At 59.4% G+C, this 46,202-nt stretch carries 45 protein-coding genes, 1 tRNA gene and 8 pseudogenes; 35 read left to right on the top strand and 19 right to left on the bottom strand.

The window, feature by feature from the left end; translation table 11 throughout:
- Window positions 1-275: 275 nt before the first annotated feature.
- The 4 genes from AC1D08_RS32785 to AC1D08_RS32770 all read right to left on the bottom strand — a co-directional run bounded on the left by AC1D08_RS32785 (window position 276) and on the right by AC1D08_RS32770 (window position 3,972).
- Window positions 276-833 (bottom strand): MBL fold metallo-hydrolase, encoded by a 558-nt coding sequence (locus tag AC1D08_RS32785; protein WP_477425134.1) that lies wholly within the window; start codon window positions 831-833, stop codon window positions 276-278.
- A gap of 926 nt (window positions 834-1,759) precedes the next feature.
- On the bottom strand, window positions 1,760-2,014 hold the full coding sequence (locus AC1D08_RS32780; protein ID WP_477425132.1) for a GIY-YIG nuclease family protein: 255 nt from the start codon (window positions 2,012-2,014) through the stop codon (window positions 1,760-1,762).
- A gap of 154 nt (window positions 2,015-2,168) precedes the next feature.
- Complete coding sequence (locus AC1D08_RS32775; protein ID WP_477425130.1) at window positions 2,169-2,816, bottom strand: hypothetical protein; 648 nt, start codon at window positions 2,814-2,816, stop codon at window positions 2,169-2,171.
- A gap of 13 nt (window positions 2,817-2,829) precedes the next feature.
- Window positions 2,830-3,972, bottom strand: coding sequence for a hypothetical protein (locus tag AC1D08_RS32770; RefSeq protein WP_477425128.1), 1,143 nt, complete (start codon window positions 3,970-3,972; stop codon window positions 2,830-2,832).
- A 483-nt stretch (window positions 3,973-4,455) separates the two neighbouring features.
- On the opposite strand from AC1D08_RS32770, the gene AC1D08_RS32765 reads away from it, so the two are divergent.
- Window positions 4,456-5,229, top strand: coding sequence for a hypothetical protein (locus AC1D08_RS32765; RefSeq protein WP_477425140.1), 774 nt, complete (start codon window positions 4,456-4,458; stop codon window positions 5,227-5,229).
- Window positions 5,230-5,330: 101 nt separating this feature from the next.
- Here AC1D08_RS32765 and AC1D08_RS32760 read toward each other — a convergent pair.
- Window positions 5,331-5,516: pseudogene (locus tag AC1D08_RS32760) on the bottom strand (sulfotransferase); the annotation flags it as partial.
- 867 nt (window positions 5,517-6,383) lie between these two features.
- Between AC1D08_RS32760 and AC1D08_RS32755 the strand changes: the two are divergent.
- The 11 genes and pseudogenes from AC1D08_RS32755 to istB all read left to right on the top strand — a co-directional run.
- Entirely contained in the window at window positions 6,384-6,770 is a 387-nt protein-coding gene (locus tag AC1D08_RS32755) for a twin-arginine translocation signal domain-containing protein (RefSeq protein WP_477425127.1), read from the top strand.
- Window positions 6,761-7,324 carry an ABC transporter substrate-binding protein gene (locus AC1D08_RS32750; RefSeq protein WP_477425125.1) on the top strand — a complete coding sequence of 188 codons (564 nt, stop codon included), beginning with the start codon at window positions 6,761-6,763 and terminating at the stop codon, window positions 7,322-7,324. The genes AC1D08_RS32755 and AC1D08_RS32750 overlap by 10 nt, the downstream gene beginning before the upstream one ends.
- A gap of 68 nt (window positions 7,325-7,392) precedes the next feature.
- Window positions 7,393-8,361, top strand: coding sequence for an ABC transporter substrate-binding protein (locus tag AC1D08_RS32745; RefSeq protein WP_477425123.1), 969 nt, complete (start codon window positions 7,393-7,395; stop codon window positions 8,359-8,361).
- Between the two features lie 20 nt (window positions 8,362-8,381).
- Window positions 8,382-8,945: an SCO family protein gene (locus tag AC1D08_RS32740; RefSeq protein ID WP_477425121.1), complete on the top strand. Its 564-nt coding sequence runs from the start codon at window positions 8,382-8,384 to the stop codon at window positions 8,943-8,945.
- The gene (locus tag AC1D08_RS32735; protein ID WP_477425119.1) at window positions 8,911-11,019 is read left to right on the top strand and encodes a sensor histidine kinase; all 2,109 of its coding nucleotides are present in this window, start codon (window positions 8,911-8,913) and stop codon (window positions 11,017-11,019) included. The genes AC1D08_RS32740 and AC1D08_RS32735 overlap by 35 nt, the downstream gene beginning before the upstream one ends.
- Window positions 11,020-11,033: 14 nt before the next feature.
- Window positions 11,034-11,381 (top strand): response regulator, encoded by a 348-nt coding sequence (locus AC1D08_RS32730; protein ID WP_352900376.1) that lies wholly within the window; start codon window positions 11,034-11,036, stop codon window positions 11,379-11,381.
- A gap of 13 nt (window positions 11,382-11,394) precedes the next feature.
- The gene (locus tag AC1D08_RS32725) at window positions 11,395-12,543 is read left to right on the top strand and encodes a response regulator (protein WP_477425117.1); all 1,149 of its coding nucleotides are present in this window, start codon (window positions 11,395-11,397) and stop codon (window positions 12,541-12,543) included.
- A gap of 298 nt (window positions 12,544-12,841) precedes the next feature.
- Complete coding sequence (locus AC1D08_RS32720) at window positions 12,842-13,435, top strand: ABC transporter substrate-binding protein (protein WP_477425115.1); 594 nt, start codon at window positions 12,842-12,844, stop codon at window positions 13,433-13,435.
- A 276-nt stretch (window positions 13,436-13,711) separates the two neighbouring features.
- A pseudogene (locus AC1D08_RS32715) lies at window positions 13,712-14,621 on the top strand (tyrosine-type recombinase/integrase).
- A 3-nt stretch (window positions 14,622-14,624) separates the two neighbouring features.
- Window positions 14,625-15,227 (top strand): annotated as a pseudogene (locus AC1D08_RS32710) (IS91 family transposase); the annotation flags it as partial.
- Between the two features lie 289 nt (window positions 15,228-15,516).
- A pseudogene (gene istB, locus AC1D08_RS32705) lies at window positions 15,517-16,257 on the top strand (IS21-like element helper ATPase IstB); the annotation flags it as partial.
- A 49-nt stretch (window positions 16,258-16,306) separates the two neighbouring features.
- Here the strand turns inward: istB and AC1D08_RS32700 are convergent.
- The gene (locus tag AC1D08_RS32700) at window positions 16,307-16,447 is read right to left on the bottom strand and encodes a hypothetical protein (RefSeq protein ID WP_477425113.1); all 141 of its coding nucleotides are present in this window, start codon (window positions 16,445-16,447) and stop codon (window positions 16,307-16,309) included.
- Window positions 16,448-16,876: 429 nt separating this feature from the next.
- On the opposite strand from AC1D08_RS32700, the gene AC1D08_RS32695 reads away from it, so the two are divergent.
- From AC1D08_RS32695 to AC1D08_RS32670, 6 genes and pseudogenes are all read left to right on the top strand, one after another.
- Window positions 16,877-18,163, top strand: coding sequence for a DUF2254 domain-containing protein (locus AC1D08_RS32695; RefSeq protein WP_477425111.1), 1,287 nt, complete (start codon window positions 16,877-16,879; stop codon window positions 18,161-18,163).
- Between the two features lie 337 nt (window positions 18,164-18,500).
- Complete coding sequence (locus tag AC1D08_RS32690) at window positions 18,501-18,869, top strand: hypothetical protein (protein ID WP_477425109.1); 369 nt, start codon at window positions 18,501-18,503, stop codon at window positions 18,867-18,869.
- A gap of 402 nt (window positions 18,870-19,271) precedes the next feature.
- Complete coding sequence (istA, locus tag AC1D08_RS32685; protein WP_477425138.1) at window positions 19,272-20,840, top strand: IS21 family transposase; 1,569 nt, start codon at window positions 19,272-19,274, stop codon at window positions 20,838-20,840.
- A pseudogene (locus AC1D08_RS32680) lies at window positions 20,773-21,351 on the top strand (ATP-binding protein); the annotation flags it as partial. The gene istA and the pseudogene AC1D08_RS32680, both read left to right, overlap by 68 nt.
- 264 nt (window positions 21,352-21,615) lie before the next feature.
- Window positions 21,616-22,038: a hypothetical protein gene (locus tag AC1D08_RS32675; RefSeq protein ID WP_477425107.1), complete on the top strand. Its 423-nt coding sequence runs from the start codon at window positions 21,616-21,618 to the stop codon at window positions 22,036-22,038.
- Between the two features lie 174 nt (window positions 22,039-22,212).
- Window positions 22,213-22,563 (top strand): potassium channel family protein, encoded by a 351-nt coding sequence (locus tag AC1D08_RS32670; protein ID WP_477425105.1) that lies wholly within the window; start codon window positions 22,213-22,215, stop codon window positions 22,561-22,563.
- Between the two features lie 247 nt (window positions 22,564-22,810).
- On the opposite strand, the gene AC1D08_RS32665 is transcribed toward AC1D08_RS32670, so the two are convergent.
- Both AC1D08_RS32665 and AC1D08_RS32660 read right to left on the bottom strand, forming a co-directional pair.
- On the bottom strand, window positions 22,811-23,254 hold the full coding sequence (locus AC1D08_RS32665) for an ion channel (protein ID WP_477425104.1): 444 nt from the start codon (window positions 23,252-23,254) through the stop codon (window positions 22,811-22,813).
- Complete coding sequence (locus tag AC1D08_RS32660) at window positions 23,251-24,357, bottom strand: AI-2E family transporter (protein ID WP_477425102.1); 1,107 nt, start codon at window positions 24,355-24,357, stop codon at window positions 23,251-23,253. Before AC1D08_RS32660 ends, AC1D08_RS32665 begins: the two co-directional genes overlap by 4 nt.
- 312 nt (window positions 24,358-24,669) lie before the next feature.
- Between AC1D08_RS32660 and AC1D08_RS32655 the strand changes: the two are divergent.
- Window positions 24,670-25,110 (top strand): annotated as a pseudogene (locus tag AC1D08_RS32655) (hypothetical protein); the annotation flags it as partial.
- A 1,288-nt stretch (window positions 25,111-26,398) separates the two neighbouring features.
- Here the strand turns inward: AC1D08_RS32655 and AC1D08_RS32650 are convergent.
- Together AC1D08_RS32650 and AC1D08_RS32645 are read right to left on the bottom strand one after the other, a co-directional pair.
- On the bottom strand, window positions 26,399-26,923 hold the full coding sequence (locus AC1D08_RS32650; RefSeq protein WP_477425100.1) for an RES family NAD+ phosphorylase: 525 nt from the start codon (window positions 26,921-26,923) through the stop codon (window positions 26,399-26,401).
- Complete coding sequence (locus AC1D08_RS32645; protein WP_477425098.1) at window positions 26,920-27,306, bottom strand: hypothetical protein; 387 nt, start codon at window positions 27,304-27,306, stop codon at window positions 26,920-26,922. The genes AC1D08_RS32650 and AC1D08_RS32645 overlap by 4 nt, the downstream gene beginning before the upstream one ends.
- 392 nt (window positions 27,307-27,698) lie before the next feature.
- On the opposite strand from AC1D08_RS32645, the gene AC1D08_RS32640 reads away from it, so the two are divergent.
- The 3 genes from AC1D08_RS32640 (at window position 27,699) to AC1D08_RS32630 (ending at window position 29,252) form a co-directional block, all read left to right on the top strand.
- A complete protein-coding gene (locus tag AC1D08_RS32640) occupies window positions 27,699-28,418 on the top strand; it encodes a VirB8 family type IV secretion system protein (RefSeq protein WP_477425096.1) in 720 nt (239 codons plus the stop codon).
- A gap of 419 nt (window positions 28,419-28,837) precedes the next feature.
- Complete coding sequence (locus tag AC1D08_RS32635) at window positions 28,838-29,038, top strand: ribosome modulation factor (RefSeq protein ID WP_477425094.1); 201 nt, start codon at window positions 28,838-28,840, stop codon at window positions 29,036-29,038.
- Complete coding sequence (locus tag AC1D08_RS32630; RefSeq protein ID WP_477425092.1) at window positions 29,022-29,252, top strand: RNA-binding protein; 231 nt, start codon at window positions 29,022-29,024, stop codon at window positions 29,250-29,252. Before AC1D08_RS32635 ends, AC1D08_RS32630 begins: the two co-directional genes overlap by 17 nt.
- Before the next feature lies 1 nt (window position 29,253).
- Here AC1D08_RS32630 and AC1D08_RS32625 read toward each other — a convergent pair whose 3' ends face one another.
- The gene (locus tag AC1D08_RS32625) at window positions 29,254-30,063 is read right to left on the bottom strand and encodes a hypothetical protein (RefSeq protein WP_477425091.1); all 810 of its coding nucleotides are present in this window, start codon (window positions 30,061-30,063) and stop codon (window positions 29,254-29,256) included.
- Window positions 30,064-30,350: 287 nt separating this feature from the next.
- Between AC1D08_RS32625 and AC1D08_RS32620 the strand changes: the two genes are divergently transcribed.
- Window positions 30,351-30,427: transfer RNA gene (locus AC1D08_RS32620), tRNA-OTHER, on the top strand.
- Window positions 30,428-30,538: 111 nt separating this feature from the next.
- Entirely contained in the window at window positions 30,539-31,420 is an 882-nt protein-coding gene (locus tag AC1D08_RS32615; RefSeq protein WP_477425089.1) for an IS1 family transposase, read from the top strand.
- A gap of 3 nt (window positions 31,421-31,423) precedes the next feature.
- Here the strand turns inward: AC1D08_RS32615 and AC1D08_RS32610 are convergent, their stop codons facing one another.
- From AC1D08_RS32610 to AC1D08_RS32600, 3 genes are read right to left on the bottom strand one after another with little or no spacing between them, the layout of a single operon-like run.
- Entirely contained in the window at window positions 31,424-31,576 is a 153-nt protein-coding gene (locus AC1D08_RS32610; protein WP_477425087.1) for a hypothetical protein, read from the bottom strand.
- On the bottom strand, window positions 31,563-31,883 hold the full coding sequence (locus AC1D08_RS32605) for a hypothetical protein (RefSeq protein ID WP_477425085.1): 321 nt from the start codon (window positions 31,881-31,883) through the stop codon (window positions 31,563-31,565). The genes AC1D08_RS32610 and AC1D08_RS32605 overlap by 14 nt, the downstream gene beginning before the upstream one ends.
- Window positions 31,883-32,206 carry a hypothetical protein gene (locus AC1D08_RS32600; RefSeq protein WP_477425083.1) on the bottom strand — a complete coding sequence of 108 codons (324 nt, stop codon included), beginning with the start codon at window positions 32,204-32,206 and terminating at the stop codon, window positions 31,883-31,885. The genes AC1D08_RS32605 and AC1D08_RS32600 overlap by 1 nt, the downstream gene beginning before the upstream one ends.
- A gap of 107 nt (window positions 32,207-32,313) precedes the next feature.
- Between AC1D08_RS32600 and AC1D08_RS32595 the strand changes: the two genes are divergently transcribed.
- Window positions 32,314-32,457 carry a hypothetical protein gene (locus tag AC1D08_RS32595; RefSeq protein ID WP_477425082.1) on the top strand — a complete coding sequence of 48 codons (144 nt, stop codon included), beginning with the start codon at window positions 32,314-32,316 and terminating at the stop codon, window positions 32,455-32,457.
- Between the two features lie 98 nt (window positions 32,458-32,555).
- A pseudogene (locus AC1D08_RS32590) lies at window positions 32,556-32,822 on the top strand (integrase); the annotation flags it as partial.
- Window positions 32,823-32,852: 30 nt separating this feature from the next.
- On the opposite strand, the gene repC reads toward AC1D08_RS32590, so the two are convergent.
- The 5 genes from repC to AC1D08_RS32565 form a co-directional block, all read right to left on the bottom strand.
- Window positions 32,853-34,058, bottom strand: a complete 1,206-nt coding sequence (repC, locus tag AC1D08_RS32585) for a plasmid replication protein RepC (RefSeq protein ID WP_477425080.1) — start codon at window positions 34,056-34,058, stop codon at window positions 32,853-32,855.
- A 154-nt stretch (window positions 34,059-34,212) separates the two neighbouring features.
- Window positions 34,213-35,178, bottom strand: coding sequence for a plasmid partitioning protein RepB (gene repB, locus AC1D08_RS32580; RefSeq protein WP_477425078.1), 966 nt, complete (start codon window positions 35,176-35,178; stop codon window positions 34,213-34,215).
- A gap of 76 nt (window positions 35,179-35,254) precedes the next feature.
- The gene (gene repA, locus AC1D08_RS32575) at window positions 35,255-36,457 is read right to left on the bottom strand and encodes a plasmid partitioning protein RepA (protein WP_477425076.1); all 1,203 of its coding nucleotides are present in this window, start codon (window positions 36,455-36,457) and stop codon (window positions 35,255-35,257) included.
- 723 nt (window positions 36,458-37,180) lie between these two features.
- The gene (locus AC1D08_RS32570; protein ID WP_477425074.1) at window positions 37,181-37,702 is read right to left on the bottom strand and encodes a DUF4143 domain-containing protein; all 522 of its coding nucleotides are present in this window, start codon (window positions 37,700-37,702) and stop codon (window positions 37,181-37,183) included.
- 73 nt (window positions 37,703-37,775) lie between these two features.
- Window positions 37,776-38,903: a site-specific integrase gene (locus AC1D08_RS32565; protein ID WP_477425072.1), complete on the bottom strand. Its 1,128-nt coding sequence runs from the start codon at window positions 38,901-38,903 to the stop codon at window positions 37,776-37,778.
- Window positions 38,904-39,155: 252 nt separating this feature from the next.
- On the opposite strand from AC1D08_RS32565, the gene AC1D08_RS32560 reads away from it, so the two are divergent.
- The 9 genes and pseudogenes from AC1D08_RS32560 to AC1D08_RS32520 form a co-directional block, all read left to right on the top strand.
- Window positions 39,156-39,452 (top strand): hypothetical protein, encoded by a 297-nt coding sequence (locus AC1D08_RS32560; RefSeq protein ID WP_477425070.1) that lies wholly within the window; start codon window positions 39,156-39,158, stop codon window positions 39,450-39,452.
- On the top strand, window positions 39,442-40,035 hold the full coding sequence (locus AC1D08_RS32555; RefSeq protein WP_477425068.1) for a type II toxin-antitoxin system VapC family toxin: 594 nt from the start codon (window positions 39,442-39,444) through the stop codon (window positions 40,033-40,035). The genes AC1D08_RS32560 and AC1D08_RS32555 overlap by 11 nt, the downstream gene beginning before the upstream one ends.
- A 248-nt stretch (window positions 40,036-40,283) precedes the next feature.
- Window positions 40,284-41,225, top strand: a complete 942-nt coding sequence (locus AC1D08_RS32550; RefSeq protein ID WP_477425066.1) for a DUF1403 family protein — start codon at window positions 40,284-40,286, stop codon at window positions 41,223-41,225.
- 2 nt (window positions 41,226-41,227) lie between these two features.
- Window positions 41,228-41,950, top strand: coding sequence for an SMC-Scp complex subunit ScpB (gene scpB, locus AC1D08_RS32545; RefSeq protein WP_477425065.1), 723 nt, complete (start codon window positions 41,228-41,230; stop codon window positions 41,948-41,950).
- A 417-nt stretch (window positions 41,951-42,367) separates the two neighbouring features.
- Window positions 42,368-42,619: a hypothetical protein gene (locus tag AC1D08_RS32540; RefSeq protein WP_477425063.1), complete on the top strand. Its 252-nt coding sequence runs from the start codon at window positions 42,368-42,370 to the stop codon at window positions 42,617-42,619.
- A gap of 226 nt (window positions 42,620-42,845) precedes the next feature.
- The gene (locus AC1D08_RS32535; protein WP_477425136.1) at window positions 42,846-43,604 is read left to right on the top strand and encodes an NAD(P)-dependent oxidoreductase; all 759 of its coding nucleotides are present in this window, start codon (window positions 42,846-42,848) and stop codon (window positions 43,602-43,604) included.
- An 815-nt stretch (window positions 43,605-44,419) separates the two neighbouring features.
- Window positions 44,420-44,809, top strand: a complete 390-nt coding sequence (locus tag AC1D08_RS32530; RefSeq protein ID WP_477425061.1) for a hypothetical protein — start codon at window positions 44,420-44,422, stop codon at window positions 44,807-44,809.
- Window positions 44,810-45,043: 234 nt separating this feature from the next.
- Entirely contained in the window at window positions 45,044-45,466 is a 423-nt protein-coding gene (locus tag AC1D08_RS32525) for an ArsR/SmtB family transcription factor (protein ID WP_477425059.1), read from the top strand.
- 369 nt (window positions 45,467-45,835) lie between these two features.
- Window positions 45,836-46,202: pseudogene (locus AC1D08_RS32520) on the top strand (type I secretion system permease/ATPase); the annotation flags it as partial.

Here is a 46,202-nt window from a genome sequence, read left to right as displayed (position 1 = left end):
TGCCTCTCCATCCGACCCGATCATGGAGCGGTCGCGCGCCGACTTCGAAGAGAAGCCAGACCCCTGGCGGGCACTCATCATCTCCGGCGCATCGAAGCCGTTTACGCATCAGCCGTCAACACCACGACCAACGCCGCGCATGGTATGCCACGGTGAGGATCCCTTTGCTTGACAAACCCAGCCCCAAAAGAGAAGCCCGCCACCTAGGGCAAAGGTGACGGGCTTCGAACAATGGCCAGTAGGGACTTTAGCTGGCCAGTGCGAAAACGTGGCATCTAAACATTAGTTGCATCTAATATGAGAAATGCCCGCCACCTTTCGGCGGCGGGCCAAGGGTCTGAAGTGCTGGGGATCAAGCCGTGCCCCGCGGTGTGGCCCGGCGTCGGCTCCAGCCACACTTCGCCATCGAGTTCATAATCCATATCGACAAACACAGCCCGACCAGCCTCGACGATTGGCAGCACATTATCCTCATAGGTCCGTTCGTCGGCATCGCCGGAGGCGGCCTGTGCGGCTTCGAACTCGCGCCGCGCCATGATGTAGCGGGCGTTGGGGAATGTCGGTATCCAACGCCCGTCCACCAATCGTGTGTTCCAGCCGCAATGGTCGATATGAAGATGGGTGCACAGCACATAGTCGATCTGCTCGGGAGCAACACCGGCATTCGCCAGCCGCCCCAAAAAGGTGCCGTCATTGCGGCCATGCCAATGCGGGAAGTATGCGCACGTCTTGTCGTTGCCAACGCAACCGTCGACCAGAATGGTATGGCGCCCGGTACGAACCAGAAAACTCTGGATGGGAAAAATAAGCCGGCCGGTTGCCGGCGATATCAATCGGGGCCTAAGCCAATGAAGATGCGGTTCGAGTGCTTCGTCGGTGCAGTCCGGGAACCATTCCGATGGCGTCCGCAGAGGGTCGCACATCTCCAGAATTCTGGTGACCCGTATAGCCCCGACTCTCCAATCATCCATTGGTACGATCCTTCTTCGATCGAGGACTGATCGCTAAAAATAACATTTGCGGCCAGCTGGCGTCAGACATTTCTGCCGATAGAGAAGGAGGCGCTCGCGATGTGGCCGCTTACACTTCGCGCGCCAGCGGCGAGGCTTATTCTGCACGGATCAGAGCTATCGAATCCGGTGGAGAAGGTTGGTTTCCAGTGCCCTCCCCTCTACCACCTTCAAAGTCCAAACAATTCTCCGGTTCGCTCATGGCTTCCTGAAAGCCCAGCGTGTGCCGGATATGCGGCCGAAAGCTGGGGAGTGAGGAAACGACGTTCTCGCCCGAACTGCTCTCCGAATGTCCATCATTCTCCAAAGCTGGGGAGTATCTCCAAAAATCCCCAGGTTTCGACAACAGCAATATCAATGCCTTAGCGACGGTCCTGCTGCGGGCGGTTTTGCGGTTCGCTCGCCTGTCAAAAAAGACCACAACTATTTCATCGCTCCCTAGGTCCGGCTTGGAACATCCCGTCTGGCAGGATAAAGCGCAATTTCGAACCGTAATGATACGGCTTCTCCGGAATGCGGATTCGCCAGCCGCGGCAGCAAGCTGACGAGAACGGCAAAAATGTCGATCTGACCTCGGTGGGCGCATCAAAGGGATAGGCGGTGCTGCGACGACAGAGGATCGAACTCCGCTTATCGGCACCTACAAGCCTTGAAAGGCAAGGGTTTCAGCCGCGCTGAATGGAGTTTGAGTACCAGCCCTGTGGCCTAGCTGCAAGGTTTCTCCTAAAGGCGATTTGGGTAATTTCAGGTCATACTCCGCCAGGGCGGCCGACCACGTTCGCCGCAGGCTTGTGCGCTTCTGGGAAACAGCGCTCAATCGCTTCGGCAATCGTTCGAATATCTGTCCGGAACCATTCTGTTGCACTATAGAAGCGCCCGTCGGGGCCCGTGACCTTTAGGGCGACGTGATATGCGCGGAGAGTAGTATGGAGCAAACGCTCGGCCTCTTTAGCCGAGTAGCCAACGAGTTCGTAGGTCTCCATGATCTCGACCGGCGCGAACAAAACGCGGCCTGCGTGTCCGCACGAGCGACCCGGTCTTCAACCGCCCCCGCTGTCGTTCCTACCTTAAGAAGGCCTTGGATTTCAGTCCGTCCAGATCTCGGTGCGTCCGGCGGAGTAATCAAACCGAACCAGTGAGACGCGGCAACCGCAGCGGTCAGACGACGCCGCTGTAAGCAACCATCTTGCCGTCTGGCGCGAGATCGATAAACGCCCGCTTTCCTCGTCTGCCGACCGCCATGAACACCAATCGGTTGCCATGGCCTTCCAGAAAACGCAGCGCCTGACCTGATGCGTCATAGTGTGTGACGTCGTCACCGCCAGTCTCCCTGAACCCTATATATTCCAGAAATTGCTCGTTGGCCTTTGCCGTCGAAATTGTTTTAACGCGGCTTGGCCGTTGAATCACACCCCATAGGAAACCTATCAGGCTGAAAACCGCCGTCGAGCATGACGCCAGAAAAATCGCGGTCCCAAATCCAGCATCGGGATCATTTTCGTTTCTCGTAAAAAAGCTGAGGCAGATCACTGCCAGCACGAAACCGATGGCTGTCAGCACTATGCTGCCGATGACAGTCTTGAAAATGGTTCCTGCCACACCTCGGTCATGGCCCTTGACAAGTTCTCGCGCCCCAAGAGTAGGCAACGTGACCGCCCCGATCAGAGCGAGAATGGCAAACAATTGCATTTGGTTCTTTTTGGTCGATTTCCAGAGATCTCGACCTATGGATAGGCCATAGCCAGCAACTGCGGCCCCACCAATTCCTGCGGCGATAAGTGCAAGAGATGATTTCCGTTTTGCCATTAAGCCCCTCGCCTCAGCGAAAAATTGTGCGCAAATTGAAAAGGAAGGTCGAGATCGTCCAGATCGCGCCAAGCAACCAGGTGATTGCGTAAATCGCGCACACTCCGATCAAATAGGCCAGCTTCCCAAGGTCGATTGCGCCCCTCCCCAGAATTCTGATTATCGACGAGGTGCGGTCTTTCGCCTTTTCTGCCAGCTTTCCGAATTTCGCGAGTTCCTTAGGAGATTCAGCTTTCTCCAGTGAGCGTAAGGCAGCCTGCATTCCTCCGTTGAAAACGACGGTTGATGTCCCAGCCGTGAATACCGCGAGATCGTTGGCAGTGTCGGGTCTCACAACACCGTTAAAGCGCCGTTTAGCAGCTACGACGTCCATGGGCAGAAGGTCTTCCACAGAGGCTTTCAGCCCGGCAAAATCGAGTTTTTTCGCGTCCTTGTATGAGATGCTGGACAGCACACGTTTAACTGCGGTGAAGCTCGGAGCTTTGAGTGCCGGGTCGGCGGGATTCGACAGCGCCTTTTTCAGCTTGAGAACGTCGATCATATTTCGAGAAATACGAACCAGAGAAACCCTGATACCCGCAGATAATTTTCTGGTCTTGTTTGCTGTTTTGAGAACAGATAGCGGCACATCTATCTCTGCCTGTGCGGTAACACTTGTCACGATACCGACAAGGGAGAGTCCGAGCGTCACCCCATCACAGTCCTGTCCAGAAACAATCTTTGATCCCTCATTATAGACATCTCTGATATCTCCGTAGGAGCCAACATCCGCAGCCATAGAACCGGCAAGGCTTCCTGGGCTGTGAACTCTGCCCGACATGAAACCGTCAACGAGATCTACGCTGTAACGCCACGACATGTCGATCGCATTCTCCCGCGTTTTAGCGATCAACTCAGGATCGAAATCGTGCCCGTTCTCTTGCCCGATTTCGACGATTTTGGCAGCGTCCTCATAATCTCGTTCGGCGACCGCCTCCTCGATCTTCTCGATGTACTCCTGCGTCGTGAGGTGCCTGAGTCGGAATTCAGCGATCGAGAACGGGTCGTAGTACGCAAATCCCAGCTTGACCGCGCCAAACATCGGTGACGAGAAAAAGGCAAGGGCCGTCATCACCAACGCGGCCGCCGCAATTGCCTTGCGAACTCTCAAAATCAAGATGAATGTCGCCCCTGTCCCGACTGGAATATGCACTAATCAGCCCTGATTTCCATCCGCAAAATTGCGCGACCTTGATTTCATAATGACTTATCTTAAGCCGGGAATTTGGCTCCTGTTCAGTATGGCTATTCGCTGCCAGAGAACCACGAATTCTTCTCTACTGGCTGCCGCGTTCGACCTGATTTCCAAAAGGCGCTTCAAATTCGCTATGCCGAATACATAAGAGCGTTGAACCTGTTGCAAATTCTTTGATTATGATCGCCAACGATCTTGAATCGGGCACACAGGTTGGGGCTGGAACGCATGGCACCGAGAAAGCGCAGCTACAGGAGTGGCAAACTATTGGCCACCGCGTTTCATAATGCGAGGGTAGAGTACCGAAACGACCGAAAAGCATCACAGAGGGATCGGGCGCGAAAGGAAAGTGTCAGAGTCCGGCTTAAGGGGGAAGGTATTCATGAGTCATGGACTGATGACGCATTGAAAATAATGGACGAACACGGATTTGGTGTGAACCAGATCGGTTCCAGAGTTATTCCAATTCTAAGCCGTGTGATGGGTGAGCATCACACGGAACTCCAAGTCGCTTCTGCTGACGCGGCCCAAAAAGCAGCCGATAAGGCGGCGAGCGTAGCAAGGAAGGCCGCAGTTCCGGTTGCGGCGCGCACTGCATTGGAATTAGTCCACGACGAAATGAGCAGCGAATTGGCTGAGCTAAAAAATCGGATAGATATTCTATTAACTGAAGGGTCCAATAGCTACGAACAAAGGTCTGATTTGCTAAAGACAGAAGGAGGGTATTTCTTTGTCCATCAACTCGGAACCGCTCGCATCATCCTTAGGTTGGCGTTAGAGGCGGTCTGCATTGGAGCGATTTGTTTCGTAGTAGTAGCCATGTGGAGCGCCGGTGCAGAAACCGGGCTTAACTCTGGTTGGATCGTGATAGTCTCACTTCTTGTCGCTGCAGCTTTCGCCAAGCTGCGCGTTAAACACCTCCAAATGCCTAAGTTGCGAATGAGTCGCGCGGCGGTTCGCTCACGGTTTCGATCGCTCCTAGACGCCGAAACATTTAAGGCCTGCAGATCGGCAACGACAGAAGCATGCAGACGTGTACATCACTACGCAGAATGGGAGCTTCCGAAGGCAATTCGGTCTAAGAGAGATGAGGTAAACGCGGTCGTTGAGCTACTGTCGGGCAGGGAAGTCTCAGATAAGGAGCCAGCTAGAACGCCCACACATGACTCGGGATTATGAACCAGATGACAAGCGCGCCATCCTGCAACTAAACGGTGAGCTTTCCGGTACTTCGGCAGCAGGCGTCTCCTAATCCGGATTGATGACGGCGCGACGTAGCCCGCAAACAGCTGGTTCCAGTCTGGTGCCGCGCCCTTCGCAAGCGCATGCCAAAGCCGCTTCTGGTCTTCATTGGCCATGACTTCGAACATGTGGTGACAGGGGCCGAAGCCAAGGATCGTCAGCGCCTCCCGCATCGAGTCTGTTCCTGTCCGACCAAAGCCCGTTCCGATTACCCTTATCGCCATTGTTTCCCCGTTCAGGCCTACAGCCAGATCAGTCGCTTGCCAGCAACATCCGCAGGCGGTTTCCCTCAGGGTCGGAGAGGCCTAGCGCCCCCTCCGTTTGCAGCGAGGGCACCTGCGAATCGTCGAGACGACGCGCGACGGACGCCCGAGACACGTCTCGGTGGCCAGTATATTTTGGCTGTTCATCGGCCGTTGTCTTCCTGCAGCGCTGCAACATTAGCCGCGAAAGATATACCTGTCTCGCGCATAGTTCGGGACGACCACACCGGGGCGCATTCGCCGTGGTAGCCTGCCGTTGCCGCCCCTGCTGTCACTTGCGATATCCGGCGGGCGATCCATGCTAACATTGTGGCTAATTAAACGGCGCGCGGCCATCGCGGCGAAACCCGTCCGTTAAGCGCCAAGCGGCTTCGTCCAAACTTGGATCCGGAATGACCGCAACGGGCCGTCAGCGCAATGGCGCCTTTTGGCGTCCGAAGAACGATAGCGGACGTTCAGCCGGTGGAACCAAGCTCTGAAGCTGACCCGATGCAGACCTTGCGTCGATCATTCGGAACGGCGGCAAATAAACTCGAAGTGGCTATTCACAGCCGCGCAAATAGTTTCCCTGACAGCGAGGTGCTGGCGGGACGTTTGGCTTAGTGAGTTTTGCGCTCGCAACCTACGCAAATTGGGCGTACCGTTGGCATATCGTCGGCTGCTAATACATGAGCCGGCGACTGAGAGCGCAAGGCTCCCGCATCGGACTAGGCGCGCTAGGTTCCACAACTACTCGTCGCGCTCACCGGACCATCTGCCTCTGCCGAAACCTCTTTTGCTCGGTTCCGGCCAATATTGCCTTTCGCCAATCGGAAGAGGAGCGTTCTGATGCAGACCATCCAAACCCGCCGCCGATTCCTGGCCGGCGCTGCAATGGCAGGCGCTGCAGGTATCGTCGGTCTTCCGGAGTCACTACACGCGGAACCTCCACTGGAAACGACCACGGTTCGTCTGCCGTGGTGGGTTGATACTTCCTACTGCTGGGCAGGCGCGTACATCGCCGGAGAATTGATGCGCGCCGAGGGCTTCACCGACGTTCGCTACGTGAAAGGCGACAAAAGCATCGACCAATCGGAATGGATCGCGCGCGGCGAGACGGACTTCTCGGTGAACTTTCCGCCGAATCAGATCACTTCGATCGACGCCGGCGTGCCGATCAAGGTGCTGACCGGGTTGCACTCGGGATGCCTCGAACTGATCGACACGTGTGGCTGACCCTCATGGCCGCTTATGTCGGGCTCGATCCCGTGAACGATATCCAGTGGGTCTTGACCGAGGGTGTCAAGCCGACGGAACTCTTCGTTCAAGGGAAGATCGACGCATTCCTCGGCACGCCGCCCCAGCCGCAGGAGCTGCGCGCCAAGAAGATCGGTCATACGATCCTCAACAATGCCGTCGACCGCCCATGGTCACAGTATTTCTGCTGCATGATCTCCGCCACGACGGACTACGTGACAAGATACCCGGTGGCGACCAAGCGGATCTTGCGATCGATCCTCAAGGCCGCCGACCTCTGCGCGTCGGATCCGCAGATGGTGGCGCGGCTGATGGTCGATCGCGAATTCATGCCGTCGTATGACAACGCGCTGCAAACCCTGAAGGATATCCGCTACGACCGGTGGCGGGATTTCGATCCTGAAGACTCGATGCGCTTCTATGCGCTGCGCATGCAGGAGACGGGCATGATCAAAGCGGGTCCGCAACAGATTATCGCCGACGGCACCGACTGGCGCTTCCTCGACGAGTTGAAGCGTGAGCTGAAAACCTGATCCCATCTGTCTCGAGGGGAGACGTAGACATGCAAATCATCCAGAGCCGCAGGCGCTTCCTGGCTGGCTTGACGGCTGTCGGCACCGCAAGCCTCGTCGGCGCTCCAACTCGAGTTCTTGCCGAGCCAGCGCCGGAGACCACGCGCATTCGCTTGGCCAAGATCCCTAGCATCTGCGTGGCGCCACAGTATGTTGCAGAGGACCTGCTGCGCGCTGAGGGCTTCACCGAAATTGCCTATGTCGCCGCAGGTCCTGGTGCGGCCACGGCCTCCGCGGTGGCGAATGGCGAGATCGACTTTAGCCTCAACTTCGTGACAAATTCGATCGTCGCCTTGGACTCCGGTGCGCGGATCACTCTGCTCGGTGGCGTCCATCCCGGTTGCTTCGAGCTGTTTGCCAAGCGCGGGATCGACAGCGTCGTCGATCTGAAAGGCCGGAGCGTCGGCGTCCAGGGGCTCGGTTCGGGGCCACATCTGTTCCTCGCCAGCATCGCGGCCTATGTCGGGCTCGATCCGGTGCGCGACATCAACTGGGTCGTGGACCCGGCGGTCAAGCCCAAGGAGCTGTTCGTGCGCGGCGACATCGATGCGTTCCTTGGCTTTCCACCCGACCCGCAGGAATTGCGGCGCAGCAAAATCGGCCATGTGATCGTCAACAGCACCGCAGACCGACCTTGGTCGCAATATTTCTGCTGCATACTGTCCGGCAACAGCGATTTCGTGGCCGCGCATCCTGTTGCCACCAAGCGGGTGCTGCGCGCCATCCTCAAGGCTGCGGATCTATGCACCGCCGCGCCGGCCCTGGTTGCCGAGCGCTTGGTCGCGGGCGGGTTCGCCAGCCACTACGATGATGCGTTCGCAGCGATCAGCGAATTGCCTTACCGGAAATGGCGGGACTATGATTCAACTGACACCGTCCGCTTCTATGCGCTGCGGCTGAAGGAAATCGGTTTGATCGGCTCCACACCCGACACGATTATCGCGGAAGGTACGGATTGGCGTTTCCTTGCCGAGCTCAAGCGCGAGATGAAGACGTGAGTTGCTGGCCGGCATGCGCATTGGCACTGTCTCTGCTCGCTCCTTGGCCGACGCAAGCGCAGGACGCGCCCCACGAGGAGCGCCTGCCGGTTATCGGGCCTGCTCAGGACTTCACGCTGACATCGCAGGACGGGACGCGCGTGTCGCTACGCGATTTTCGCGGCAAGGTGGTCGCGGTCGCGTTCATGTACACCTACTGTACCAGCGTTTGCCCGATGCTGACCGCCAACATGGCGCAGGTGCGGGACGAGATCGGCTCCCACTTCGGGTCGAAGATCGACTTCGTCTCAATCACCCTCGATCCGGAGCGCGACACGCCCGAAGTGCTCAAGGAATATGCCGCGGCTTTCGGTGCCGATCCAAAGGGTTGGTCGTTCCTCACGGGTGATCCGTCGGCTGTCCGCGAGGTCGCGTTGAAATACGGCGTATTCGCGCGGAAGACTGCCGAGGGCGATATCGACCATACCACAGTGGCATCGCTCATAGACCCGAGCGGTATGTTGCGCGTACAGTATCTCGGCGTTCGTTTCGACCTCGAGGAGTTCCGGGGTGACCTTCTCAGCCTCTTGGACGAATCTAAGTAACATAACGAACCAGCTAGTCGGCTGGGTTGCCCGGCTGCCGGCGCGCGTCCAGACCAAGCTCTTGATCGCGTTTCTGTCGATCGTCGGACTCCTGATCGTTCTCGGCGCCGTCGGGCTGCAGGTGCTTAGCGGGGTCAATGACCAGACCAACGAACTGATCAAGCTGCAGCGCAGGATCGCCGCCTACCGCCAGGTCCAGCACGATACGACCACCCAGCTCTACGGCATCTCCACCGCCCTGTTGCTTCAGGACGACCGGATGCTGGATGCGGCGCTGCGCCAGCTCAATCAGTTCGGCTACGATCTCGACCGCATGGAGTTCGTCGCCCAAGCCGAGGTGGAAGTGCTTGGCCTGGTCAGGCAAGAGTACGAACGGCTGACGGCCGGGGTGACGCATGTGGCTGAACTCATTCGCGCCGGCAATACCGAGGAGGCGCGCAAGGTCCAGCTGGACGAGATCGTGCCGTCGGCCGACCGCCTCGAGCGCCTGACCAACCAGCTGGTCAACATCGCCGAAGCCGACATGGTGGCGGCAATAGAGACGACCGAAGGGGCGTACGGAACCTCCAGATTGATCGTCGTCTCCTTTGCGATGGGCAGCATCCTGCTGGCGCTGGCGCTCGGCTACATCATCTCCTCGTCGTTGGTCGAGCCGGTCAAGAAAATCGAAGCGCGTCTCAGCCAGATAGCAGCCGGCGACTTCGCCCAACAGGTTGCCGTCGCAAACCGGGACGAGCTAGGCGCGCTTGCCAGCAACGTCAATCAGACATCCGAGCGGCTCGGGCGACTGTATCAGGAAGTTCAAGCGCGAACAGCCGAGCTTGCACGACTCGTGGGCGAGTTGGAGGCGCTTGGCGAAGTCAGCAAGGCCGTCAATTCGACGCTCGATCTGGACACTGTTCTGAAGACGATCGTGGCCAAGGCGGTTCAACTGTCGGACACGGATGCGGGCACCATCTATGTGTTCAGCGGCACGAGACAACAATTCCGCTTGCGCGCGACCTTCGGGATGAGCGATGAACTCATTGCCGTGATGTCAGATCAGGCGATAGGGCTGAATGACATGGGAATCGGGGGGGCTGCAGAGCACTGCACGCCTGTCCAGATCGCCGATCTCGCTACGGGAACGCGCTCGCACGTTCAGAAGATCATGCTCGACGCGGGCTACCGGAGCATTCTCATCATTCCGCTGCTGAGGCCGAAAAAGATCGTCGGTGCACTGGTCGTCAGGCGCCGCCAGCCGGGAGTATTCGACGAGCAGGTCGTGCACCTGCTGGAAACCTTCGCAGCCCAATCGGTGCTTGCGATTCAGAATGCCAAGCTGTTCCGCGAGATCGAGGAGAAAGGCCGGGAGCTGGAGGCAGCTAGCCGTCACAAGTCCCAGTTCCTCGCGAATATGAGCCACGAGCTCAGGACACCGCTCAATTCGGTTCTTGGCTTCACAGAATTGCTGGTCGACGGCATCTACGGCGAACTCCCGGACAAGGCAAAAGCGACCGTGGTACGCGTGCAGGCAAACGGCCGTCACCTCCTCGGGCTCATCAATGACGTGCTCGATCTTTCAAAGATCGAAGCCGGCCAGCTCAGTCTGTCGCTTGAGGATTATTCCGTTGGACAAGTGGTGCGATCGACCGTCGCGGCTATAGAGCCGCTGGCGCGAGCGAAAGGTCTCACGCTTGCTACGACCATCCCCGAGAACCTCCCTATCGGCCGCGGAGACGAGCGCCGCTTAACCCAGGTTCTGCTTAATCTCGCAGGCAACGCCGTCAAGTTCACGGACACGGGTGCGATCGACATTCTTGCCGGTGCGGCCGACGGACACTTCGAGATCACAGTCCGGGATACAGGTCCCGGCATCGCGTCCACGGACCACGCTTTCATCTTCGAAGAATTCCAGCAGGTCGACAGCAGCAGCACCAAGCAGAAGGGCGGCACTGGACTGGGCTTGGCGATCTCGAAGCGCATCGTCGAAATGCATGGCGGAACCATAGACGTCGAGTCCGTGATCGGGTCAGGGTCGACATTCCGCCTGAAGATACCGATCCGGGTGCAAGGGAACGTGAGGGCCGCATGAGCAAACGAATCCTGATGGTGGAAGACACCGAGGACAACCGCCAGATCATCCGGGATCTCATTGCCACCACCGAATACGAGCTGATCGAGGCGGCGGACGGCGCCGCCGGCATCGCAGCAGCCGGAGCGCACAGGCCGGACCTGATCCTTATGGACATTCAGCTCCCGGTGATCGACGGGTATGAAGCGACCCGCCGCATCAAGGCCGACCCAGCGCTCCGGCACATTCCTATAATCGCGGTCACCTCCTACGCGCTTTCGGGCGACGAGGCGAAAGCCCTTGCTGCAGGGTGCGATGGTTACATTGCCAAGCCATTCAGTCCGCGCCAGTTGCTTTCCGAGATTCGCGGGTTCCTTTCCTAGGGGAGGCAGCGCCTTGCACGATCCGCCACGCATTCTCGCGGTCGACGATACTCCGGAAAACCTCGAGATCCTGCGCATGCGCCTCGAGGCGAACGGCTACGAAGTTGTAACCGCCGCCGATGGTGAAGAGGGACTTGCGAAAGCTCGCGAACTCACGCCTGATCTGATCCTGCTCGACATCATGATGCCGAAGCTAGACGGCATCAGTGTGGTGCGCCTGCTCAAGCAGGACATCTCCCTGCAGGCGATTCCGGTCATCCTCGTCACCGCGAAGGCCGACACGCGCGATGTGGTCGAGGGGCTGGACGCCGGCGGCGACGACTATCTGACAAAGCCCTTCGAGCACCAGGCGCTGTTGGCGCGGGTGCGCTCGATGCTGCGCCAGAAGGCGCTTCACGACACTGTCGCGAGCCAGGCCACGCGCCTTGAGGACCAAGCCGCGCAACTTTCGGACTGGAACCGCTCGCTCGAGCAGACCCTGGCGGAGCAGATGATCGAGATCGAGCGAATGGGCCGGCTCCGGCGGTTTCTGCCCGCACAGGTCGCCGACCTCATCGTTGCGGCGGAAAATGGGGACGCGCTTCTGCAAAGTCATCGTCGCGAGGTAACCGTCGTTTTCTGCGATCTACGCGGATTTACTGCCTTCGCCGAGACCGCCGAGCCCGAGGAGGTGATGACGGTTCTTGGCGAGTATCACGCCTGTCTCGGCGAACAAATCGTCCGCTACGAAGGGACTTTGGAGCGGTTCGTCGGCGACGGTATCGTCGTGGTTTTCAACGATCCGCTGCCGTGCGCCGACCATTCAGAGAGGGCCGTGTCTATGGCCGCGGCAATGCGCGATGCGATTGACGGGCATTCGGAGCAATGGCGCAAGCGGGATTACTTGCTCGGCTTCGGAATCGGCATCGCTCGGGGCCATGCAACCATCGGGCGGATCGGTTTCGATCAGCGCGCCGACTATGCGATAATCGGTACTGTGTCGAACCATGCGGCTCGATTGTGCGAAGAGGCGAAGGCTCGACAGATTCTCGTCAGCCAACGGGTCTTCGGCGCTGTCGAATCACTGGTCGAATCCGCTCCGGTTGGTGAACTAACATTGAAGGGTTTTCGCCGCCCGATGCCGGCCTATGAAATCGTGCGGTGGATCGGTCGGCCAAGCTAGGGACAAGGATGCCGGCAGCTAGACTGATCAGCGATCGGGCGGCCTCGAGTTCCATGGCCGTTGGTTCGAGAAGGCGCCTTTTGGCAGTTTCCCGACGATCCGTTTGTCAGCGCGCTAGAAGGTTCGAGGGTTCAGTACAGGGCTTGGCGCTGGCTGAGAGCATTGCCCTCGCCCGAACGTTGAGAAGGCATATGGTCCCTAACTGCTGGCTGAAAGCGTTCTTGGCCAGCGACTGAAGAGCGACAAGACTCCCGCCTTTCTACTGGGGTCATTTGCTTGATTCCTAGGGACGATCAGTTTGCCAAAGGAGCGTCCCGATGAAGCTAATTCAGAATCGTCGCACATTCCTGGCCGGCCTGTCGGCGATCGGCGGTGCCGGGCTCTCAATGTTCGCCCATCCAGCGCGGCCGGGGAGCCTGCTCTGGAAACGACGACCGTCCGCTTGGGGCAGTGGGTCGGAGGCGCTTACTGCTGGGCGTCCATCTACCTCGCCGGAGAACTTCTGCGCGCCTACGGTTTCACCGATATCCAATATGTCGAAGGCGACACCCACATCGACAATTCCAAGTGGCTCTCCGCCGGCCTGATCGATTTCGACATGAACATGCCCTCGATGCACATTAGGTCCATCGACGCCGGCGTGCCGGTCAAAGTGCTGATCGGCGTGCATTCCGGCTGCTTCGAGCTGATCGGCAAGGACAGCGTCCGGAGTATCAGGGATCTGCGGGGCAAGCGCGTCGGGGGAGGGTCGGTGGAGTCGCATCCTCACATCCTGACGGCCCTCATGGCCAACTATGTCGGGCTTGATCCCGTGCACGATATCGAGTGGGTGGAGGGTGAACAGGCCCCGATGCAAATGTTCATCGACGGCAAGGTCGATGCCAAATCGTAGACATCAGTGCCCGTATATCTGAACGGTTCAGTAACAAAGGGTGGACCGTTACCGCAGCCGCCCGTGCAATCCACGTCAGAGGCGTTCCTTGCCGAAGGTCACTCATGGGCAATGCTATATCGTTTAAACTGGCAGCTACTGGGCCGAGGAACGAACCCGCTGCGCGGGAGGGCGCCTGCGGTTGAGGTAGAGATCAAGAACCGGTCGTCGCGCTCGCGTTGAGCGTCGTTCGGCTCGAGCAGAGCATGGCGGGCTTCTTCAACAAGGAGCCTGACCATGCACCGTGCTATTCTTGATGCCCGGATCAGCCCGCTGCGCCAGCGGCTGATCGACGACATGAACATGCGGCGTTTCTCACGGGAGACACAGCGCAACTATCTCCGCGACATCGGACGCCTGGCGACATTCCTCGGGCGTTCACCAGACACCGCTTCCGCCGACGACCTGCGCCGGTTCCAGATCGAGCAGCAGGAGGACGGCGTTCCCGTGCCAACGATGAACAGCATCGTGTCGGCGCTGCGCTTCTTCTTCACCCAAACGCTCGACCGCCCGGACCTGGCGCGCCGGCTCGTCCGGCTGTCGCATCCGCGCAACCTGCCCGTGGTGCTCAGTCGCGACGAGGTAGCCCGGCTGCTCAACGCCACCACCTGCCTCAAGCACCAGGCCGCACTTGTCGGTTGCCTATGGCGCGGGCCTGCGTGTCGCCGAGGTGTCGATGCTGAAGGTTGCCGACGTCGACAGCGAGCGCATGCTGCTGCGCGTCGAGCGTGGCAAGGGCGGGCGCTATCGCAACGCCATGCTCTCGGAGTACCTGCTCACGCTTCTGCGTGAGTGGTGGAAGGTCGGACGTCAGCAGGGCGTGATGCACCGCGACGGCTGGCTGTTCCCCGGACAGCACGCGATGAAGCCGATCAGCACGAGGCAGCTCTATCGCATCGTCGTCGAGGCGGCCCAGGCCGCCGACATCGCCAAGCGGGTGGGGCCGCACACGCTGCGGCACAGCTTCGCCACCCACCTGCTGGAGGACGGCACCGACATCCGCATCATCCAGGTCCTGCTCGGGCATGCCAAGCTCAACAACACCGCACTCTACGCGAAGGTGGCGACCCGGACGGTGCGTGCCGTGACGAGCCCGCTCGACAAGCTCGGGCTGTTCAAGCCGGGAGAGGTCTCGCCCGACATCTGAGCCGTGCCCGCCTCGATCGAGGTCGCCGACATCTTCCGTGCTGCCGGACCCGCTTACCGGGCCGCCCATGCAGGTCACCTGAGCCTCGTCCAGCTCAAGGTCATGTCGGCGATCGAGTATTGCCGCACCGCAGCCCTTGGCGGTCACGTCGAGGCTTGCGAGGACTGCGGCCAATGGCGGATCGCCTACAACTCCTGCCGCAACCGGCACTGTCCGAAGTGCCAGGGCGCGGCCGCGCGGACATGGCTTGCCGAGCGCGAGGCCGACCTGCTGCCGGTCGGCTACTTCCATGTCGTGTTCACGCTGCCCGCCGAGGTCGCCGACATCGCGTTCCAGAACAAGGCGCTCGTCTACGACCTGCTGTTCAAGGCGGCAGCGGAGACGATGCTGACTATCGCCGCCGACCCAAGACACCTCGGCGGCCGCATCGGCATCACCGCGGTGCTCCACACCTGGGGATCGGCGATGACGCACCATCCCCATGTCCACATGATCGTGCCGGGCGGCGGCATCGCGCCGGACGGAAGTCACTGGGTCTCGTCGCGTCCAGCGTTCCTGCTTCCGGTGCGCGTGCTCGGCAAGCTGTTCCGCCGGCTCTTCCTCACGGGGATTGTACTCGGCACGCTGTTCCCACAGTTTGTAGTCGGCCGGAGACAACGCTGCAGCTTCGCTGTCGAGCGCCGCGCGCTGACGTGCCATCAGTACAAGTCGGTCGGGCATATGGGCGAAGAGAGAATCTTTCGACAGGGTAAGCAATGCTTGGTGCGTCGCGCGGCCGGGACGTCCTACCAATGCCGACATCAGTCGGTCGCGTGCTGATTCCGCTTCGTCCCTGACATCAGGACTAAAGACCCCTTCGTGCTGCGCATCGTCCTCGCGACGGACAAATTGATGCGCCGTAGGCGAACTCACCGAACAGGGAGCGCCGGCGTTTGAAGCCGCCATTCCGATCTTGTCGCAACTGCTGAAGGCCGAGACGGCGGAACGAGAGGTCAGATCGACAGCCTACCAGCTCAAGACCGCACGCTTTCCAGCCTATCGCGATCTCAACGGCTTTGACTTCGCCAGCAGTGAGATAAACGAGGCACTCGTGCGGCAACTTCATCGTTGCGAGTTCGTCGATGAAGCCAACAATATCGTGCTCGTCGGCGGCCCCGGAACCGGCAAAACCCATATCGCAACCGCTCTCGGCGTGCAGGCCATCGAGCATCATCACAAACGGGTTCGCTTCTTCTCGACGGTCGAGTTGGTCAATGCGCTGGAACAGGAGAAGGCACAGGGAAGATCCGGCCAGATCGCCAATCGCCTCGTGCATTCCGATCTCGTAATCCTGGACGAGCTTGGCTATCTGCCATTCAGCGCATCAGGTGGAGCATTGCTCTTCCATCTGCTGAGCAAACTCTACGAACGCACAAGCGTCATCATCACCACAAACCTCAGCTTCAGTGAGTGGGCCAGTGTCTTCGGCGATGCCAAGATGACGACCGCGCTTCTCGACCGACTGACCCACCATTGCCACATCCTGGAAACCGGGAACGACAGCTTCCGGTTCAAAAACAGCTCCGCACACGAGCCTAAAAAAGCGAAGGAGAAAGCCAGAACCTTGACCGTCAACACCGAACCGAAACATACATGAGAGGCGGGTCACTTCTCGGTGGAAATGCCGGGTCAGTTCTCGGTGGAAATCAACAGGCAATAGTCTTGCGGGCCGGCATAGCACCGACTTCCTTGCATGTGAGCTTCGACATGTCCACTTCCTTGGCCATTGCTTGGCCGGCCAAGACGATACTTGCAGTTGCAAGTGCAATCGGAAAATAGCGCTTCATGGTAAGTCCTCCCAAAAAGCCCCCGCCTTCGACTGGCGAAAAAAAGCCCGCCTTCGGCTGCCTAAAGCAAGAAACAGTCGCGACGTCTTGAAAACAAGACATTCACGCCAAATTTACCGCGACGGCTTCGTGGCCGGCGAACGATTTGAGGTCGCATCGCCCGTATGATTCATTCGTCCCAACCACCCGCAACTTCGCCGTTCGGTTGTCACAGTAGTCGGTCCACTGCTCCATCAGCAAGCGGCGCTTCTCCCAGTTTTCGGAGGAAGCTGTAGCCGCACCGCGCGTGCAAGCATCGCCCCGCAAAGGCGGCTTGACGATTTCGCCAAAGCAAGATGGCCGGCACCGCTCGGTTGCGCAGTCACAGGCGCAAATTTTTGCTAAGCTGCTGAGGCTTGTGTCAACCAATGCTGGTTTGAGGGGCCGCAAATGTATTGGAGCCAATGGTACCGCGTGAGAGGTTACGTCCAATCCTCACTATGGATCGTTCCGTTCATCTCCCTGCTGGTCTACGCGGTAGCGATACGTCTAGTTTACGCGATCGAGGGTTGGAGCGTATGGCGGCCTTTACTCAGTTCCTGGGGCTGGCGACCATTGGGAACACAAAGCGTCCTCGAGACGATCGTCACGATGATGCTGACGTTCATAGTCTTCACCTTTGGCTCGCTTCTTGTGGCAATTCAGATTGCGGGGGGGCAATTGACGCCGCGGATCATGGCGGCCACGCTGCTGCGCGACAACGCGATCCGATTTGCAGTTGGTCTTTTCACCTTCACGCTCCTCTTTTCGATCGGGGCATTGGCCAGGTTGGAAACAACGGTTCCCCCTGTCGTCGCGTTCGTTGCGGGACTCCTTGGTATTTTCTCCCTTGCCGCCTTTCTATTTCTCATCGACTACGCCGCGCGGCTTCTGACTCCTGTCCGCATTCTCGCGCGCGTCGGCGACGAAGGCCGGGCGGTCATCGAGAGCGTCTACGGCGACCGGTCTACAGACACTGACTTCTCCGATGAAGCGCATCGGAAGCTTCCGACGCCGGACCGAATCGTCGTGCATCGCGGCAAGTCCGCGATCCTCTTGGCGGTAAATCTAAAGCTTTTGGTCGCGATGGCGCAGAAAGCAAACGTCATTATCGAATTGGTGCCGCGCGTAGGTGACTTTGTGGCGACCGGCGAAACACTCTTCCACGTGTACGGTATCGCCGTCTCGATAGGCCACCATCAGCTGCGAGGAGCGGTCGCCTTCGGGCCGGAGCGCACGATGGAGCAGGATTCCACGTTGGCGTTTCGGATTATCGTCGACATCGCCATCAAGGCGCTGTCGAAGGCGATAAACGATCCGACGACCGCCGTCCTGGCACTCGACCAGCTTCAGCGTCTGTTGAGCATGGTCGGCCAGCGGCATCTCTACTCTGAGGAGATATTGGACAAATCCGGCGAGCTGCGGGTGGTTTTCCACACACCGAACTGGAAGGATTTCGTGCAAGTGACTTTCAGCGAAATCCGCTTTTATGGCGCGGAGAACTTCCAGATTGCGCGACGTCTGCGTGCTGTGATCGAGCATCTTGCGCGGAGTCTCCCAGAGCATCGCCGTCCGGCCTTGCGCGCAGAGCTTGACCTGCTTGATCGCACGATCGTGAAGCTCCATGCCCTCGCAGAAGACATTGCGCTTGCCCGTACCCCGGATACTCAGGGGCTCGGAGGTTCATCCCCTCGATAGGCGGCTAGCAAATCGGTCGATCATTGCGGCTCTGTGCACGAGCACGAGGCGCTGACCCACGTTTTTTCGCCCTATGGCCCAACGCATGATCGAGGCTCCAATCGCCACTGCACTAATTCAGCGGTTTCACTTGTAGCCGAATCCGTGGCCAGAGTTTGGCTGAGACTAGGACCAGGCGCCATCGAGCAAGGCTCAGGCTCGCACCCGCGGGCACGACACCCGGTAATCAACCGCCAAGAAACCGCTCGCAACCGCACAGTTTCGTCCCCAGGGACAGACGCTGGACAGAATGTATGTCCAGTGACAATGTCCGTCCATCTCAGCTTGGTGGACTGATATGAAAAAGACTACCGTTGCGGATGCTCTGTCTGGCGCAAAGTCAAAGGCCCTGCGCGGTCCCGTGGTGCTCGCCGCAATTATTGCCATAGCTATTGCCCTCTGGGCGACTGGCAAGATCAACCAGTGGCTGAACTACCCGCCGGAAAACCGCATAGGCGCCGCAGTGCAGCTAACGATTAGCGGGCCTCTGGCCTGGCGCATGAACGGCGATCCCATGCCGCACCCGATGGACGTTGACCCCGGGCAGACTGGCGTGGTCTCCAAAAACTACCCCGGTTGCCTCGTGCGTCTCGACAATTGGGACCAGACCTCCCGCAGAATCGCCGAGGTTGAAGTGCCGTGCGGTCGACTGAAGCTGCGCCCCTAAGCATTCGTATGTGCGAGAACGCGAGATGGCAGAGAGGTCCATTTGGGGCAAGCCCGTCCAGATTTGCCGCGGTTGTGGTATCCAACACACCAACGATCTGCGCTTCCTGATTCCTGACCTCAAAAGCAGCAGCGATAGTCTCTTCGTTGATCATGAAACCTCCTAACGGGCGGTGCAGTTCTGACCTCTTCATTTTGGACACGCTGTGCGCTCTGCCAATGAAACATTTTGCTGGTCGATTGGTCGCGCCCACGTGTCCGATTCATGCAATTGGTTCGATCCGCGTGTGATTTTTCGTGGAATGAGGACCCTGTTTGAGAGGTGATTTTCGTCCAAACGGGACCCCTTAACGATGGGGTCATCAAGATGCCTCTGGTTTGATCGGAGGCATTTGTGTTTTGGATGTTGGTTGTGGAGACGATTGCAAAGATACGCCGGCTGTCGCTGGTGCAGGGAAAGTCGATCAAGGCGATCTGCCGGGAGCTGAATATCTCCCGGAAGGTGGTGCGCAAGGTTTTGCGTTCCGAGGAGACAGAGTTCCGCTACGAGCGCAAGCATCAGCCTTATCCCCGGATGGGCGCCTGGCGTGACGAGTTGGATCGGCTGCTATCGGCGAATGCGGCCAAGTCTCAGCGGGAGCGGCTGACACTGATCCCCATCTTCGAGGAGCTTCGCGGCCTCGGCTATGACGGCAGCTACAGTTCGGTGTGGCGGCATGCTCAGAGTTGGGAGGCGGATCGCGGCAGCGCCGCGGCCGAAGCCTACATTCCGTTGAGCTTTGCGCCGGGCGAGGCCTACCAGTTCGACTGGAGCCACGAGATCGTTCTGCTCGACGGCGTGACGGTAACGGTGAAGGTGGCGCACATGCGGCTTTGCCACAGCCGTATGTTCTTCGTGCGGGCCTATCCGCGCGAAACGCAGGAGATGGTGTTCGACGCCCATGACCGGGCGTTCGGCTTCTTCCGCGGTGCTTGCACACGCGGCATCTACGACAACATGAAGACGGCGGTGGACGCGATCTTCGTCGGCAGGGATCGCCGCTACAACCGCCGCTTTGCGCAGATGTGCGGACATTACCTTGTCGAGCCGGAGGCCTGCACGCCGGCAGCCGGCTGGGAGAAGGGACAGGTCGAGAACCAGGTTGGGCTGGTGCGCGAGCGCTTCTTCACGCCGAGGCTGCGCTTCAAGACGTTGGAGGATCTCAACGGCTGGCTGGCCGACAAATGCGTTGCCTATGCCAAGGCGCATCGGCATCCCGAACAGGGCGAGCGCACGATCTGGGAAGTGTTCGAAGAAGAGCGCGCCAGCTTCATTCCCTATGCCGGTCGCTTCGACGGCTTCCATTGCATTCCCGCGTCGGTGTCGAAGACCTGCACGGTGCGCTTCGACAACAACAAATACTCGGTGCTGTCGAGTGCCGTCGGCCGGCCGGTCGAGATCCATGCTTATGCCGACCGGATCATTATCCGCCAGGACGGTGTGGTCGTGGGCGAGCATGCCCGCTGCTTCGGCCGCAACGAGGTCATCTACGATCCCTGGCATTACGTGCCGTTGCTGGCCCGCAAGCCGGGCGGATTGCGCAACGGCGCGCCGTTCCTTGGCTGGGTCCTGCCATCGGCAATGGAGAAGGTGCGCCGCAAGCTCAAGGCGGTTGATGACGGCGATGGGCAGATGGTGTCGATCCTCACCTGCGTGCTGACCGACGGATTGAGCGCGGTCGAGGCCGCCTGTCAGGAAGCCATCGAGCACGGCGTCTCGTCGGCGGCGGTGATCCTCAACATCCTGGCCCGCAGCCGCGATCCGGCGCCGGGCACAATCCTTTCCATTCCCCAGGCGCTGAAGCTGGCTCACGAGCCGATCGCCGACTGCGCCCGCTATGACAGCCTCAGGAGGACGAACAGCCATGGAACGCACCGAAGTACTGGAACTGATGGGGGCGCTGAAACTCTTCGGGATGCGCGCGGCCTATGACGAGATCATGGGCGTCGCCATTAAGCGGCAGCACGAACCGCCAAAGATCGTCGGCGATCTGTTGCAGGCCGAGATATCGGAGAAGCAGGCCCGCTCCATCAAGTACCAGCTCAGCGTCGCCAAGCTTGCGCTGGCCAAGGATATCGGGGACTTCGATTTTGCCGGCACGCCGGTCAACGAGAGCCTGATCCGCGACCTGGCCGCCGGCGCCTTCGTCGCCGATCAGCGCAATGTCGTCCTGGTCGGCGGGACAGGCACCGGCAAGTCTCATCTGGCCATCGCCATTGCCCGTTCTCTCATCCGCAACGGCGCACGCGGGCGCTTCTTCAACGTCGTCGACCTCGTCAACAGGCTCGAGACCGAGACCCGTGCCGGCCGGCAGGGCCGCATTGCCGATCATCTTACCCGGCTCGACTTCGTCGTCTTCGATGAACTCGGCTATCTTCCCTTCGCCCAGGCTGGCGGGCAGTTGCTCTTCCATCTGGTCTCGAAGCTTTACGAACGCACCAGCGGTGACCGAGGAGTTGAGCGACCACAACTACATCCAGGGGTTTCCCAGTTTTGTCTCAACGGCTCAAGCCGTGGTCGGCCGGCCGCTGACGCCGGTCAGCGTGGCCGGGGTGGCACGGCGGTCGTCCCGGCGTTGTGCGGCCGGTGTAACCTGCTAGCTCGTATGCATCTGCCGCTCGGGTCGGTTATCTGGCCTCCCAGAAAACAGATGGCGATCTTCGAACATGCGTAGGCCCCCTAACCGGGGATCAGAAGGGAGAAGGAGATGAAGACCAAATTCCTCACTTTGATGGCCGCGTCCGTCGCCCTCATGGGACCTGTAGGAAGCGCCAGAGCTGCTGACAAGTGGTTCGTGCTCGGCGAGCAGACGGTCAAGTCCGTCGATCCAAGTGCCAACATTACCAGCGAAGGGAATCGATGGGAGAAGGACGTCAAATGGGTGAAGCTCTCTGCCGAGGGGGCTGATGTGAAGGTCAAGAAAGTCGTCCTCCACTGGGACAATCGCCGAGACGAAACGATCTCGGATCTCGGAGTCCTGAAGTCGGGAGGACAAACGGCTGCGAAGGAAGCCCCGGGACGCAAAGGGCGCCTCACGGCGGTGACGGTCAACTACGAGATCCTTAAAGATGCCAAGACGGCCACCCTCAAGGTCTGGGGATATGACTGGGCGGCAGGTCCCGGCCGGTGAGTGCCGAGCGAACCGGCCTATGCCCAGCGTTTTGATACACGACTGGCAACCAACAATACGGCGCCCGCTTCCCGTTTGGCTGAAATGGCACTGTCCTGCCACCGAGGCCGCGCCCCTTGACGACAGACAGAATTCCAGTCTTGAACGCATTAAACAGCGATCCGGGTAGCAGCAATGCCGGCAGAAACGCGAGAAAGGCCTACGTCAAGGCAAATAAGGCGTCGCTTTTTCGTTAAGCTAGCCCAAGAGGCGCAGGTCGTCTGGCCAATCCTCTCCGGGATCCTTGTCGCCATGGTTGGAAGCGGATTGGTCGTGGGGCGCATAGAGAGTTGGAGAATCGGCGAATCTCTTTACTTCACGTTCGTTACAGGGCTCACCATCGGCTATGGCGACCTCACGCCGAAGCATTTCATAGGGCGGTTACTGGCAATAGTGATCGCTTTTGCCGGGGTTGTGCTTATTGGCCTCGTCGCAGCCGTGAGCGTCCAGGCCCTTGCTGAAGCGGATCACGATCGCCCGGAATAAAGAACGGAGCGAAGGAGAGACTCGTGCTGCATCGCGCTGCGGCGCTACATATCTCGGCTTATGGAACTCCTGGTGCTAGTCATCAACGCCATTGTGTTTGGCGGTCTCGCCGTCGCGCTGATGGCAGGCGGCTTCGATCCGCCAGAGAAATTTCAACCACGAGATGTGTGGGCTGCTGACCCATCGACGCCAGCGCGGATAAGGATAACCGCAACGTCGGGGGTGACTTAACCACCGTCGTCCGATTCTACGTGCGGGCTGACCGCGCGGCGATCCATTTGGCGGTGACCTGCTGGATAGCGGAGATGAAGAGGGCCGTGGTGATTCCGAACATCATCAGACCGTTGGCGGCCTGAAGGGGCCCAAGCAGCCGCATTCGGCCATCCAGCACAACGTCACCATAGCCTAGCGAAGTGAAGGTCACGCCCGAAAAATACATCGCTGTTTCAAAATCCGCAAATGCGCCGAGCAGTTTGTACAGCAATGCCCAAAAAGCAACCTGGACAATGTTGCCGATCATTAGCACTACCATCAAAATCGAAAATTGAAGGAAAATCCCGCGGAGCGGCTTGGGACCGAGCGGTTGCCGGGAGGCCTGGGCGAAATAACGGGCGGCGAACACCGATGCCAGCACCTGAAGTGCGAGGCATGCCAACATCGCCAGCAAGCCGAGAGTAATAACCGCGATCATGGCCGGGGATTGTCAGTTTGCGGCCTGCCCTCGATGGGGTCGTACCGCAGCCACTCCATAAGCAGTACGTAGCCAACGGCCAGGAGCACAGGCCCCACAAACAGGCCGAGAAGCCCGTCAGCGATCATGCCGCCAATCACACCAATGAGAATGACCGGCATTGGAACTTCAAGTCCGCGGCCGAGCATCAATGGCTTGAGGAAGTTGTCGCTGAGCCCGGCAATAATGGTCCAGATCGAAAAGATGATCGCCGGCGTGGTCGCTTCGGTCGCAAGAACATAGGCTATGACAGGTAGGGTTACCAGCACCGCCGGCACCTGCACGATGGCAAACAGTAGCACCACGAGCGTCAAAACTCCGGCTGACGAAAGACCTACGGCGAAAAAGCCTACCCCGATCAGCAGCGACTGGATGACCGCTACGCCGACTACGCCGACTGCCACGCCTCGGATCGTAGCGGCGGTCATCGCAACCAGCCGGGGGCCCTGTGCCTTGCTGCCGGTGATACGTTCCAACAGGCGACTGGCGAATTCGGTGGCGCCGTCGCCATAGGCGATGAGCACGGCAGCGACTGCGAATGAAAGCACAAATGACAGTTCACCGGCGGCCAAACCGCCCGCGAACGACGCCAGCGATGATGCAATCCCACTTAGCATCTTGCCGTACTTGGCAAGCGCCGCCGGCATATTTGTCGCGACGAGCGCCCATGTCTCGGTCAGTTTCTGGCCGACCAGCGGCAGGTCGGCAAGCCGTGGCGGCGGCGGCGGCACCGTCAGGCTGCTATCTTGCAAGCCCGAGACGAACTCCAGTATCGAAGACGCAAGCGACGTCACCACCATGACCAATGGTACCAGCATCAGCACAACGCTGACCAACCCGATTAACGTCGCAGACCAGCGATTGCCGACCCGGACGACCAAGCGTTTGTGCAGCGGATAGAGCATGACCGCGAGGATCACCGACCAGAGCAGGATACCAGTAAAGGGCGATATGATGCGGCTACACGCAAAGATCAGTAAGCCGACGAGTCCGATCTGAAGCGCTGCATCGAGCATTCTCAAGAGCGACGGCACGCGCTCAGAGGTTGTCACGTTCGGCTCCATTGTTGCTCCCCCCCTTGCCAGCCAATCTGGATTTCCCAGGTGGCTCCGTGCTCCGGCGGACTATTTACCTGTTTCAGCCTTCCTGCAAGACAGATGCAAAGTGCTCGCTGGACGCGCGCCTCGGACAGGCCATTGAGAGGCCCGAAGAAGCCTCAGCCTGGCGCGGCTATGTGGGCGGATTCCTTAGATTAGGCAGCGCATCGGTGCCGTTGCGATGGCAACAGCTGAGGACTAAATTGCCATTCCAACGCAGGTGCCGGCGCAAGCAAAGCCGCGGCGCGACGGCCGCGTGATCTTAGAGGGGGAAACGTCATGGCGTCGGATACAACTGGGGCACCTCATGATGATGCTCCAAATACAGTGGGCGTGCCTCTGAAAGAGAAAAACCCGCAGCGCACGGTCGCAATTGCCGTGCTCCTGGTGGCGTTACTTCTGTTCGTTGTGACGGTTTTCATGGAGCGGCGCACTCCTTCTTCCTCGCAGGCGACCGTCAGTGCATAATGTCGTCGGCGTAGCGCCGGAGGTTACCGGGCGGGTCATTGAAGTGGGCGTGACTGACAACAGCGCCGTGACGCCCGGCCAGATGCTGTTTCGCCTGGACCGGAACACTACCGGCTTGCCGTTGCGGAGGCGGAAGCACGCCTTGCAGGGGTAGGTCAGTCGATCGGCGCTTCGACGGCGGCCGTCGATGTCGCCCAGCTCCTCAAGCAGCGGCCGCGACAGCAACTCCGCTTCGATGCCCAGCAGCTTGCGGCGGATGAACTGGCCGCGCGGATCGAGATCGAGCTTCGCCGCAATCCGCGAGCGTGTCCAGATATCGACCGTCATGCCGGTCGCACGGCCCGCCGCGACCGCCTTGCGGATCAGCGCTTCGTCGGGTTCTTGATTGGTGGCGAGAATGAGTGTAGCCGCGAGCTGCGACGCCTGCCTACGTTCGGCCTTTACGATCTCGATGGACTTGATCACGTCTCCGGGCGGCGGTGGTGACTTGCTGCCCTTGCGCCGCGTCACGGTGGCGGGATCGAGGAGCCATTTGCGATCAAGTCCGTCCGACGCGGTTATTGTATGATGCGCCATGATCAGTCTGGAGCTGCCTTCGCCGATGAAGCGTAGGCCATCAACCGGCGACTTGCGCGTCTTGCCGTCGGCGTTGATGCCGGTGTGAGCGATGCCCTCGTAGTCGGGGACGAGGCGAAGCACCGCCGTCGCAATGCGCTCGAACAGCCCTTCGTCAGTGATCGCCGCCAGTGCCTGGATAGTCGCGTTTCCATGGACTGATTGTATAGCCATGGTGTGAAGGCGTGCGCCAGCGCGCTCGTATCGGTGCTCCTTAGATCTGATTTGAAGGCGCTTCTAGAAACCACTTCGTTCCCGTGAGCCGACAGCCAGCTTTCGGCCCAACGCGACGTCCAGAGTGGTGGCTTGGCGATGTCCGTAGTCGGCGCAAGCCGATCTAGCGAGCGATAGCTTATTTGTGGTCCTTTTTGAAAGGCGAGCGAACCCCAAAACTGCCCTCAGCAATGCCGGCGCTAAGGCATTGATATTGCTGTTGCCAAAACCTGGGGATTTTTGGAGCTACTCCCCAGCTTCGGAGAATGATCGGCATTCAGAGAGCAATTTGCACGCTGGGGGCGCTGCGGCACTCCCCAGCTTTTGGCCACACACCCTGCAAACGCTGGGCTTCAGAGCGCCTGCCAGCGGAGCAGAGAATTGTTCGGAATTTGATGATGGTAGCGGGAGAGGGACTTGAACCCCCGACCTCAGGATTATGATGCCTTGTGTCGAAGACATCGAAAAGCGCCGTGGCATCATGCCAGCGCTGAGAAGCGTACCGCCGAGCCCTGTCTACGGCATTCCGCCAAAGGAAGTCACCGATCCGTTTGCCATCATGAACTACGGGGCAACAACGGAAAGGGTGATCCTCATAAGGCCGGAACCCGGATCGATCTCGGCCGTATCCAGTTGAACGAGCAGGTCGGCCGCTCAGTGGAGTCTCCTAAGAATTGATACGGATGCGTATCCCTCGCGTTGGCTCACGGCTCTACTGCCACGAGGACTGATCGCGCGGCAGCCGGCCATCGGGATCATAAACTTCTATATTGTCGTCGGCCGTCAGATTTGCGTTGAATACCACCAGATTGGTGCCTCCGGCATGCCGAAGCGACGGAAAGAGCAAGCCGCGACGTCCAGCGGCGATCAGGGTGTCGGAAAGTGTCCACGATGGCGGCGTCTTCTTGTCGATGCGCGCGATCCTGCGCCAGGGACAGTCCCATTCCGCCCATTCGACAGCCCAGTCGCTGGGATCATATCCTACCGACAGATCCACAACCTGATCCAAAGAGACCTTGTAGGCCGCCAGTGTCGCCGGTGGTGTGATCGAGGCTCCCTGGCGATACTCCTCAAGTGCGGTTTGCGGCGCTCGCGCGAGATAAAGCGCTTCGACGCCTGGCCTGTTGAACCTGCCTCCGTCGATCGCCGCCCCGGCGCCGCTCGTCGGCACATATGCCCATTTTGGAGTCAGATATCGATGGAAGACCTCGTCCGGCCCGAGGCGGACGAGCCTCATCCGCGCGCCCCGTTCTCCAGATCGCGGAGATAGCTCAGCACCGCTTCAAAATGCCCTTCCGCAACCAGTTCGGCTGCGGTCTTGTGGTCATACTCAGTGATCGGCTCGTTTCGATACCAGTAGATCGCTTTGCTGATGTCCCCGGTGAGCAGCGCGGCAGCCGTGATCGCCTTGATCATTTCGCGCATCCGGCTTTGCAGGCGCTCCGAGGCAGGGTTACGAAGTGTATTGCGGTGAACTCCGGTCAGGTCAGCCAGGTTCGTCACCTGGACGCCAAGCGCCTTTGAAAAGCGCTTTGGAGAAATATAGGGCGTGCGAGGTTCCTGGAGGCTCTCCACGAAGCCCGACACCATTGTAGCCTGGGTATTCTGAGCGATGGGCATGACCATTCTCCTGCACTCGATACGCACAATATATGCACATTCCAGCGCACATCAAGGGCCTATTTGACGTGCTCGCGATGGAGGCTTCAGTGCTTAGTTCCATAAGATAGATTATCTCAGCACCGTGGGAGCTCGCTACTCATATGGGAGGTTCGGCAGAAACGCCGTGCGCTACTCCGGTGCACGATGGGCCGCCGGCGGCGCCGCTCGGGGGGCCCGGCAGCTCGCAGCAAACAGTTTTCGATCTTCGCGAGCAGCTAGGTCGGATGCCGCAACCCGGTCCGCCATCCAGCAAGGGGCGCGCGATAACTCCAGGCCTCTGGCCTAGAAACAAGAACGATCACCGATCGCGACGCTGGATCAGATGCGTAGCGCAAACGAGGCAATAGTAAGTGTCAACACCATCGGAGACAGCTGCTAATAGCGGCAGCGAACTCGTCGACAGACGCTATTATAGGGCGGGCGCGACATGGGAAGATGATACGCACAGGTCAATGCGGCGATCGCGTACTTTGGCATGGATCGTCAGCGGCGTTTCCGGACTGGTGGCGGTGCTGTCGCTGCTGGCGCTCGTGCTGATCCTGCCGCTCCGGCAGTTCGAGCCGTATGTTGTCGAGGTCGACAAATCGACGGGCTACCTCGAGATCATGCGCGCGCTCAAGCCCGGAGATTTGTCGCAGAACGAGGCCGTAACAGCAGCCAATCTCGTCCGCTACATTCGTGCCCGCGAAACCTACGATTCCCGTGAACTAAAACAGAATTACGACCTGGCGCAGCTCTACTCCACCGACGCGGCGTCCAAGGATTTGACTTGGCTTTTCACGCCTGCAAATCCGCAGTCGCTCGACAAGATCTATGGCCGCAGTGTCACCGTGGCGGTCGAGATCAAGTCGGTTTCCCTGCTCAATCGCAACACGGCCTCGGTGCGCTTTGCCACGACGACGCGTCGGGACAATTCATCCACCGCCGACAATTGGGTGGCGGTGATAAAATTCCGCTACACCTCAACACCGCTCAAGAACGAATGGCGTTTCGACAACCCGTTGGGATTTCAGGTTACGGATTACCGCCGCGACCAGGAATCGGCGCCGGCCGCAGGGAACCTGCAATGAGACGGCGCGTGAAGCTAGCGCTCTGTGCCGCCCTTCTATTCTGCGCGACCCATAGCGCGGCGGCGCGCGATGGCCGCAAGGCAGCATCGGTGACTTCGCCGGCGAGCTCGAAACGAACCTCGATAAAATTGGTATTTTCCAGGGGCGGTTCGAACGTCTCGCAAAACGTTTCCAGGAACGCCTTTGCCATTCGTTCGGCATGGGTTGGACGCAAGCGCCATGCTGCTGATCAAGAGCCGTCGTCTACACGCTCGACTAGGGCGAACGCCTGTAGGTTTTTGGCCTTTCCGTGGTCCTGGTCGGCATTGGCGATAATCGAAAAGAATGCCGCGCGGGGGTAGTGTCTCAGTTTGAAATTTGGGAAAACGCCTAATTCGTTTGGCCGACTTGTGCAAACGCCTATATGCTTAGCGGAAAGCATGGAACCGCAACTGATACCCTTCCCAACAATCGACGCCGCAGAGACGGAAGGCGTTGACGCGTATTGTGCTGGGATCGATCTCGCCAACTGTCCCTACCCAGCGCGAACAGAAGCGGGCAAAGCATGGCGACGCGGCTGGGTTGATGCCGCTGAGATAGACGCTGAGATAAACAAGGAACAACATGCCCACCGGACCTAAAGGCCAGAAGCGCCCCGCCGATGTGATCGGCAATGCCGTCCGCGTCATGCGCATTGCTACCGGCGATGAAGCCGACGACGTGAAGGACGATGGCAAGAGCGCCGCCGCCAAAGAACTTGGATCAAAGGGCGGCAAGAAGCGCGCCGAGAACACGACGCCAGAGCGGCGGGCTGAGATCGCTAAGAAGGCCGCTGAAAAGCGGTGGGCGAAGTAGTCTAGTCGAACACGTTTCGCTGCGGGGTGGGTTCGTCGTTTTCTTCTTCGGAAGGGATCTCGCCGTACTCAGGGCGAGCGATCTTGGCGCGACGCTCCATTTTACGAAGGAACAAGTTCAAGTGGTCGCGTAGATCGGCGAAGCTTTCTGCCGTGAGATTGCTGGGAAAGGTGATAACCACCTCCCCCTCGTCTAGAGTGACAACCTCTTTGCGCATCCCAACCGGAGTGCTTTGGTGGCCGCCCTCATAGGGGACCAGCCAATCTTGTGCGCTAGTCCGGCTCGCGCGAACGTGTTCTGCTTGTGGCTGCATGACCGTCAACTCCTGCGAAGTAGGCGCTGAATCATAGGACGATTGCATGTCGCCGACAAATGAAATTGTCGCGAGATAGGTCTGCGTCGCTTTTCCCGCCGCCTCTGGCGTAAATCCCAATTTGATCAACGCATATCGTAGCGTCCCCTCACTGGGGATCGTTTCAAACTGCGCGTGCAGCTGACGAAAAAGGGTGGGGCGCAGCGCACACCGCTGCAAAGCCTCTTTGCGGTCAGGAGAATCCTCGGGCGCGTTCAGAAGGATAACGGTGTCGTCGCCTACGCGAACATCATCGCCCGTTCCTTCGAGTAGACCGTAGGCCCGCAAAGCTCCTATGATGCCCAATGCCCGCCCGTTTAGGCCATTGTAGCCGAGGTGTGTTGCAAGCACCTCGCGCGGCATCTTGTTGCGCTTCTCCTTCCTGTAGACCGGCTCAACCAGTTCGATTGAGTTCGCCAGGTCGATGGCAGGGTAATTAGGGCTTCGGGTACGTGACATGGACCACCTCCATTTGATGGAAGCTATATGCMGCGATTGCTCTGCGTCGTCAACGGAAAAAATTTATCAGCAATCCAATCGCTGGCCCTTGCACGAATCGCCGGCCCGTGGTTCTTTAGCGTCGAAGGAGTTTGAGAATGACGAAGAGAAGAGTTTCTGGCCCCGGCATCCCGCCGACCGCAGATCGGGGCCAGCCCAAATAGAAAAGCCGCTACCCGGCCCCGGAAAGGAAAGGTAGCGGCTCTAGGTCGGTGACTACGGCGGCCGGTCGGAAGATCGGCCGCTTCGCGCACGTAGCTCAATGGATAGAGCGGGTGGTGTGGAAACCCCGAGGTTGCAGGTTCGAATCCTGCCGTGCGCTCCACCATTTTTACTACGGCTGCCACGCTTAACATAGTGGCAGCCGGAAGTGAATCAATGATTGATATGAAAAATCATGCTTGACACTAAGCATAAAAGTTCAGATATTAGGGGCATGAACAAGCTGCCCCTCAAGACCCGCGTGCAAATCCTCACAATGCTTTGCGAGGGGTCGAGCATGCGGTCTATCTCGCGTGTTGCAGACGTGTCGATCAACACGGTTTCGAAGCTGCTTGTCGATGCTGGCAAGTTCTGCGCTGATCTGCACGACAGTGAGGTGCGCAACGTGGCTTCAAAGCGCGTCCAGTGTGACGAAATCTGGTCGTTCGTCGGCGCGAAGGCGAAGAACGTTTCGGCCATGAAGCAGCCGGTTGACGGCGCTGGCGACGTGTGGACGTGGACCGCTTTGGACAGCGACAGCAAGCTTATCATTTCCTGGCTCGTCGGGGGGCGCGATGGCGAATATGCGCTGGCCTTCATGGACGACGTGAAAGACCGCCTTGCCAACCGCGTCCAGCTTACGACGGACGGTCACCGCGCCTATCTCAATGCGGTCGAGGAAGCCTTTGGAGCGGATATCGATTACGCGATGCTCATCAAGCAGTACGGCGAGCCGGAAGGCAAAAAGACCTCGCCGGAACGCCGTTACAGCCCCGCTGTCTGCACTGGCGCGACCAAGACTCGGATTGAAGGCAATCCCGATCCGATGCATGTCAGCACGTCGCATATCGAACGCGCCAACCTTACGATGCGCATGGCAAACCGCCGCTTCACGCGCCTTACCAATGCCTTCTCAAAGAAGTTCGAAAACCATGTCCACATGGTCGCGATTTACGCGGTTTGGTACAACTTCATCAAAATGCACAAGACGCTGAAAATGACGCCGGCAATGGCCGCCGGCGTGTCCAAGACGCTCTGGTCTATGGAAGACCTTTGCGAGAAGATGGACGCCGTTGCGCCTAAGCCGGGCAAGCGGGGTCCCTACAAAAAAGCGTGAGGCTTAAGCGGTAACACGCGCGCTGGGAATTGCGTCGCAAAGTTTCTCTGCCGCTGCGCGCAGGTCCTCTGCCTTCACTGTCTGGCGAAAATTCTTTGCCAAAACTTCCCGGATGAACTCAGCCGACACTTTCAGGTTTTGCTCATTCTTGGCCATTTTCGTCCTCCTTTTCCAGTTCGTCCCACGTTCTATCAGTTAGAAGGTCCGCAAAATCCTTCAACCAAAATTTTCCCCTTAATTTTTCAGCATTGCGGAAATCCTTAAAGGCTTCGTGTACCTCGATGATGGCGATCAACGCTTTTGCAACGTCATCTCTACGGATTGGGGCGCCGGCCGGGAAGTTCCCTTTGACGAACTTTTTCGTCGCTCTCACCGTGTTAAGCCAATTGGCTCGGTCTGCCTCAAAGAAGGCGACCACGCCCACGTCCGTCATGCGTTGTTCGGCTTCCAAAGTAAGGGCCATTATTTAACCTCCCTCACGTCCGACAACGTGGCAAAAAGTACCCAAATCAATGTGATGAATAATAGCACAAGAGCAGCAATGGCAGCGCATTCATATGTCAGCCATTTGGCCGCGAGCGCCAGAAATGTTGACGCCAAGGCTAGTGCAAATCCGATGAAACCAAACCAGGCTCGCCGCTGGAAACGTGGCAGAACACTTTTGCGCTCGACCTTCTCATACGAATCGAAGCTGGAAAATATACCGCCCAAAAACACTAGGATGAAACCGGCAAGAGCTGCGGCAGCGCCGGCAACCTCTGACATGACTGGTAGTGCGCTTGGCATTTTGCCCCCTCCCAAACGACATACTGGAAGGTCTGCTTGTTCGCAGAAAATCGCAATCGCTAAATTTCAAACTGAGACACTACCCGCGCGGGCGATGTCTTTCTTTGATGCGTTCGGGTGCTCGCCATCTGATCGTCCATGGCGCCGCGAACGTCTCTGATCGGCTGGCTGCGCTGAGCAATACCCAGACCTCAATGACCTTCGATTTCGTGGCGGGCGAAGCGCTCGACGTCAAGCTCCACCATCTGTAGTCGATCGAGTGCTTCTGCGATCAGCTGCTGACAGCCGTCAATATGTCGCTGCTGGAGCGCGCCATTGGACCGCTACGGCAAGCGGCCGGGGCCGCACGATGACGAAACTACAAACGGCGCTGGCTGATGACATGGCGACCGAACGCGCGCTGCAGCTAGACGCCCTGGCGGCCATTTTGCCGATGGATCGGCGCGATTTTCTGACCGAAATCCTGACCGACGACGACGTCGCCACGCTTCGCCATCTGGTCCCGCAAGGCATGGGCGAGAACACGCTGCGCGCGCTTGCCTCGGATGTTGCCTATCTGGAAGCCTGGTGCCGCGCGGCGASGGGCAGTGCCTTGCCTTGGCCGGCGCCCGAGGCGCATGGGATTCCCGGCCAGGCGCCACCATAGCTATCCGGTCATCCTCGCGCTCGTGCCATTGGCCTTCAGCGCCGCCATCAGCATCGGTCCGACAGAAAACTCCCCTCCCCTCGCCTTTTCGGTCAGCACCCGCAGATAGCCGCCGGCCGAATTGATGTGCTGCGCCCTTTGCAGGATGCAGGCGATCACGATCGCGGCGACTTCCTGGCCCATCACATGGCAGGCCTCCTCATACGCCGAGGGCGAAACGCCGAGGTAGCCCCGCACCTGGGCGGCGGTGATCATCAAGTCGCGCCAATTCGCGATCCCCGCAACGGCATAGTCGGCAATTTCGGGGCAGGCCCGCAGCACCAACCCAATCGGATACGTTCTCGGCTGCTCGGGCGGATTGGATCTAGGCTCGGCCTCGGCCCTGCTTCTCTCGAAAGCCGGTTCAAATACAAAAGTGGGGTCTGTGTTTGAATCAGATTGCTGCCGCTCGTTTTGGGACTCATTGCCGCTAGGATTCTTGGTATTCGTGAAGCTTTCCAGCAGCTTGTCCACCGCATTGTGCACATCGACCAGTTCGCCTACGATTCTCTCCAGCTCCGCCAGCCCTGCCCGTCGCGGAATTGCGTCCACAATCGCCCGGAAGCGCCTCCAGATGGTTCCCCAATCCCCGGGCACATCCTCCTCGACGGCGGCCTCGACCAGCTTGTGGATGTCGCGGCGGTGCAGCGTGATGCGTTCCCGCATCAGTTTTAGCGCCCGATTGTCCGCCCGGACCTGGTCGGCTGCCTGCTGAAACTCCGCGGCCCTGGTCAGCAGCGGAGCCAGAGAGAACCCGAAGGCCTCCACGACGGCCCCGCCCTGCCCTTTGCGGGCAAATCGTTTGCCGTTGGCGCTGTCTCGGCGGATGATGACACCGCAACTCACCAGCTCCGCCAGGTTCCGGCGCAGCGTGGAATCGGCCATGCCATGCGCCCGCAGCGACAGCTGCGCGTTCGACGGGAAGACCATCAAGCCGTTTTCCTCGCTGATCTGATCGTCCGGATAGAACGTCAACAGCCCGCTCAGAACGGCCAGGGCGCGATCGCCGACGCCCACGATCGACTTGCCCTCGCAGAGCCATCGGTAGACCTGCCATTTTTCAACGACTTCCCCTTCCGGTATTTGCCGTGACGCCGCGTTGGCTTTCACCAAGGCAAGCGTCATCGGCCGCCGCCCAAAGGGCGTCGTCGCAAACCCACTCTCCATCTCCCTCACCTTTCAAGAAGGCAAAAGAAACCTGCTCGCCGAAACGGCGCCACGACTCTTGACAGTGATTCGGGGAAGTGCGATTCTCAGCTTGCTACAGACCGAGAAGGGCTTCCGCGACGGCGACGTTCGGGGGCCTTTTTCTTTTGCGGTTTCAGTCTCCCGTTTTCTTCGACATTTCCGATTGCCGGAAGGCTTCGAAAAGCTCGTCCAGCCGCTCGGCTATGAACGCACCGAATGGCGAGGCTTCCCTGGCCTTCAAGGCAAGCGTGAACACTTTTCCAGTGTCGGTGATCTTGGCTCGCACGGACCTGTCCTGCGGAGACCAGGCCTTTTCCTTTGTCTTGGCTGCCGCCGGCGGGCGTCTTTCCGGAGCACTCAGAAAGGCGAAGAGACCCGCAAATCGTGCATCGCTGTCTGGCTGAGAGAACTCCGCGCTTTTCACATAGTCGGCCGCCCTGCCCGCGCTGCCAGGATGCTCCATGAGCTTGGCCAGCTGCCACCATCTGTCCCGGCCGACGGCCTTGGCGGCGCCAACCGCCACAATGACTTGTTCGGGAACATTGCTGGTCACCGAGCGCATCTTCGAGAAGGTCGTGTCATCGAGCGCCAAGGCTGACTTCACCGTGTCGGCCGTGTGACCGCGTTTGAGAATGCGGTCGGCAAACAGCGTCTTTTCAATGAAGGACAGATTGGCCCTGGCGGCATTCTCCTGGCCTTGCGCGATGACATGGTCCTCATCGCCCATCTTCTTGATGACAGCGCGCACCGGCCTGCCCAGCTGACGCGCAACCTTGACGCGGCGATGACCGAAGACAGTCTGGAAGCGGCCTGAGTGCTCCGGATGCGGCCTGACCAAGATCGGAGAATCTTGGCCCCTCTCCCGAATTGCCTGGAACAACTCCTGATACGCCTCATCGTCCTCGTCCAGCCGGTCGGCGACGAACGAGGTGTCCACCATCGCCGGGTCGAGATCGACGACCGAACTCTTGGAGAGCTCCTCGAACGACTGCATGATCGACCGCGACGCACCCCGAACGGCATACCCCGATATATCTTGGGCATCAGCCACTGACGGGGCCGGGCCTAAAACACTGCCGAAGATGTCCCTGCGCGCCATTATTCGTCTCCGATCGCGGTCAGCGATCTGATTTCACAGACATAATTGCCGGTTTTTACTGCCGTAAAGTAAGCCGTCATGACCGTCCCCAAGCACGGTGGATGAGGGTGACGATTTCGGCGTTCACCGCGTCGAGCGACTCCAGCGCGCGATCGTATGTCGAACGGGTAAAAGCCGACTTCTCCACCTCGTAGAGTGTCTGCTTGGTCAGACCCGCATCGGAAATCGCCGTCGACTTCAACATCGGGTTTTCGAGAATCTGGCCGGCAAGCATGGACTGCATGAACCCGACCATCTGCGCCTGCGGGATGTCGGTCGGTTCGTAGCGCGTGATCAGGTAGCGAAACCAATCAAGCTCGATCGCGGCGCCGGCGGCCTTGATGGTCTTCAATATTCCGCCGAGCATGAGAAGAAACTGGCTCATCGACATCAGGTCTAGCATCTGCGGATGGACGGTGATCAGAACCGACGTTGCCGCCGACATCGCCGTTAACGTCAGATAGCCAAGCTGGGGCGGGCAATCGACCACGACAACATCATAACGGTCGTCGACCTCCAACAGCGCCTTGGCCATGCGCGTGAAGAACTGGCGGCCGGCATTCGACGTCTTGTCCTGCATGGCCAGCGGCGTGTCGTACTCGTATTCCTGCAGCTCGAGATTGGCGGGGATGATGTCGAGGCCGGGGAAATTCGTCGGAATGATCACGTCCGTAATCGATCTACGCTCGTCGTCATACCGGATCGCTTCATAGAGCGAGAGATTGCGATCGAGCTCGGGCTGGAAGCCGTGCAGTGCCGACAGCGACGCCTGCGGATCCAGATCGATTGCGAGGACGCGGTGGCCGGTCAGCGCCAGATGCTGGGCGAGGTGGGCTGCGGTGGTCGTCTTGCCGCTGCCACCCTTGAAGTTGACGACCGCAACCACCTGGAGCTTGTCGCCAGGTTTGCGGTGAGGGACATACTTCTTGACCTCCGTCCTGCCATGCTGGTCCAGGAAATGGCGAAGCTCCAGCATCTGTGTGGCCGTATAGGAGCGCCGGCCGGACGCACTTTGGTCAGGCAAGGGTCCCTTGCCTTCAAGGTGAAGGCGCTTCAGATTGTTTTGCGAGACACCGAGGTAGTGAGCGACTTCCGCCATGGAGAACGTGCGCAGCGTCTTGGTCGCATTCGGCGGGAACTTCTCCATGCGAAGCTGGTTCAACCGCCGGGAAATCTCGGCGCCCTGTTCGAGGATTTTGTCATCGAACTCGAACCGTGGGAGCCGCATGGATATATTCATTCTCGTCAAAACCTGAATTGGCGCTTTTTGCGAGCAATGCCCTCAACAAGCGCCATTAAGCTCCGATTCGCGGCTACCGGCAAGAAAATTTGAGTTAACAAAAGGTTACGCCTTGCCCGGCCTCCGTCGCTAACGCCTGTTTACGGAACACTCACGACGCTGACGGCGATAAACGGCCACTGGACGCGCCACCCTAAATGCGTGTTCTCGCTGTGATAAGTGTCGATATTTACGGCAGTAAATTTCGCCGGCGGCGAGCGTTCGCAGGAGAGGGAGGGCATCAACCGGAACCGTCTTCAACCGCAGAGCCGCAGAGCCGCAGAGCCGCAGAGCCGCAGAGCCGCAGGCAAGCAGCGACTAACGCTTTGAAAAGGCCTCAGCTGGTCAGCGACGGGGTGAAATGCCGTAAAAGCGCTGTGTGGAGGGGACAGAGAGCCGGGCGAAAAGTCTATCCGCCAAGTTCGGCCAGCGATTGCGCACGGATATGAACCGATATCGCCTCTACGGCGCTCTGGTCCTCGATAGACCACGAGGCGACGGCTTGGATCTACGTCCTCGCACGCCAAATGAAAGCCCTTCTCCACTTTTGGCGTCAGGCTGCGCTTGATCTCGATCGCCCAAGGGCGGCTGCCTCGAGGGGGCAAGGGGGGCAATCTCGGCGCCGGCGGATATGCGATAGAAGTTGGCTTCTGTGCCCGATGGTGCGAGACCGCAATCAATGTCTCAATGACAAAGCCTTCCCAGCTGGCCGGCCACGGAATGGGCGAGAACGTCCTCAAGGGTTGTCAGTCCAAGCAGCATATGTGAAATGCCACTGTCGCGCACGTAAACCGGCGGCGACTTGACTAGACGTTTTCCTACATTTGCATGCCACGGCTCGAGCCTTCGCACCAGCAGCAGATCGATTAGCAGCTCGAGGTACGAGGCAATTGTCTTGCCATCGACTCCGAGGCCCCGGGCAAACTCGGCAGCGTTGAGGAGGCCGGATTGCTGATGTGCCAGCATGGTCCAGAAGCGGCGTAGCGTTTCGGCCGGAATGCGAGGCCCGAGCAGCGGGGATACTTCTTGTAACAGGCCATTGTCGACGATGGTCTTTAGATCGACCGATGCCGCCTGTCGTTTCGCTATGCCGGATGAAACCAGGTCCCGCCGATCCAGCAGTACGGATTGACGAAGATGGGTCGATATGTCGTTTGCATCGACATATTGCCAAATCATGTCGATAGAACTGTAATCTATCGACATATTGTAATTGCAGGCGATCGCGCAAACGGAGGTTATTGGCCTTTGGTAGGGGCGGGCTCCCTCTATAGGGGGTTTACAGCCCGCTCGCCTTAGTGAGGTTGACCCGGAAACGGTCGCGACGCCGCTGGTACTTGCGGGTCATCTCGGCGCTGGCGTGGCCAAGCTGCTTCTGCACATAACGCTCATCAACCTCGGCAGAGGAAGCCAGGCCAGCGCGCAGTGAATGTCCGGAAAACCTCTGTCCCCGCTCGCCCTCGGAGAGATCGCCGCGCACGCCGGCGGCCAAGGCCGTGCGCTTGACCAACCGGGCCACCTCCTGATCGTTGAGCCGATCGACGCCGACCGTTTTACCCTGACCAGTAACACGGCGGAACAAGGGGCCATGCGCGATGCGGGCAAACCTCAGCCAGGTCTCGAGCGCGACAACCGGGCAGGTGGCGTCGGACGAACCGCGGCCGATCTCGACCTCGCGCCAGCCGGTCTTGCCGCGCAGTGTCACAAGAGCACCTTTGTCGAGCACCTCGACCCAGCCGCAGCCATCCTCGGTTTGATCCCGGGCAAGATCGAGGCCGACGATTTCGGAGCGGCGCAAGCCGCCTGCGAAGCCCAAAAGCAGCATGGCGCGGTCACGCAGGCCACGCAGCGTGCCGCGGTCGAGCGTCTCCAGCATGGCAACAAGATCGTCGCGCAGTACGGCCTCCTTCTGACGGGGCGGGGCGGCGTGCGTGTTGCGGATGCCGGCGAGCACGGTGGCGATATGACGGTCCTTCCGGTCAAGCGATTGGCCGCGCTGCGTGTAGTTCCAGGTCAGGGATGACAGGCGGCGCTCGATCGTCGCCACCGCCTTTTTGTCCCTTCCAGTGCCCGAAGCCTGCGCGGTGATATAGAGGCCAACGGTCCGCGGGTCCGGCGGCGATGGATCAAAAGACTGGCGCCGGCACCAGGCGCAAAAATGCTTCCAGTCGGCTGCGTAGGCGCGACGGGTGTTCGCCGAACTTGCTGCCTCGACATAATCGCGCGCACGGTCGGCGAGCTTTTCGAGATGCGTAGGCAACGATGTCTGTCGCGGGTCAAGGACCGGCGGGGGAGGGGAGGGGCCTTCATCCGGCCGCCCCATCTCCATGACGACGTCGACAATGTCCGGCAGGTCATCGGCGTCGATTGCGTCGGTGGACACCATCAAATTACGGGCTTTGCCCATCCAGCCTCGTCCATTCTAATGTCGCAGCAATGCGATTCTTGCAATCGAAGGTGCGGCCAAAGTCCGGAATTGTCCACTGCGAGCTGTGTGACGGAATAGCTGCGGGAATTGCGTCCGCTCCGGTCCTGGTATCGCATCAGCGGGAGCGCAACGGGCCTGTCCGATCCAGGGATGGCCCTCTCAGGGGGTGGTCTCTCCTTGCTTTCATGTTCAACATCCTTTATATTCCGTTCAACAGATGGAGATCCCAAGATGACCATACGTGGCGCAGCGACAGCCGCAAGCGAGGAGCGGATTGCCCACACCCGCAACCGTCTGGTGCTTGAGCAGGCGAGGGCGGTCGGCCTGCTTGGCGCGGCCAAGAACACACGCCTTTCCGGCAGGGTGCCGTCGGAATTGATCGAGGCGGCAAAGAAGCGCGCCCATGTGACCTCCGACACCGAACTGCTTGAGCTCGCCTTGTCGCGGCTGGCCCTCGAGGATGATTTCGGCACCCGGCTCGTCGGCCGCAAGGGCAGCATCTCCGCGGACATCGATCTTGGCATTTGATCTAGGCGGCGCACTGCGGTCCCTAAAGCCACAGCGGCGGAGCGCTGGGCTGGAACGGCGACCAGATTCCGCCCTGTCCTGGGCAGGTGACCAGCCGCCTGTCGGCGGCGTATTGCTCCTCGACACCAGCATCTATCTGGATGTCCTGCAGGGACGCACGCCCGAAGCGGTCGATAACCTTCTGACGTATCGGCTCTGTCACCACTCGGCCGTCTGCCTTGCCGAGCTCAGCCACGTGTTCGGCCGGCTCGACCCGGCGCACCCGACGACGAAGTCGGTCCTGGGAGCCGTTGCGGATACGATCGAGGATATTCCGGCGCACCGGCTGCATGCACCCGACGCCACCGCTTGGGGACGCGCCGGCATGCTGGCCGGCCTGTTGTTCCGGCTGAGCCATCTGCCAAAAGGGGAGGGGCATGAACGCCGCTTCCTCAACGATGCGCTGATCTTTCACCAGGCCGGTATGCTCGGGGCGGCGGTCCTGACCGGCAATGTTGGCGATTTCGATTACCTCAGCCAGCTTGTTCCGTCGGTGCGGGTGATCTTCTACCGGGCAGCGCCAGGTTTGCGCCCGCAGGCTTAAAAGCGTCAGTGGGATGTACCAGCGCTATCGTAGCCGTCCCAGGAAAGACCGTCGCGCTGTGGGATGGTCCGGAGGGTCGCTGGGCGTGAATTTTGGGCTTCTGCTCGACGAAACGGCCATTTCTTCTCACCCTAGCGCAAATACGAACGATAATGCAACATTATCATTCGTTGTCGTGGCGCGACAGGCTGTGCGTTTTGGGACGAAATCAATGGCGCAAAGCGCACGGGCACTTTACTCTCGAAATCATGATTCGCCTCGATTCCGCGACCGCCAGCCCCGTTCCGGCTTGGGCGATCACAAGCGCCGGCGCACCGAACGACGGCGACGCCGCTTTCCGGGCTGGCGCCGCCCTGGGTGTCCTCGACACGCTCGCCCGCGCGCAGCCTGCCTGGGCCAACGCTTGGCGGCAGCGGCTTGCGCTTAGCTGCGCCGCCGCCAGCATGCGGCTCGCCGGCCGCCCCGAGGACGCGGCCGCCTTGCGCGACGCTTGGTATCTGCGCCAGGCCGGGGCCGACCCCGGACCCGCCGGCACCGTCTTTGGCGCCTGGCGGCAGTTGGCCGGGCAGCCGCCCGTCGCTACCCCCGGCCGGCTCAAAAAGATTCTCGACCAGCTTGGTCTCCATTGGGACGCCGAGGCGCTGGCCGCGCTTTGTGAACACATCGACGATCTGGCGCGCTCGGGGCGGCCGGCGCCGTTCGCCGCCGCGGCGATCGCCGCTCACGTCGTCGCCATGCGTCCCGATGCCGAGCTTTTGGCCTGGTGGCTCGCCGACCTGGTGCTGGCGCAAAGCCTGCGCTGGCCGCAGCCGCTGCCGCTCCTGATGGCACAGGCCTCTGGCCCGTCCTTCCGGCCCGAGGCCGGCGGCGGCAAGCGCATCCGACCCGGGGAGAAAAGTTTCGAGCGAGCGGTCTGTGGCGCGCTGGTTCAAGCGGCGGCCGAGGCCTGCCGGCAGGCCGCCGACCTGTCGCGCCGCGCCGAAAAGCTCCTGGCGGTGGCGCCAAAGCTGCGCGCCAAAGGCGCCGGCGACGTGATCTTTTTGCTACTCAATGAAGACGCCGTTTCGGGATCGCTGACGACCAAAAACCTGTCGCGCTTTGCGGCGCGGCGGCTGTTCGAGCGGCTGCAACAGCTGGATACCGTGCGCGAGCTTTCCGGCCGCACCACTTTTCGGCTGTTTGGGTTGTAGGGATGAGCGAAGCGTCTGCCCGCCGAAAGCCAAACGTTCAGCCGGCTTTGCTGGATGTCGAGCTGGAACATCTGCCGGCCGAGCTTCGCTGGCGCGAGTGGATGGGCCGCGTCGAAGCGGTGATTTTTGCGGCAAATGAACTCGTGCCGCGTAGTGTCCTCGCGCGGGTGGTGGGGAAGAACTGCAATCTCGAGCTGATCATCGACGACATCCGCGCCGAGCTCGCCGGGCGCCCCTACGAGCTGGTCGCGGTCGCCGGCGGCTGGCAGCACCGGACCAAGAAAATTTTTGGCGACGCCATCCGCGCCGCCTTCGGCACGGCAGCGGGCGAGGGGGCAAAAGAACTGTCGGAGTCGGAGGCGCTGGTTTTGATGTGTATCGCCTATTTCCAGCCGATCACCCGTGCCGAGCTGTCTGCCTTCTTCGGCAAGGAGGTGTCGCGCGATCTGATCGGCGTGCTGCGCGCACAGGATCTTATCGCCTCCGGGCCGCGTAGCCCGAAGCCGGGGGCCCCCTACACCTATGTGACGACCAAAACTTTCCTGTCGCAGTTCGGGCTCGACACGCTGCGCCACTTGCCGGATTTCGAGGCGCTCGAGGACGCCGGGCTGCTGTCGAAGGACAAGCTTCTGGCCGGCGATATTCCGGTTGGGCTGGCAAGCGGGGAAGCGGACGGCGAAGAGGAAGAAGAAAGGGTCGATGTCGTTGGAGACGAGACGGCCTAAATGTATTAGCGCGTTGCCACGACTGATCGTGCGGCAGCCGGCGATCGGGATCATGGACCGCGACGTGATGGCCGTCGATGGCCGGAAAGATCACCAGATTTGTGCCGCCGGCGTGGCGCAGCGACGGAAGCAGGATACCGCCGAGCCCGGCCGTGACGATCAGGTCCGCGAGCTTCCAAATGGCGGGATTTTATTCGAGCGGTCTGGCGCCAGGCACAGTCCCATGGGCCCGCGCGTTTCTGCGCTGGAGAAAGAAGCGCTTCTAACCAGAAGCCCGCTGACTTCGCAAACCCAGCGCTAGACCTTGTAGTTTGGCATCGCTCGAGGGTCATCTGCAAAAATAACTCGACTTCTAACGTTTAGTGATAGCTAAATTAGCACGAGCTTACGTCAAGTTCCTTTCAGGTAGTGAGCACGATGAATTTTCCGCGGTTTTTAGTCGGGATGTTCACCACGTCGACCATTGTGGTGATCTGGACTTACATAGCAACGGGGTCCGTCTGGAAAGCGCTCGCCTGGACCGCACTCACGTTGATTATTTTGCAAGTTGGATATTTCCTCCTGGCCTTCGGGATTTTCTATCAGCGTTCGACCAAAAGCACCGACGCAATGCCGGAGCCGGGCAGCCCTGTTAAACCACTGCGTCGAGATGATGGTGTTTCACGGTGAATGCCTAGTTACCTGAATCTGGGAGGGTGCGAAGTGTCCGACGAGTTTATTACCGTTCTCATGGTCAACGAGTATCCGGACTACATTGATGCACATGTATGGGCTGCTGAGCTGAAAACCCGCGTGCCGCAGCTGGAGTTCAGGATTTGGCCAGACGCCGGGAACAAAAGTGACATAGATATTGTGCTGATCGATAAGGGCGCCAGTCCTGGCTTTTTTGAACACCATGACGGGGCTAAGTGCCGTCGTCTATTTGGGGGCCGGTGTCGAAGGTATTGATCTTCAGAGCTTTCCCAAGGGTGTTCCGCTCATCAGGCTCGCAACGCGTGAGCAGGCTTCGGAAGTGGTGCAGTACATCGTTCTTCGCGTTCTCTGCCAGCAACGGCATGTTGCGGGTTACATGGGTCTGCAAGCCCGCAAGTCTTGGACTCCGATCGCGCCTCGGAAGATTTCCGAGACAAGAATTGTTGTGCTGGGTGCGGGCCGGATCGGTGGCTGGGCCGCTAAGCTGTTTGCGGATTTGGGCTACGACACGGCGGTCTGGTCTCGCCATCAAAAGACGCTTCCTGGCATACATAGCTACTTTGGTGGTGCCCAGCTTGCCGATGCACTCACAAGTCGGGATTACGCTATCTGTTCACTTCCCCTGACTAGTGACACTCGTGGGATACTGAACTCCAGTACCTTTGGAAAAATGAAGCGAGGTGCCTACCTTGTGAACGTCGGCAGGGGTGCGCATATCAACGAAGCCGACCTGATCCGCGCTCTCGACGAAGGTCAGCTGTCTGGTGCTTGTCTTGACGTGTTTGAGCGTGAACCGCTGGAGGCTTCATCGCCGTTGTGGACTCATCCTGGGGTGACTATCACACCTCATGTCGCGAGTTTCTGGGTGGATTCCGGAATCGACCAGGCCGCCGACCTCTGCGGTCAAATCGCAAGAGGAGAGCCTCTGTCCAACAAGATCGACCTTGAACTGGGTTATTGAATCGAAGTAGCCATTGCCAACTTTGATAGGTTCCGATCTTCATGAAGCGTGGACATCAGCGAGTATGTCACCATATCCGCTGCTTCTTTGCGCCGCACACGGAGGCGAGCCGATAGCGGTCTGCGCCATCTTCGCATCGATCAGAGAGGATGGTAGATAGCGGCCTGTCTGGTTGCCGAACCCTGGCCGGTGCATGCGAGGCGGTCTTATCTTACGAGTTTGTAATTTGGCAGCCGCAAATCTGCCTCCATGGCCATTGAAGAGGGAGTGGACTGCCTTAATTGGGAACCTACCTCGTCGAATGGTCCCTTGCGCATACGCCTCGATCCAGAAATTCTTGCATTTGGACTTTGTTTCTCCTCGTCGTTTTGCTCTACGCGCTGACCTATGGGGAAGACTTGTTGCCCCATGGCGAGTCAGAAGAGGGCTACCGCCAATACAGCGCTGTTGTAGAAATCTTGGTGATGGCCGTTCGCAGCGAGTTTGTACGGTTCGCTTGAACCTCCTTGCGGCGCTTATATCAAGGGGTTTCCCATAGGGCGCCCCCGGCAAGATCGCGTATGTCCGCGCACCCTTCAGTGTCGTCGCTGGCAGGGCAAATGACCGGCCAAGTGGTGACAACCCGTCCCAATCCACCGTCACATTGGTTCGAAACTGTTCGCCTGCATGAATGAACACGTCGCGGGGTACCATATTTAAAACATCACCGAACCGGTGTAGCGCTCCCGTCAGTTCACGAAACAGCGCGGTGCGACCGAATCCCTATAATCGCCCCGAGCAAGCGCAATCATTGTATCTCCATCAGAGTCGACTGCTTGGCAAACTCGGCCGTCGTTCGCGAGGCGATCGGCGCAGATGCTCAATTTGAGCAAGAACTCCATGTACGAGCGAAATCAGCCAGCCCAAATACAATGTCTCATATTCAGGCAGCGCCTTACCAAGGCGGGTTGCCTAACATCGATCACGCGGGCCTCGATCAGCCCATCAGAGGTCAGCAGCCGCCTAAACTGCTCGTCTCCAGATTGGAAACTCCGGAACACAGAGCTTGGCTGATGCCCGCAAGGGAGCTGCCTTTCAGCCAGTTGCGCAACCTGTGGCGCCCGGTCCTGACCACGAACGACAAGGCCAGGACATTCGCTCTTGCCAAAGAGATCGGCCACAAGGTGCGGGCCGAGGAGATCACGACGAAACCAAAGAAGCGTTAAAGGCCATTGCAGCGGCGGTCCGCAGACCCTCATGCAGCCGTAGGCGCTCGCGGGTGCCGGTCTATCGCAAGCTCAGATGAACTCGACCTCACCACCAAGCGCATTGCCATCCTCACCAACCACATGAAGGGCAAGGGCTCGCATCTCGGTGATGCCGGAGAGCGGACTCCTTTCGCATATGCTTGACTAGAGAAGCGTCGTAGTGCTTCTGCTTAGCTGGTGCCGGAGGCACTCATGACTGCATATGTTAGACAAGGTCTTGTGGAAATCGGGGCCAACCCTGCTCCGCGGCGGCGTCCGACCAAGCGCCCTTCCTTCCGCAAACAGGTGGCGGTCGCGGCGCGGTTGCTTGCTGCCCTCGCCAACGACAAGCGCCTGTTGACACTCATTCATTTGATGGATGGCGAAAGAACGGTGTCAGATCTGCTCTCGCCAGTGGGCTGCACTAAGCACTCCATTTCGCTACATCTAAGAGAGCTCGTCGAACATGGAGTTCTCGAGTGTCGCGCCGAAGGCTCCTGGCGGTACTATTCCTGCAAGTCCGAAGAAGCCAAGGCTATCATCAGGTTGCTTGATGATCTGGCCAGAAATAACGAGCTTCCAGCATTGCCATCTGGGGTTCCGCAGCGACCTTGCAGAAAGAGGCGATCAAGGTAGGCCGTCCGATTGGCTTGACAACGATCGTTCGCTCCACCGAGTTGCGAGCGCGTTACAAAGATCGAAACACACCATGGGACAAACTTGATCAAGGCCGATAAAGAGGTGTGGCCACCGCAACCAGCGCAGGAAGGGTAAGGACATCAGGTTTGCCGGCGAGCATCCCTCAAATGCATCGATTTTTGCTGGCATAGCGCCTCAGTCGGCGTCCGCCCTCTTTACTATGGCTCTCAAAAAAATCGCGGCCGATAGCGTGACAACCTCGAATGATATATAACGATTGGCTAATGTGCATGCATTTCCCTGGGGGCAATTTTGGGCATGTCCAGTCCTACAAACCGAAAGGTGCTGTCGAGGAGCATGGTCGAAATGGGCCTCTTCTCTGCGGTGATGAACACCCTGGTGTTAATTCTGCCTCTCTATATGCTGCAGGTATATGATCGAGTTTTGCCCGCCGCCAACCTGGATACTCTCACCTACCTAACCTTGCTTGCGCTTTCGTCGCTTTTGCTTTTCGGAGTGCTCGAAGTCGTTCGGGGCGTGTATGCAAGCCGACTCGCCGCGCGACTGGATGTGTCTTTGGGCACATCGTCTTTTCTCGCGGCAATGGGTGGCCCCCGCGCTGGACTCGGCGATGTCCAGGCCTTGCGGGACTTAGCCACCCTGCGAGGTTTCATCGCCTCACGAACGATTTTCTTTCTCTTCGACCTCCCTTTCGGGCCAATCTTCGTGGGCC

The organism is Mesorhizobium sp. P2_E6, from assembly GCF_056403835.1.
This window is presented reverse-complemented; position numbering and strand designations above follow the sequence as displayed.

Excerpts from the sequence above, each read along its gene's own strand:
- scpB (WP_477425065.1), top strand. The coding sequence starts at position 41,228 with ATGAGCGAAGCGTCTGCCCGCCGAAAGCCAAACGTTCAGCCGGCTTTG.
- AC1D08_RS32730 (WP_352900376.1), top strand. The coding sequence starts at position 11,034 with ATGGTGGAAGACACCGAGGACAACCGCCAGATCATCCGGGATCTCATT.
- AC1D08_RS32690 (WP_477425109.1), top strand. The coding sequence starts at position 18,501 with ATGAAAAAGACTACCGTTGCGGATGCTCTGTCTGGCGCAAAGTCAAAG.
- AC1D08_RS32775 (WP_477425130.1), bottom strand. The coding sequence starts at position 2,816 with ATGGCAAAACGGAAATCATCTCTTGCACTTATCGCCGCAGGAATTGGT.
- repC (WP_477425080.1), bottom strand. The coding sequence starts at position 34,058 with ATGGAGAGTGGGTTTGCGACGACGCCCTTTGGGCGGCGGCCGATGACG.
- AC1D08_RS32645 (WP_477425098.1), bottom strand. The coding sequence starts at position 27,306 with ATGCCCATCGCTCAGAATACCCAGGCTACAATGGTGTCGGGCTTCGTG.
- AC1D08_RS32675 (WP_477425107.1), top strand. The coding sequence starts at position 21,616 with ATGAAGACCAAATTCCTCACTTTGATGGCCGCGTCCGTCGCCCTCATG.
- AC1D08_RS32600 (WP_477425083.1), bottom strand. The coding sequence starts at position 32,206 with ATGCCAAGCGCACTACCAGTCATGTCAGAGGTTGCCGGCGCTGCCGCA.
- AC1D08_RS32560 (WP_477425070.1), top strand. The coding sequence starts at position 39,156 with ATGACCATACGTGGCGCAGCGACAGCCGCAAGCGAGGAGCGGATTGCC.
- AC1D08_RS32570 (WP_477425074.1), bottom strand. The coding sequence starts at position 37,702 with ATGTCGATAGATTACAGTTCTATCGACATGATTTGGCAATATGTCGAT.
- AC1D08_RS32700 (WP_477425113.1), bottom strand. The coding sequence starts at position 16,447 with ATGAAGCGCTATTTTCCGATTGCACTTGCAACTGCAAGTATCGTCTTG.
- AC1D08_RS32565 (WP_477425072.1), bottom strand. The coding sequence starts at position 38,903 with ATGGGCAAAGCCCGTAATTTGATGGTGTCCACCGACGCAATCGACGCC.
- AC1D08_RS32635 (WP_477425094.1), top strand. The coding sequence starts at position 28,838 with ATGGAACCGCAACTGATACCCTTCCCAACAATCGACGCCGCAGAGACG.
- AC1D08_RS32535 (WP_477425136.1), top strand. The coding sequence starts at position 42,846 with ATGACGGGGCTAAGTGCCGTCGTCTATTTGGGGGCCGGTGTCGAAGGT.
- AC1D08_RS32540 (WP_477425063.1), top strand. The coding sequence starts at position 42,368 with ATGAATTTTCCGCGGTTTTTAGTCGGGATGTTCACCACGTCGACCATT.
- AC1D08_RS32630 (WP_477425092.1), top strand. The coding sequence starts at position 29,022 with ATGCCCACCGGACCTAAAGGCCAGAAGCGCCCCGCCGATGTGATCGGC.
- AC1D08_RS32550 (WP_477425066.1), top strand. The coding sequence starts at position 40,284 with ATGATTCGCCTCGATTCCGCGACCGCCAGCCCCGTTCCGGCTTGGGCG.
- AC1D08_RS32610 (WP_477425087.1), bottom strand. The coding sequence starts at position 31,576 with ATGGCCAAGAATGAGCAAAACCTGAAAGTGTCGGCTGAGTTCATCCGG.
- AC1D08_RS32605 (WP_477425085.1), bottom strand. The coding sequence starts at position 31,883 with ATGGCCCTTACTTTGGAAGCCGAACAACGCATGACGGACGTGGGCGTG.
- AC1D08_RS32755 (WP_477425127.1), top strand. The coding sequence starts at position 6,384 with ATGCAGACCATCCAAACCCGCCGCCGATTCCTGGCCGGCGCTGCAATG.
- AC1D08_RS32525 (WP_477425059.1), top strand. The coding sequence starts at position 45,044 with ATGACTGCATATGTTAGACAAGGTCTTGTGGAAATCGGGGCCAACCCT.
- AC1D08_RS32595 (WP_477425082.1), top strand. The coding sequence starts at position 32,314 with ATGCGTTCGGGTGCTCGCCATCTGATCGTCCATGGCGCCGCGAACGTC.
- AC1D08_RS32665 (WP_477425104.1), bottom strand. The coding sequence starts at position 23,254 with ATGATCGCGGTTATTACTCTCGGCTTGCTGGCGATGTTGGCATGCCTC.
- AC1D08_RS32695 (WP_477425111.1), top strand. The coding sequence starts at position 16,877 with ATGTATTGGAGCCAATGGTACCGCGTGAGAGGTTACGTCCAATCCTCA.
- istA (WP_477425138.1), top strand. The coding sequence starts at position 19,272 with ATGTTGGTTGTGGAGACGATTGCAAAGATACGCCGGCTGTCGCTGGTG.
- AC1D08_RS32670 (WP_477425105.1), top strand. The coding sequence starts at position 22,213 with ATGCCGGCAGAAACGCGAGAAAGGCCTACGTCAAGGCAAATAAGGCGT.
- AC1D08_RS32625 (WP_477425091.1), bottom strand. The coding sequence starts at position 30,063 with ATGTCACGTACCCGAAGCCCTAATTACCCTGCCATCGACCTGGCGAAC.
- AC1D08_RS32615 (WP_477425089.1), top strand. The coding sequence starts at position 30,539 with ATGAACAAGCTGCCCCTCAAGACCCGCGTGCAAATCCTCACAATGCTT.
- repA (WP_477425076.1), bottom strand. The coding sequence starts at position 36,457 with ATGAATATATCCATGCGGCTCCCACGGTTCGAGTTCGATGACAAAATC.
- AC1D08_RS32650 (WP_477425100.1), bottom strand. The coding sequence starts at position 26,923 with ATGAGGCTCGTCCGCCTCGGGCCGGACGAGGTCTTCCATCGATATCTG.
- repB (WP_477425078.1), bottom strand. The coding sequence starts at position 35,178 with ATGGCGCGCAGGGACATCTTCGGCAGTGTTTTAGGCCCGGCCCCGTCA.
- AC1D08_RS32660 (WP_477425102.1), bottom strand. The coding sequence starts at position 24,357 with ATGGAGCCGAACGTGACAACCTCTGAGCGCGTGCCGTCGCTCTTGAGA.